We start from the raw sequence: 57671 nt of genomic DNA on the forward strand, positions 1-57671 counted from the left end.
CTGAACAAATATTTAATTTTTTACATAAAAAAAACCGTCTTTGCTCAGACGGTTATTTATTATTTTTAGCCACTTTGGACCACATTTAATCAACTCGTCTTTAGATGAGATGATGATGATGGAATAAAGCGATTGTATTTTTCATGTTTTTTTAACTGGTGCAAATATAGATCATAATTTTATTAATTCGCAATATTTTATTTATCTTTTTTATTAAGTTCTTGATAAACAGCGTTTAAATTTTCGGCAATAATTTGATCATTAAATTTCTGAACATGTGCTAAACCCTTTTCTGCTCTTCGTTTTCGTTCCGATTCATTGTTCCAAAGAAATAAAATCTTGGCTTTTATATCCTCGAAATTATAGGGATCAATATAAACTGAGTTTTCACCTCCAGCTTCGGGAAGACAACTGAGATTACTTGTGATGACGAGAGTTTTAGAAAAAAGCGCTTCTATAACTGGAATTCCAAAACCTTCAAAAAAACTGGGATAAACGAAAATATCTGCCAATTTGTAAATTGCCGCCAATTCTTCCATGGAAACATTTTCGAGAAATTGAACTTGATCTTCTAACTTATTTTTTTTCAAAAACTTTTCAACTTTCTTGAAATATTTTGTTTTTTTGCCAATGACAAGTAAAGGAATTTCTTTTCCGTTAATTGCTTTAACGATATTCAATAAGTTTTTTCTTTCCTCAATGGTTCCAACATTCAGAATAAATCTTTCCGGAAGATTGAATTTTTCTTTTACCGAATTTAAAAATTTTCCGGTTTGATTTTCCTTAAAAGCTTGATGGCAACCTTGATAAACCACGCTAATTTTACTTTCCGGAACTTTTAAAAACTGAACAATATCGAGCTTCGTCTGCTCCGAAATTGCAATAATTAAATCTGCTTGTTCTGCGGCTTTTTTAAATTTCCAGAAATGTATTTTTCGGTCGAAAAAGGAATAATATTGCGGAAATCTCAGAAAGATCAAATCATGAATGGTGACTATCTTTTTAATGGGTTTATCAGTCCATTTTAAAGGCAATTCACCGGAAAGTCCATGGAAAATATCACAATTTACATTTTGTGCATTTTTTCCCATTTTTAACTGTCGTGAAAAATTTCCGTCCGAAGTTTCATGGAAAGAAACATTGGATAATTCCAGAATTTCTTTTCCTTTTTCAGATTGCATCCTATTGAAAAGAACATATTCATTATCAGGATAAAAGGTGGCTAAAATTCTAACTAAATCCCGAGAATAATTTCCTAATCCCGAACTGTTATTGAAAAAACGTTTACCATCAAAAGCGATTTTCATTCTTCTAAAGGTTTAATAATATCTTGCGTCATCTGTTTCTTCTTCCAATGTTCAGATTTTTTGGAATAAAGGAAAAACTTCCCTAATTTATATTTAAATTTTAAAAATCCTCGATATTCTATACCATCAAAAATACGATGGGGAATTTCAGGATTTCTCTTTAGACAATCATTAATTGCCTTCGTGAAGGCAGTAGGACCAGTAGTTGCGTGAACATCATGCGGGAATTTGTGCTGTTGAATATTTTCCAACACTTGCTCCAAAGTTTTTTTAAGAAATGGATGTCCTTTGTCAAAAATAAGTGCCCACTGACAGTAGAAATGAACATGTCTTTCTACACTTAACAGTGCAACATCTATGGGTAAGATGAGTTTTCTTAAAGGTTTAGACATTCCACTGTCTACATCTAAATAAACGCCACCTTTTTTATATAGAATTGCATATCGAAAAAAATCAGCTTTTGCGGCACCAATCGTCAATTGATTGTAGGCCTGCAAATATTCCGGTCCAAATTCTTCCCGAAAAAAATCCTGAATATCAATATCATCGTAAAGAAAATATTGATATTCAGGGTTCATCTTTTTCATTCTCCAAATATGCCATTTAGTAATCAGTGGCAATTTTTTGGTTTTGAAAGTCTGAAAAATATTCTTCGGAATACTCATAAATTTTAATTAAACGGCCACGTTATTTTCTCGCAAAGCATCGTTTAGAGACGTTTTTTTATCCGTAGATTCTTTTCTTTGTCCAATAATTAAAGCACAAGGAACCTGGAATTCTCCTGCGGGAAATTGCTTCGTATAACTACCAGGAATGACCACTGATCGTGAAGGGACTCTTCCTTTAATTTCAACTGGCGTTTCACCCGTCACGTCAATAATCTTGGTTGAAGCAGTAAGCACAACATTTGCACCCAATACTGCCTCTTTTTCTACATGAACACCTTCTACAACGATACATCTAGATCCTACGAAAACATCATCTTCAATAATAACTGGTGCAGCTTGAAGTGGTTCTAAAACTCCACCTATTCCAACACCACCGCTTAGATGCACATTTTTTCCGATTTGTGCACAACTACCTACAGTTGCCCAAGTATCGACCATGGTACCAGAATCTACGTAAGCTCCGATATTCACATAAGAGGGCATTAAAATAACTCCAGGCGCAATAAATGCTCCTTCTCTTGCCACTGCATGAGGCACCACTCGAACTCCTTTTTCAGCATACCCTCTTTTCAAAGGCATTTTGTCATGAAATTCAAAAGGACCCACTTCGATTGTTTCCATTTTCTGAATTGGAAAATACATTACTACTGCTTTTTTAACCCACTCATTAACCTTCCAACCATTTTCTGTGGGTTCAGCAACGCGAAGTTCGCCCAGATCTAATTGTCTGATTACTTCTCGGATTGTTTTTTTGCTGTCGTCGTTTTGTAATAATTCTCTATTGTCCCAAATATTTTCAATGGATTCCTGTATTGTCATCAGTTTATATTTTAATTTTATAATGTGGGTAAATTTACAAAACTCTTCTCGCGAAAAGGTATGCATTGTTCCAATATTTCTCATTGAGCGAAGAAATGATTACGCCCTTCGATGTAGAGGCGTGAATGAATTTAACTTCACCATCATTTCCAATGTCATGTACAATTCCGACATGGGAAACTCGACTTCCACCCGCTGTTGCAAAAAAGACCAAATCCCCGGGTTTTGCTTCCTTAATCTTAATTTCCTCACCTTCATTCGACTGATCTTGAGATCTTCTTGGCAATTGCAGTTTATTTTCATCAAATACTTTGACCACTAATCCTGAGCAATCAAAACCAGAGGAAGTGTTTCCTGCATATTTATACGGTGCGCCTAAATACTTTTGCGCATCACTCAATAATTCTGAAACAAGACTGGAGTTTTTTCCAGAATAATTAGATTCCAATGTTTGCAGATTAGGCGCTTTCGCAACACTTTTTGTGGGAACCGTTCTCTTCACCACTACATTTTTCGAAGCACCACAAGAAACAAGAATCATCGCGCTGAATGTGATCATCAAATACCTTTTCATATTTACTTTTCGATTTTTTCAAAAATAAGGAAAATATTTAAATTGAGTCTGAATTTTAAGAGAATATACTTATCAATAGGCTTTCAAGAGCGATTTACTTTCAATTTTCAATTCACTTTCCGAAAAAAGGAATTATATTTAAGATTCTGAAATGCTTTACCTAAAATGACCTATCAAGATTATAAAAACTTTTTTAAAAAAGAACTCTCCGAATATTACAGCAATTCTGAAATTTCCACCTTGTTTGAAATTATCATTGAGCATTTAACAGGATGGAATTCATTTGAATTAAGAAGTTGTAAAAATCTAAATATTGAAACTGAGATCTTTGAACAATTATCAATTATTTTAATTGAATTGAAAAGCGGGAAACCTTACCAGCAAATTTTGGGTGAAACCGAATTTTACGGCTTAAAATTTTTTGTGAATGCGCATGTTTTAATTCCGCGTCCGGAAACCGAAGAGTTATTGGAATTGGCGATTGAGAAGATTCAAGATTCAAGATTCAAGATTCAAGATGTTGGTTTTAAGATTTTGGATATAGGAACTGGTAGTGGAATTATTCCGATTATTCTGAAGAAAAAATTTCCGCAAGCTCAAGTTTCGGCGATTGATTTTTCCGAGGATGCATTAAAAGTTGCAAAGAGAAATGCAGAACTTTATGTAGTAGAAATTAATTTTATTCATCAGGATTATCTAACTGAAATATTGACTGAAGTTTATGATGTGATTATCTCAAATCCGCCTTACATTGGGAGAGCGGAAGAATTTGAGATAGCAGATTCTGTGAAAGATTTTGAACCGAAAATGGCGTTGTTCTCTCCTACTTCTAATGCGCTTATTTTTTACGAAAAAATTGCAAAAGATTGCGAAAATCATCTGTCGGAAAATGGATTGGTTTTTCTCGAGATTAATCAAAAACTGGGAAAGGAAACTTTGGAATTATTTGTTGATGTTTTATCTGAAGTAGAATTATTGGAGGATATTTCGGGGAATGAAAGAATTGTTTGGGGAAGAAAATGATGTTTGGCGCGAGCATAAGCGAGCGTCAAGGAAATGAATCTTTAAAATCTTGGCGTGAGCGAAGCGACCGGCAATCAGTCCATAATAAATTTATTTTTTCAACGCTGAATTGCGAAATTACCTCGCATTATTTATGAAGGGATCAATCGTACATCTCATCGATTAGCAATCTAAATTTGATATAATTATATATTAAATTTTCAAAAAAACAGCTGAAATTTATAAGTTTTCTTTGGATGAAGCCTTAAATTTCTGTTTTCTACGAAATGAAATACTGCCCTAAATTATAGCCGCGATTGCAGTGGCATCCTTTTATGAAGCGAAGCGGAATAAAAGATAGAGCGGAAAGCGCGACGGGTTTTTAAAAGAAGCGAAAATCTTTTTAGCTCCAAAAAAAATCAACCAATCTTTTTATTCACGAAAACTTGAAATGCCATATACATCAATGGAAGGGACATAATCCCTAAAAACAAAGCATTTTCAATGGCTTTTTCTGGTTGCAAACCGACTGCGAAAATAAGTCCGAAAAATGCTCCCCCTAAATGCGCAGCATGGCCAATATTATCATTTTGTCGCGGATTAAGCATCATATAAACGGAGTATGCAAAATATAAAAATCCAAAGATGTATCCTGGAATTGGGATTGGGATAAAGAAAAAGTAAATCCCTAAATCAGGAATCATAGCGATAGAAGCAAACAAAATCCCAGAAACTCCACCACTCGCGCCAATTGCTGAATACCAAGATTGATTCTTGTATAAATAGAGCGAGAATAAATTCCCTAAAAGGATTGATCCAAAATAAACGACCAAAAAGCCCATATCACCAAACGCCTGCACTACTATCGGCGCAAAGAAATAAAGCGTCATCATATTGAAGAGCAAATGCATTAGATCCGCATGCAAAAAACCCGCAGAGATAAGTCTTACATACTCTTTATTACCCAAAATTGCTCCAACATTAAACTTGTACTTTTCAAACAACGCGGTGTTGCTGAATGCGATAAAACTAATAATTGCAGTTAAAGCGATAATAATCAATAATATAGTACTCATATAAATTTTATAAAATAAAAGTTTCGGAATCCGAAACTTAGGTTTAAACGATTTCTGAAGTTAAGCTCCTTGCCAACAATTTCTCATGCATCGGTTTCAAATTTTCTAAGGGACCAGTTTTAACCGTGCATTTTCCCTTAAAATGAACAAGCATCGTACATTGTTCCGCCTGTTCTAAGGTATGTTCACAAATTTCCACCAGAGCTTCAATTACATCATCGAAAGTATTTACGTCATCATTCCAAAGAATAATTTTGTACACTTCATCTTCCCTTTCTAAAACCGCTACATCTTCTTCATATTCCCGTTGCGGCTTGTCATAGTTTTTAGAATTATCATTCCAATGTACAAAGGTTTTCATCACTTATTTATCTTGCGGTTAAGTAGCGTTTAAAGATCATTAATCTCCTCGGCCAAGTCATCAATTAAGTTGGTTTCAATGTAGACCAGTTCTACCACATCTACGGATTTATTCTGCATCTTCAGAATTTTCACATGGTAATTATTAAGGTCAAACTCTTGATTTTCTTCCGGTATTTCTTCTAATTCATGAAGTATAAATCCGGCTAAAGTATTGTACTCGCTGTCCTCGGATAAAGGAAATTTCTTCGGCAAATGTTCATTAATTTCATCCAAAGGTTGTGTAGCTTGCACCCAAAAAACATTATCTCCTAATTGATCTACAATAATATCTTCATCATCTTCCTCATCCTGAATTTCCCCTACCAATTCTTCTAAAATATCTTCTAAAGTCACAATCCCCTCTGTTCCGCCGAATTCATCAATCACTACGGCTAAATGTTGCTTTTTTTGTTGGAAAACTTTTAGCAAATCTGATATTTTTTTACTTCCAACTACAAAGAACGCTTCACGCATCAGCTTCTTCAGCATTTCGTGATCAATTTCCCCGCGACTTCTAATATATTCCCTAATTATTTCTTTGGCGTAAAATATTCCAATTATATTGTCAATAGAACCTTCATAAACAGGAATTCTAGAGTATCCACTGTCCATTATTTTTTCAATAATTTCTTCAATGGGATCTTCAATATCAATGGAAGCAATATTTTGACGCGGAACCATGATTTGTTTTGCAGAATGGTCTGTAAAATCAAAAGCATTTTTTATAATCTCATAGTTCTCTTCTTCTATCTCTCCTGAATCTGCTGATTGTTTTACCAAAAGCTGAAGTTCCTCTGTGGAATGGATTTCCTGATCAGATGCTGGAAGTATTTTCATCAAGCGCAAAACTCCATTAGACAATTTATTCATCGACCAGATAAATGGCTTGAAGACAATGTAGAATACACGCAACGGCATTGCAATAAACATTGTAGTAGACTCGGATCTTCTAATGGCTATGGATTTTGGAATCAATTCTCCGAAGACTATATGCATCACTGTAATTAGTAGGAAGCTAAAAACCAAAGATACTGTGGTTACCGTAGCTGGTGCGACAGCGAGATTTAAATAAAGGAAAAAGTTTTCAAAAATGTGATGTAAAGCGCTTTCTCCTACAAAACCTAAAGCTAGCGAAGCTAAAGTTATTCCTAATTGGGTTGCAGAAAGGTATTCGTCAAGATGTTTGATGATATATTCTGCTTGCTTTGCCATAGAATGACCTTCGGCAGCTTTGAGTTGAATTTGAGAGTAACGAACTTTAACGATTGAAAATTCTGCGGCTACGAAAAAGCCATTGAGTACTACTAAGAATAAAGCTAATAAAAGCTTGACGACGTCTGAGTCCATTTAATTTTTGAAATATTTGATGTAAAGATAATTAAAATTAAATAATAAAATTTTGATATTGAGTCATAGACAAGCACTATATATAGTCTTTTCAATAAAAAAAGAAGCATCAAATTAGCTTGATGCTTCTCTAAATAAATGAAAAAAACTATGTTTTAATAAACTTAATGGTTTGTTTGCGTTCTCCATCTTTAATAGGAACTAAAAGGTAAACTCCAGGAGATAAAGCTCTAGCATCTATATTGAAATCACTTTTAGAATTTAGCATACTTTCTTTTTTTACCATTTTTCCACTTGCGTCGTAAATTTCGAAAATTAAGTTTTTAAAATCTTTCTGTACATTCAGTTTAAGATAATCTTGCACAGGATTTTCTTGTAAAGAAATATCATTGCTGAATACTCCACCTTCATTGGATTTTAGTAAAGCACCAGGTGCAAAAGTAATCTGCCACGAAGCTACATTAGCAAGATCTCCATCACCATAATCGTATAACATTATTCTCCATTTCCCTGCAATTGATTTTCCAGTAAGAAAAGTATTCATTGAAACAGGATTATGTGTTGGATAAAGAGCTGTGCCATACGAAGGAGCATAATTTCCGGCAGGAATAGGTGTTGCTGCCGATGCAACATTAATTGGATTAGCGTTGGATGAATTAAAACTTAGAAGATTAGCCGCTGCAAAAGTTTTAGAACTACCACAAGCAGTAAATGTGCTTGCTCCTAGTCTTCTAATTAGGGTAATTCCTTCACCACTTGGGGAGATAATATCTACAGCAACATCACCTAACCAAGGTGCAACAAGTCCTAAATCGATTGTTACTTTGGTAGGATCTGCAATGGTCCCCGAAATTGGTACGGTGATCTCATTCATTTCTAGACCAGCTTGTGCATTCCCTCCACATCCTCCAAGTTTGGATATTGCTGAGGCTCCAGCTGTTGGAGTTGTGTTTTGATAAGTTTGACCTTGAGTAAAACTGCACATTGCAGTGAAACAAATTACAAGAATGTTGAGATTTTTCATAATAGGGTTTTTAGAGTTGTTAGTTGTAACAAAACTAGCGAAACACTGTTGTGCATAACTCGTTTATTAACCCTTTCTCAATAGGTAAAATCACGTAAAAAAACTGTCCAAAAAGTAAAAAAGACTGTGAAAAATCACAGTCTTAAATATTTGATATAGATAATTTTTTAAGAATTCTTCAATGCTTCCGCACCACCTACAATTTCTAAAATTTCATTAGTAATTGCAGCTTGTCGCGCTTTGTTGTAGAAAATTTTCAAATCATTTCGTAAAGCTTCTGCATTATCAGTTGCTTTGTGCATTGCCGTCATTCTAGCTCCATGTTCAGAGGCTACTGAATCTAAAATCGCTTTGTAAACTTGAGTTTTAATGGACTTTGGAATCAATACATTTAAAATTTCTGCCGCGTTAGGTTCGAAAAGGTAATCTGTATTTACTTCCCCCTTATTTTCTCCCATAGCAATAGGCAAAACTTGTTCGGAATGAACCTCCTGCGTTGCAGCATTTAAAAATTTGTTATAAATCACATGTACTTGATCAAATGCTCCTTCCTTATAAGATTGCATCACTCGCTCCATAAAGTTAGACACGATATTGAATCCCATACCATCAAAAATGGCACTCTGGTTTTCATAGACCGTTCTCGTTCTTCTCACAGAATCATACACTTTTTTACCTACAGCAAGAATTTCAACTTCATGATTCGTATTGCTAATTGCACTATTTAATTCCTTAATTACAGAGGAGTTAAATGCACCTGCAAGACCTTTATTAGAAGTGACTACGATGTAAAGAATTTTCTTCACTTCTCTTTCAACAGTGAAAGTAGAAATCCCCTCCATATCAGTTGTGGAACTAACATTTTCAATGATTTCTTGCAATTTTTCTGAGTAAGGTCTCAACATGACAATAGCATCGGTTGCTTTTTTAAGTTTCGCAGCGGAAACCATTTTCATAGCACTCGTAATTTGCATGGTGGAAGAGATCGAAGTAATTCTTGCCCGTATTTCCTTTAAATTTGCCATTCTTTGAATTCAAAGTTTAAAATTCACTATTCAAAATTAAATTCTGAACAGTGAACAGTAATTATTTTTAGTTGTATTTTGAAGCTAATTCTGCTGCTGCCTGCTTAAGAACCCCTGTAATTGAATCATCAATTTTTCCGGATTTAATAGCAGCCATTGTTTCAGGATGTTTTGATCTTAAAAATGCAACATATTCTTTTTGGAATTCTTTTACATCTTTAATAGGAACATTTCTTAAAAGATTTTCTGTTCCTGCATAAATCATTGCCACCTGAGAATCTACCGGAAGTGGCGAATTTACTGGTTGTTTCAAGATTTCTACGTTACGCTCTCCTTTAGAAATAACAGCTTGCGTAGAAGCATCTAAGTCTGATCCGAATTTCGCAAACGCTTCTAATTCTTTATACTGAGCCTGATCTAACTTTAAAGTTCCAGAAACTTTTTTCATGGATTTGATCTGAGCATTACCTCCAACACGTGATACCGAAATACCTACGTTAATTGCCGGACGAACACCAGAGTTAAATAAATCTGTTTCCAAGAAAATCTGACCATCTGTAATTGAAATTACGTTGGTAGGAATATAAGCAGAAACGTCACCTGCCTGAGTTTCAATAATTGGAAGTGCAGTTAAAGAACCGCCTCCTTTTACTAATGGTCTCAATGAGTCTGGTAAATCATTCATCTGTGCTGCAATAGTATCATCTGCGATTACTTTTGCGGCTCTCTCTAATAATCTGGAGTGAAGGTAGAACACATCTCCAGGATAAGCTTCACGTCCCGGTGGTCTTCTCAATAGTAGAGAAAGTTCACGGTAAGCAACAGCTTGCTTGGATAAATCATCATAAATAATTAATGCTGGACGACCAGTGTCGCGGAAAAATTCTCCGATCGCTGCTCCTGCCATTGGTGCGTAAACCTGCATTGGAGTTGGATCAGATGCATTTGCAGCTACGATTACGGTATATGCTAAAGCTCCTTTATCTTCTAATGTTTTTACAATCTGTGCAACAGTAGAACCTTTTTGGCCAATCGCTACATAGATACAGAATACAGGTTCCCCTGCATCATAAAATTCTCTTTGGTTAATAATGGTATCAATCGCTACAACAGTTTTACCTGTCTGACGGTCACCAATAATTAATTCTCTTTGTCCTCTACCAACCGGAATCATAGAATCGATTGCAACAATACCTGTTTGAAGAGGTTCTGTTACCGGCTGACGGAAAATTACTCCCGGCGCTTTTCTTTCCAAAGGCAGTTCGTAAGTTTCTCCAGTGATAGGACCTTTACCATCAATTGGGTTACCAAGAGTATCTACTACTCTACCCAACATTCCTTCTCCTACTTTAATAGAAGAAATTCTTTTGGTCCTGTTTACAGTATCACCTTCTCTTACCAATTTAGATTCCCCAAGAAGGGCAACACCTACATTGTCTTCTGCAAGGTTCAAAACGATACCTTCAATACCGCTTTCGAATTTTACCAATTCACCGTACTGAACATTTTCTAAACCGTACACTAAAGCGATACCATCACCAATAGTTAATACCGTTCCTACTTCTTCCACATTAGATTGTGTGTCAAAGTTGGCTAACTGTTGTTTAAGAATTGCAGATACTTCTGCCGGATTTATTTCTGCCATTTTATGGTTTTTTTGTCTTAAGTTAATTGAAATTCCTTTTTAAGTTGATTCAGTTTTGCACGTACAGACGCGTCAATTTGCTGATCTCCAACTCTCAAAATATAGCCACCCAAAATATCTGCATTGATAATTGGTTTTACATCAAATTTGTTGGTATGATTTACCAAATTGGTAGATTTCAAAATATTATTGATGTTTTCTTCGGAAAGCTGAGAAGCGGAAGTCAAAGTAATTCTTTGAACGCCATTCATGTCTTCTACCTTATTGATATACTCTTGTGCAATATTCTGCAACTGGCTTTCTCTTCCGTGTTTGATGACCAAAAGAATGATGTTCTTAGCAACAGGAGAAAAGTTCTGAAAGATTTCAGAAGCTACACTAATTTTTTTCTTGGTATCGATAATTGGCGAAGCGAAAAAGTTCTGCAACTCTCTCGATTTACTGATTGTTTTTACCAAATCTCCCATTTCTGTAAACACAGAATTTGTATTCCCAGTCTCTTGCGTGAATTCTAATAAACCTTGCGCATAACGCTTTGCTACTTTACTTGTAAGCATTTTAGTTCAAATTAGATTTGTTAAGAATATTTTCTACCAAAGCATTTTGAGCTCCGTCATTATCTAATTTTTGTTTCAAAATTGATTCTGCAATCGTTACCGATAAAGTTCCAATTTGATTTTTGATTTCAGACATGGCCGCAGATTTTTCTGCTTGAATAGATTGTCTGGCTTGTTCAATCATTTTATCTCCTTCAGATTTAGCAATATCCTTCGCTTCACCTACGATTCTGTCTTTGATCTCTCTGGCTTCTTTCAAAATGTTATCACGCTCTACTTTGGCTTCACGAATGATTACTTCATTTTCTGCCTTCAAGTTCATTACTTCTTGCTTCGCTAATTTAGCCTGATTCAAAGAATCTACAATCGTAACTTCTCTTTCATTAACAGCATCCATAATTGGTTTCCAAGCAAACTTTCTTAAAACCAAAAGTAAGATGATGAAAATTATCGTTTGAATGATAAATAAACCTGATGAAAAATTTTCTAATAATCCCATACGAGTTATAATATATTAGTGTAATTAAATTTTAATTTTTTAAAAAAATACTTGCCGTAACCAACCGTTCCCGGCAAGTGATGATTGTGTAGAAACTTCTTAGTTTACTGCGAATAAAGCAGCAAAAGCAACTCCCTCTACAAGAGCTGCAGCGATCAACATCGCTGTTTGAAGTTTACCAGCTTGTTCTGGTTGTCTAGCCATTCCTTCCAAAGCAGCAGCACCGATTTTTCCGATACCGATACCTGTTCCGATTACTACTAAACCTGCACCGATGATTTTTGGCATTTCTTGCATAATATAAATTTTAAAAAATTAGTTTCGTTTTAATATAATTGACGGTTGATGATTTATAAATGATTTTTTTTAAATATTCAAAGTCAATCATCATTAATCAGTCATCATTTATTTCTAATGAGCCATTCCTTCTTCTCCCTCATGGCCGTGCTCTTCATTTGCCATACCGAAATATACCGCAGAAAGCATGGTGAAGATATACGCCTGTAAAAACGCTACCAAAACTTCCAACAAATAAATAACGAAAGTCAAGAAAGGGAAAGCGATTCCGGCAATTACATTTTGGAAATAATAAATCAAAGCGATCAAACTCATCACGATAATGTGACCTGCAGACATATTCGCGAAAAGACGAATAAGAAGGGAGAACGGCTTGATGAATAATCCAATAATTTCAATCGGCATCATTACAATTTTCATGGGCCAAGGCAATCCCGGCATCCAGAAAATGTGTTGCCAATAGTTTTTATTCGCAGTAAACTGCGTGATTAAGAATGTCAATAACGCTAAAGCAAATGTGATGGCGATATTTCCAGTTACATTAATCCCAAAAGGCATTAACCCAAAAATATTTAAAAACAAGATGAAGAAAAAGATGGTTAATAAATAACTCATGTATTTCTTATAGTTTGTACCAATGTTTGGCTTCGCAATATCATCTCTAATAAAAAGAATTACCGGCTCTAATATTTTCGCTGCTCCAGAGGGAACTAAAGAATTTTTGTAATTTCTTGCAATTCCACCGAAGATAAAGATAAGTAGCAAACTCGTTACTAAAATCATCAGAACACTTTTAGTGATGGATAAATCTAAAACTTTATCATTCGTTGCGTGTCCCGCTTCATCCAATATTAATGCTCCACTGGCGTCTGTTTTATAAATTTTTTCATGAGACAAAACATAATGTCCGCCTTTACTTTCTACTACTTCTTCTCCATGGTGAAAAGCTGTACTCATCATGGAATGAAATCCATTCGCATTGTCATAAAAAATTACTGGCAAGGGAAAACCAATGTGATTCTCAGTACCATCTGCATTTTTAGACACCATAATGTCAAAACTGTGTCCATCTAATAAGTGATGATCAATGTAGTTTTTATTTTCAGATTTAATTTTTTCGGCCTCGGAAAGTGGCGCTGCAACATCCTCAGAAACATCCTTTGCTACAACTGCTTCTGTAGCAGAAATAACTTTCGTTTCCTGTTGAGCGAACGTTGAAGAAAATGTCGATAAAAAACCTATTAGAAGAAGTACTCTTTTCAGCATTGCCATATCTTATTTTAAAGTTTTGCAAAAATAGGACAAATAATCATAATATAAAAATCCTTTTTTACTGATTTTATTCATCTTTTGGCTCGGTTGCACTCTCTTCAGTCTGCAAAAGCTTAACTGCATAAAGTGTTGCTAAAACTAATGATATTAAATACGGAATGATAAAATGAATTTTATAATAAGGAACTTCGTTTAAATTCAATTTGTTCATCACCAAAAACATCATCATCAGTTTAAACATGATTAAACCCATAAATGTGAAGCCTATATATTCTGGATATATCTTTTTAATAATTGCCAGAATCGTCATGACCATCACAAAGAGCAAGGTCAGAAAAAGATAATACTTGATAAAGGTAGTTTCAAATCCGATTTGCAGAAATTGCCAGATCGCGAAATGCACAATAAACATGGAGAAAAAAAGAAGAATATAAAGTGTATTATTTTTTAGTTTCATTGTCTTGAATATTTTTTAATTGTCGCAGTAGATTATAAAAAGCCAGTCCCATACCCAGGAAACCAATTCCCACCGTCAAAAGATTATTGGGCATGTCCAAATGTTTGTTCAACCAGTTTCCACCCCAAAAAGAAAGTCCCATGGTTGCAAGCATCTGGAAAACAATCGCAGAATAAATCCCATATTGGCGAAGCCCGCTATTCTGATAATTCTTTTGATCTTCTTCGTTAAAATCCTGATTGTGAGAATTTTTAAAAGGCATTTTTAATTTTTGCAAAAATAGGGAAATTTTGTCAACGTTTTCGGCTTGTCGAAAGGTAAAGAGGTTTTGAAATGTGGAAAAGAAAAGTTTAGTAATTTTGCCGTCCAATAATGGTAACAATCTCTATTTCCTCATTCGCAAGTTTATAATAAATAGTATCGACACCACAAACACAAAATCTATAGAAAGAATTCTGTCTTGCGATCGGGAACATTAGAGGATTTGTCGCAATTTTATCAAAACAATCGTTTAGCATATTGAAATATTTATCTGCCTGTGCAGCGCCAAATGTAATTGATCCGTACTCATAAATTATCCATAAATCTTCTTTCGCTTCTACACTCAAGAAGTAATTAAACATTAGATAATCTATTTTTAAATTCTGCCAAAATTTCTTCTCTGCTTTGTTTTTTTGAAATACCACTTTTTTCACCTCGGTCTAATTTCATTGAAACATATGCATCATAGGCTTCCCTCTCTCTTTCTTTCTTGATTAAATAGTTTACAGCTTCACTTTTACTATTAAATTCTTCCGCAACAATTTGTTTTTTTAACCATTCATCATTTTGTTTTGCTAGCGTAATACTTTGTCTTGCCATGGTAAAATATTTTAAGTGGTGTAAATATACACCAAACTATTCAAATTAATGAAAACTCCCACTCCTCTGTAAAGGAATATTTTTTAGACTTATCCAATTAATTTCAAATCCGCAAATATTTCCTTATTTTTGCAACTCTTAAATAATAAAAAATGTTCAATAGTTTACAGGATAAGTTAGATAAAGCCCTTCATAATATCAAAGGCCGTGGGAAAATCACAGAAATTAACGTAGCAGAAACGGTAAAAGAAATCCGTCGTGCCTTGGTTGATGCCGATGTTAATTATAAAGTGGCAAAAGATTTAACCAAACGCGTTCAGGATAAAGCATTGGGTCAAGATGTTTTAACCAGCTTAAGTCCAGGACAACTCATGACCAAAATCGTTCATGACGAATTGGTGGATTTGATGGGTGGCACGCATGAAGGAATTAACCTTTCCGGAAAACCCAGCGTCATTTTAATTGCAGGACTTCAAGGTTCAGGTAAAACAACATTCTCTGGAAAACTGGCGCATTATTTAAAACAAAAACGAAGCAAAAAACCGCTTTTGGTGGCTTGTGACGTTTACAGACCTGCTGCAGTAGAACAGTTAAAAGTTTTGGGTAGCCAAACGGGAATTCCTGTTTATACGGAAGAAGGTGCGGTAAATCCTTCCTCCATCGCGGAAAATGCCGTAAAATTTGCAAAAGAAAATGGACACGATGTGGTCATCGTAGATACCGCGGGTCGATTGGCAATTGATGAAGCCATGATGAACGAGATTAAATCGATTCATTACTTCATAAAGCCAGAAGAAACTTTGTTCGTGGTAGATTCCATGACGGGTCAAGATGCGGTGAATACTGCAAAAGCCTTTAATGAAGCTTTGAATTTCGATGGTGTGGTTCTAACCAAATTAGATGGAGATACGCGTGGTGGAGCTGCATTAACCATTCGATCTGTGGTAGAGAAACCGATTAAATTTATTTCTACAGGAGAAAAAATGGAAGCTCTGGATGTTTTCTATCCAGAAAGAATGGCAGACAGAATCCTGGGAATGGGTGATGTAGTTTCTTTGGTAGAAAGAGCGCAGGAACAATTCGACGAAGAGGAAGCGAAAAAACTTCATAAAAAAATTGCGAAGAACGAATTTGGTTTTGATGATTTCTTAAAGCAAATCAATCAGATCAAAAAGATGGGTAATATGAAAGATTTGATGGGCATGATTCCAGGGGTGGGAAAAGCCATGAAAGATGTGGATATACAAGACGACGCCTTTAAACACATCGAAGCAATGATTCATTCTATGACGCCAGAAGAAAGAAGACGACCTTCAATTATAAATACTCAAAGGAAAGCGAGAATTGCAAAAGGGGCAGGAAGAAAAATCGAAGATTTAAACGCTTTGATGAAACAATTTGACCAGATGGGCAAAATGATGAAGATGATGCAGGGACCGCAAGGAAAGCAAATGATGGAAATGATGAGTAAAGGAATGCCAAAAGGAGCTGGAATGCCGGGCGGAAATTTATTTGGAAAGTAACTTAAAAAATAAATTTTTACACAAAAAATCCTAAGGCATTCCTTAGGATTTATCTTTTCCCTTAATTTCTCTAAATAGAACTGTAAACCAATCCTTACGAAAGTGTATTTAAGTAATAAAACATATTTACATTTTAAAACTATCAAATTTTTTTGATTTTTTGAGCGGTGATTTTGATGGCATTGTCTACCTTCTAAATAATTGAGTAATATGCATGAAAAAGTCCCGCAATCGCAGGACTAATTGTATATAATTATTTTTATTTTAAGAATAAAGTGAATCCAACATTCACACCTAATGTGCTAGTTGTTGTTTTATATTCAGTTGAGAACTCTGTTTCATCTTGCGTATTTACAAATTGATTGTATCCTAATCCTAAATCAACTCCAACATTTTGATTAATTAAATAAACCAATCCCCCTTTTGCTTTCCAAGCAAATCCATCTAATGTTAAATCTTCTGAGCCATATTCTGTTTTTTGCGAGGCATATCCAATACCAGCGCCAAGATATGGAATTAGATTTGAAGCCGATTTGAAATAATAAGTAGCAGTTGGTAGAACTGAAGTTGTACTTACAGAAACATTTTCATTATCGTCTTTAGTACTAATTGAAGTATAACCTAAATCAAGACCAACAGCTAACTTGTCTATTACGAAATAACCTACAGAAGGTGTAATTGTAAAAGTAGAAATTTTTGGATCAGATTCGGAATTATTTCCTGCAGAATATTTAGTAGAAACACTATTAAATCCTAATGTTGTAGATCCACCAACTACCCAAGAACCTTTCTCGGTTTGTGCATTCATAGTTGCAAAAAGCGCAACAGCGCCCACTAAAAACATTTTTTTCATAATAATTAATTTTTTAATTGTAAAGCAAATGTAGAATTATTTTTATAATTAACAATTTATTAACAAAAAAAAATTAAAATTCTGTAACTCATTGATTATTAGTGTTTAATTTGTATCAATAACTTATTGTGGATTTGTTAGTAATTTATTCACTGCGCAATCTCTCCTCTTCTTTATTGTAGGATTGAATGATTTTGCGCACCACTGGATGTCTCACTACATCCTCCTCTGTTAAATGCACAAACCCTATTTCATTTACATCTTTTAAAATCCGCATCGCTTCTTGTAAACCAGATTTTTGTTTCAGTGGCAAATCCACTTGACTTGGATCGCCTGTGATAATAAACTTTGCATTCATTCCCATTCTTGTTAAAAACATTTTCATCTGAGAATGAGTCGTATTTTGTGCTTCATCTAAAATAACAAAGGCTTCATCTAAAGTTCTTCCCCTCATAAAGGCGAGTGGAGCAACCTCTATAATTTTTTTTTCTACAAATCCTTCTAACTTTTCATGGGGAATCATATCCCGAAGCGCATCATACAACGGCTGCATATACGGATCCAACTTCTCCTTTAAATCGCCCGGAAGAAAACCGAGACTTTCCCCAGCTTCTACCGCAGGTCTGGTCAAAATGATCCTTTTCACTTCCCGATCACGCAGCGCTCTTACCGCCAAAGCAACACTGGTGTACGTTTTACCTGTTCCCGCTGGTCCAATTGCGAAAACCATATCCTTCGTATCACAAGCTTTTACCAATTTTTTCAGATTGGTCGTTTTTGCTTTTATAATTTTTCCGTTTACTCCTTTTACGATAATATCTTGGTCAAAGACGAGCTGTTTTTCATTCTCATCCTTAAGATTTAAAATACTTTCGACATCCTTAAGGGAAAGGGAATTATTTTTCGCTATAAAACTGACAATATCATCCAGCTTAAATTTAAAAATATCCAAAGCTTCTTGATTGCCAATGGCAAAAACAAAATGGTCTCTGCCTGTAATCTTTAAAGTCGGGAAACTTGATTTGAGTAAATTGAAATATTGATTATTAACGCCATAGAAGGTTTTAGTTTCTGTGTCATTCAGGTCATAATTAAGTTCAAACATAACGTATTTATTTGGTCGTATTATTCTCTAAAAATATCAAATTTTATTTGATTATCCCCCTTTTACTTTTCCACATTACTACGAGAAATATTTTATTTATCTTAAATTTGCAGTTCTTCAATTTTTACATGGCAGTTATTACATTTACATCAGATTATGGCTTAGTTGATCATCGGGTAGCCGCTGTGAAGGGTAAAATCCTAAGCTTAAATGAAGAAGCGAAAATCGTAGATATTTCCCATGAGATTCAGCCGTATAATTTGCTCCAAACCGCTTATGTGGTTAGAAATTCTTATTCTTTTTATCCAAAAGGAACAGTACATATTATTTCCGTAGACAGCTTTTACACCAAGGATCGCCGTTGTATTCTTTACAATGCCAATGAACATTATTTTTTGGCCGCAGACAATGGGCTTTTAAGCCTGATTTTTTTCGATATTAAGCCCGAAGCAGTTTACGAAATCACTTTCAATAACCGATTTGATGATGAAGTAACCTTCACTTCTACTGATATTTTTGCTCCCGTTGCTGTGCATCTACATAATGGTGGTTTGCCAGAAGTTATTGGCAGAAAATATAAAACCCCGAAGCAACTCTCTTTTCCGCGACCCGTTTACAATGAATCTGAGAAAATGATTATGGGTGAGATTATGTACATTGATAACTTTGGTAATGTAGTTTCTAATATTAGTAAAAATTTCTTCGAGAAAAACAGTGCTGATTTTGAAAGTTTCTTGGTGAAATTTAGAAATTTAGCCCTTTCCAAAATCTACAACCGCTACACAGAGTTTATTCATGATTGGTCCAAAGAACATGAATACCACGGTAAATCTGCCGCTATCTTTAACAGCGAAGGTCTTTTGGAATTAACGATTTACAAGGGAAATAGTCAAAACGGAGCAAAAACATTATTTGGATTGCAAGTTGGAGAACACATTTATGTGGAATTCAGCTAAAGGAATCGCTTCCCAGAAAGCACGATATTTTCTCTATCTTTGCGCTTAAATTTTTCAGATGCTTTATACGATTCTAAAAGCCGTTCACATCATTTTCATGGTCAGTTATTTTGCCGGAATTTTCTATTTGGTAAGACTTTTCGTGTATTATAAGGATTCTGATGAATTTAAAGAAGACAAGAAGCAAATTCTTCGGGAACAATATGTTTTTATGGCCAGAAGACTTTGGAATATCATTACCGTTCCGGCCGGAATCATCATGTTAAGCAGTGGAATTTGGCTCATCATTCTCAATTTTGGCTTGATGAAAACCCCTTGGTTTCATCTCAAATTAACGTTCTTAGTTGGATTAGGAATTTATCATTTTTGGTGTTGGAAGAAAGTTTTGCTGCTTAAAACTTTGCAGGGTCAGAATATTGCAATGTCTAATCTAAAGCTGAGACAATCCAATGAAATCGCAACATTCATCTTGTTTTTGGTCGTTTTTACCGTTATTTTAAAGTCTATGGTTTTAGAATATTGGTGGCAATTAATCACAGGATTCACCGTTTTGGTAGTTCTCATAATGGGCACCGTAAAGCTGGTCAATCGGAAAAAAAATAAAATTTAATCGTCCTAAGATAGTTTATGATCGCAATATTTAAAAAAGAACTTTGGAGTTTTTTCGGCAATTGGAGCGCGTGGTTAATCATCGGTGCTTTCAGTTTAATTGGATCACTATTTCTATTTTTTTTCGAGAACGATTCTAATATTTTTGATATTGGAACAGCGAGTTTGCAAAGCTATTTCGTCTTGGCGCCGTGGTTACTTCTCTTTATAATTCCGGCCGTGTCTATGAAAACTTTAGCTGAAGAGGAGCAATCTGGAACCTTGTTTTGGCTCTTTTCTCAACCATTAAAAATTTCAGAAATAATTTTGGGGAAATTTCTCGCCGTTTGGGTAGTCGGAATTTTATGTATTATTCCCTCTCTTATTTATTTGTACACCGTTTATACTTTAGGTGTTCCCACGGGAAATATTGATTTAGGCGCCACTTTCGGAAGTTATTTTGGATTAATAGTTTTAATTGCTGCCTTTTCAGCGGTCGGGATTTTAGCCTCGTCCCTATCTCCAAATCAAATTATGGCCTATTTGCTGGGTGTTTTTATGTGCTTCTTTCTCTATTTTGGCTTAGAGCAATTGGCAAGTTATAAACTCTTAGGCGGTGCAGATTACATCTTAGGGAATTTGGGTTTTTATCAACATTTCATCGCTTTCACGCGCGGATTAATTGACACGAAAGATGTTTTCTACTTTTTGGTAGTCATCGCAGTGTGTCTTTTTTTTGCAAAAATATTTGTAGAAAAGAAAAAATAATTGGAATTTCCAAAGTTTTTAGAAATGAAGAAACAAAACATCATCTACCTCCTCGTTGCGACTCTATTCTTGTTAGGTGCGCTCGGCTTATTTTCTATCCGATTAGACCTTACGCAAGAAAAACGCTACACGCTTTCTCCCGCTTCTGTTAAAGTCTTAGAATCTGTTCAGAAACCTTTGATGGTAGATGTTTATTTGGAAGGAGATTTCCCCGCGAGTTTTAAACAACTTCAAAATGAAACGCGCTTTATATTAGAAGAATTCAGAAAAATCAACCCAAAAGTCGACTTCCGATTCATTGACCCGCTGAAAACAAAAATGTCCCGCGACTCTTTAGCAGCCATGGGAATGCAGCCCTCTATTCTGCCGGATATGACGGAAGGAAAAATATCAAAAATCGTCATATTTCCTTTTGCCGCTTTAAAATATAATTCGGAAGGAGTTACTATTCCCTTAATTGTGAACCAAACCGGAATTGATGCCTCGGAACAGTTGACAAAGTCCATGGAAAATCTGGAGTATAATTTTGTTTCAAACATTAAATTAATCACGCAGGATCGGAAAAAAAATATCGGAATTCTCATTAATCAAGATGAATTAGGACCCACTCACTTTCAAGGATTTATGGATATGGCGCTGGAAAATTTCAACACCGGTCCTATAATTCCCGCTAATGAAACAGAACTTTCTTTGGCAGATGTGCCCAAACTAAAAAACATGGATGCTTTGGTCATCGCAAAACCCAGAAAAGCCTTTACCGAACCAGAGAAAATTATTTTGGATCAGTACATCATGAATGGCGGAAAAACGCTCTGGATGATTGATGCCGTAAATGCCGAAATGGACACGCTTTTTCAAGCGAAAAAAATCATGGCTTTTCCAAACGATCTTAATTTGACAGATTTCTTTTTCAATTACGGACTACGGATAAATCCCGGATTGGTAAAGGACATGAAAAAATCTGCTTTGATTAGAATTGTTTCCGGAGAAGTTTCCGGGAATCCACAATACAGCAGTTTTCTTTGGCCTTATTTCCCTTTAGGAATTGCAGAAAGTATAAATCCTATCACAAAAAACATCAACCCTGTTAAATTTGAATTCCCTACTTCCATTGATACTTTAGGACGAAAAAACATCAAGACAAATATTTTATTTGAATCCAGCGAAAGAACTACGGTAAAACAGGTTCCAAATTACGTGGCATTGTCGGAGATTGTACAAGCAGATTCTCTCGGAGAATTTAGTGAACCTTCTGCACCGAAAATTTTCGCGGTGAGTTTGGAGGGACAATTTACGTCTGCCTATTCGGCGAGAAGTGAACGAAATACTTTCCCCGGATTTAAAGGGAAAAGCGACAATAATAAGATGATTGTAGTTGCAGATGGCGACATGGGGAGAAATCAGATTTTCAAAGGAAAACCACTTCCACTTGGGGAAGATTTGCTCACGAAGCAGTCTTATGGAAACGAACAATTTCTTCGTAATGCTCTGGATTACTTGCTTGATGATGCCAATTTAATGGAACTCAGAAATAGAAATATTGAAGCGCGTTTACTGGATCGACAAAGGATTGAGGAAGAAAAAACAAATTGGCAATGGTTCAATCTACTTTTACCCTTAGCAATAATCGGAATCTTAGGAGGATTTTTCTACTGGTTGAGAAAGAGAAAGTTTGGGTGAAATAAATTTACTGAGAATTCTTAAATCAGATCTAAAAAATAATGGAGCTCAGGATTTTAATAGGAAAAAAAAAGCACTTAAAATTTAAAAAATCTAAAAATAAGTGCTACTTATATCCAAAACTCCACTATTAAGTCTGAAAATTTAATTGATAAGGTCATGTGAACTCAACATGTTTTTCGGATCCAGGATTTCATCTAACTTTTCTTTGGTCAGAATATTTTGTTCCAAAACTAGATCATATACGGTTTTTCCTGTTTCCATAGCTTCTTGAGCGATTTTTGTACTTGCTTTATACCCAATGTACGGGTTAAGTGCAGTTACAATACCAATACTGTTCATCACTAAATTTCTGCAAACTTCCCGATTTGCAGTAATTCCTTCAATACATTTACTTCGCAAAGTATCCATTGCTCTTTGCAAATAATTCATTGACTCAACAATAGACGCACAAAGTACCGGTTCCATTACGTTTAACTGCAATTGGCCCGCTTCTGCTGCGAACGTCACGGTTAAATCATTGCCAATTACTCTATAACAAACTTGGTTAACCACTTCTGGAATAACAGGATTTACTTTACCCGGCATGATTGAAGATCCTGGTTGCATTTTCGGTAAATTGATCTCGTTAAGGCCCGCTCTTGGTCCGGAAGATAACAATCTTAAATCATTACAGATTTTGGAAAGTTTAACAGCCAAACGTTTAAGTGCCGAAGAATAAATAACGTAAGAACCAGTATCTGGTGTAGCTTCTACAAGATTCGGCGCAGAGATGAATGCCTCGCCGGTAAGTTTCGCCAATGTTTCTGCACAAAGCTTAGGATAACCTTGCGGCGCATTGATTCCGGTTCCAATGGCAGTACCGCCCATATTTATTTCTAAAAATAAGTTGGAAATATTATTCAACAAGATAATTTCTTCATCTAAAGTAGCCGCGAAAGCTTCAAATTCTTGACCTAAAGTCATTGGTACCGCATCTTGCAATTGAGTTCTACCCATTTTAATAACGTCACTAAATTCTTTTCCTTTTTTTCGGAAAGCATCATTAAGGTCCGCTAAATGATCCACCAAAATATGATTCATCATGATAATGGTGAGTCTTACGGTGGTAGGATATACATCGTTCGTTGATTGCGAAAGATTTAAATGGTCATTGGGATAACAATGTTGGTAATCGCCTTTTTCGAACCCCATTATTTCTAAAGCCCGGTTTGCTAATACTTCATTCGCATTCATATTAACCGAAGTTCCGGCGCCTCCCTGAATCATATCAACCGGGAACTGATCGTGGAATTTACCGTCAATAATTTCTTGACACGCCTGATAAATTGCTTCTGCCATCTTATCTTCTAAAAGACCCATTTCATGGTTGGTTTTTGTTGCTGCAAGTTTTACAAAAGCGATGGCTTTTACAAATTCTGGGTAATCGCCCATTTTATTTCCTGTGATGTAGAAATTATCTACAGCACGTTGTGTTTGGACCCCATAATAAGCATCGATAGGGACTTTCAGTTCTCCGAGTAAATCGGATTCTATTCTATAATTTTTCATTGTAATATATTTTAGAGAATTTTTAAAAAGTGGAAAGAATTAAAAGTCATTCTTTCCCGCTTTCTAAATGTTCATTAAGGTTAATACGCTTTTATTCTGTACATTAATCCAAGACTAACCCGGTTGGTATTGTAATCCTTTAGAGAAGGAACGGAATTTGAAAACTCATACTTTCTTCCGATATAGGCTAAGAAAATTTTTAGATCCTGATCTTTGAACGGCATATATTCTACGCCTCCAAAATAACCATAAGCCTTTCTAAAATTGTCATTATAATTCGGTACATTTTTCACAGAAGTTGTTTCGTACAATCCTTTTGCAAAAATATTCCACTTTGGTACTGGTTGATAATCCGCTTTTAAGATGAAAGTATTAGAAGTCACATCTTCAAAAATTTTCTGTCCATGCAAAGCCAAGTAATCTGCGCCATCTGAAGTGGCATAACCTAATCGGTCAATATCTTCATCTGCTCTCATGTAATCGAAAGCCAGTTGAAACTGATTGAGGTTGACTTTATTTCCCAGTGTGATCATTTTAGAATATTTATTTTTTGCTTGCGTTTGCACGCCATAAGCCCATCTAGTTTGGAACCTGTTGCTCAGGAAACTACCATTCCAGTTAAAAATATACGTCAATGGACTGCTGGAAGCCTCGATTCCCTGTGAAGATAAATCACCATAAATATCTTCTAATTTTGAGTTTCGACTGTCAGTAATCTGTAATTGTAATTCCTGATCTTTGGTAGCCTGATAAATAAAGTTGGCTCCTAACATGAAGTTGTCCATATTTTCTATGAAATCTGAATATTCATAAATGTTCATTGGATTAATATCAAATTCAAAACCACCCCAGGCTTGACATTGTTTACCAGCTACGATGGTAAATTTATCTGTGGCTTTGTACCCTACATACATAATATCTGTAGCTTTTGCCAGATTATCTAAAGACTGTGCATTGGTTGCTTTGTTCAACCGATGACGGAAACGATAGAATATTTTATCGGTAAGATCACCCTTAATTTCAAGACGCAACTGTCTTGCTTTAAATGCTAGTTCTGTGTCTTCACCTGTTGTAGATACTGCATCAAAACTTGATTGAAAATTAAAGTAGATATTAAGTTGTTCATTATGTTTCTCCAAGTTGGAGATCTTAGCTTCAGCAGGTGTCGTGGTCGGATTTTGTTGCGCATAGATCCCTAAAGAGAAAACGCAGGCAGCTAAGGTTGTGATATATTTTTTCATTACTAATAGATTTTGTTTAACTAAGAATCGTTTTCATTAATACTCATTAAAATACTGTTGAATTTGTTTCCAATTTTTAGTTTTTGTTAAAGAAAGCATCAATAGAATTCGAGCTTTTTGTGGATTAAGCGTTTGGGAGGCAACGAAATTATATTTTGCATCATCAATCTCAGCATCAAGAGTTGTGGCACCTGTAGGAACTCTGGATGAACGAACGATCTGAATTCCGTTTTTCTGGGCTTCAATAGCTAAATCCAAAATAGTGTGGTAGAAATTTCCATTACCAACTCCTGCATGTACAATTCCATCAAACTTCGCATTCATGAAAGCTTTCATTGGTAAGTCAGAAACATTTGAGTAGCTGTATACAATTCCAACTTTTGGTAATTCGTTCAATTTATCTACGTTAAATACAGACTGGTACGTATGTTTATTTCCGGGCGTTCTGTTGAAGAATACTTTACCATTGTGAATATAAGCAAGCGGACCAGAATTTCCTCCTTTAAAAGTTCCTACTTCCAGCGTATTTGTTTTCACTACATCTCTAGCGTCTAATACGATTTCATTCATAGCAACCATTACTCCTCTGCCTTTCGCTTCAGGACTTGCGGCAACTACCACTGCGTTATACAAATTCAAAGGTCCATCTGCGCTCATCGCAGTTGCAGGACGCATTGAACCAACTAATACAACAGGTTTTTGGCTATGAACAGTTAGGTTTAGAAAGTAAGCAGTTTCTTCCATAGTATCGGTACCATGAGTGATCACAACACCGTCATAACCTTCTTCATTCAATAACACATTAATTCGTTTTGCGAGTTTCAGCCAAACGTCGTCATTCATGTCTTGAGAACCAATTTTCACGAGTTGTTCTCCACTAACATTAGCCACCGTTTTTACTTCAGGAACTGCCTGTAATAGTTGATAGATGCCTAATTCACCGGCTTTGTAATTAGATTCGGTTGTAGATTTGCTAACGCCAGCGATTGTGCCGCCTGTAGCAATAATTCTGATCTTCGCATTTTGAGCGGAAATAGTCGCAGAAATAGTCACTAAGACTGCGAAAATTAAGTTTGTCATTGTTTTCATAAGAATGAATTTTAAAAATTTATAAATTGTTTTTATTTTTAATTACATGAAACTAATAATGAGATACCCTATTCCAATCGCCACGATGGTGGAAACAAAACCGGGTATTTGAAAGGAGTGATTGATGACGTATTTTCCAATTCTAGTGGTTCCCGTTCGGTCGAAGTTAATCGCAGCGACCACTGTTGGGTAATTTGGCAGAAAGAAATAACCGTTAACTGCCGGAAACATTGCCACTAAAGCCATCGGAGGAATTCCCAGTGCTAAACCTAGTGGATAAAGCGTTCGTACTGTAGCTGCTTGACTAAACAGTAAGATGGACATTACAAATAAAGCAAGGGCAAATAAGAAAGGATAAGCGGTTACTAAGGTTTGAATATTATCTTTGAAAAAAGCAAGGTTTCCGTTGAAGAAAGTATCTCCCATCCAGGCAATTCCAAATATTGCAATTACCGCTTGCATGCCCGCAATAAAAATACTTCCGCTTACCGCTTTTGTAACATCTGCTTTAGCAAAAATGAGAATTAAACCAGCGGTCGACATCATAATAATTTGTATGATTTGGGCCATCGTAACATTCACTATTGCGCCATCAACCAAGAATGAAGGTCGTAAAGAAGGTATAGAACCAAAAAGAACTACAGAGAAAACACCCATTAGAAACAAAACAACAGCGATTCGAGGTCCGTAATTCCCTTTTTCAGTAGCGGCAACCGTTCTCTCATTGTGTGTTATTAAACCTTCTTGTAGTCTTTTTAAATAAATAGGATCTTTTTCTAAATCGACGCCTACAAAATTACCGACGAATGCTGCCGCCAAAACACCAATGATTGTGGCTGGAACACTGATCATCAAAATATCAATCATTTCTATTCCCTGACCTCCTAAAAGACTTGTACTCAATAAAGCAGCAGTTGCTGCAGAAATCGGACTTGCCGTAATTGCCTGTTGAGAAGCAATAACAGACACACTGAGTGGGCGTTCTGGACGAACTTTGCTCTCTGTTGCAATTTCTGCAATGATGGGTAATAAGGAGTAAGCAATATGTCCGGTTCCTGCCAAGAAGGTAAAAATATAACATACGATAGGTGCAAGAAAAGTAATTGAATTAGGGTTTTTTCTGAGAATTTTTTCAGCCACTTTTACCAGATATTCCAATCCACCGGCTGCCTGTAAGGAAGAAGCTGCAGTAATTACCGCAACAATCATTAACATTACCTCTATTGGTGCATTTCCGGGAGGCAATTTAAATACAAATACCAAAATAGACATTCCTAACATCCCAAAAATTCCTAATCCGATACCGCCTACTTTCGCGCCAATAAAGATTGCGGCCAAAACAACTAAGAGTTCTAAATATACTGCGTATTCCATGAGTCAAATTTTATAGTGTAAAGGTCGACAGGAATTAAAGTTTTTTCTAATATTTTGACATACAGTATTTTGCAACGAGGTGTTAAATTATTCACACAGTCTTGTGAATTTTAAAACAAATGATATATTACAGCCACCGTCAATTTCAGTAATGAATTTATATATAGTATCTTGCTGGAAAATAATTCTAATGACTGTTCCTGAAGATTATTTAGACGATCCTTTTTTTTATCATTTAAGCGATCGGGAAAGGTCTGTTCTTAATGCCAATGCTTCAATAATGACATTTGATCAGGAGGAAATGTTTATTAAAAACGAAAGTTTACTATTTTCAGTTTTTTATATATACAAAGGGCAGGTAAAAATTAAAGACCAGAAAAACAGACTTTGTGATTTGTATGGAAAAAAAGATTTTATCGGATTACGGTATCTGTTTAATGAAATACCTGTCTATTTCTCGGCATACGGCGTAAAAGGTGCGCAAATAATACAGTTCGAAAAGAACGTTTTCAAAAAATTTGCATCTACTAATTCAAAATTTCTGGTAGATCTTTATAACATGTCTAGTGTAAATGTAAGCGCACTGTCCAGAAATCTTATTAGTTATAAACTGCATAAAATCAATGGCTCTCTAGCTGATTTTTTGATACATTACCACGAAAAAGATTGTTTAAATTTTTTAAAGCAGAAAGAAATCAGTGAAGTTTTGGGCTATTCTAGAGAGAATGTCTGCAAGTGTATGAATGAATTTACCGCAGAAGGGTATATTGAATACACGGAAGGATCCATAAAAATACTTGATATGGAGGCATTACGAGCTATTAAAAAGTTCGGATAGTAAACTGAGGTTAAAGTATTATTATTTTATACATCTTTAATATAATCTTCGTACTCATAAAAAAACCTTTCGAATCCCTCCATTTTTTCTACAAAGAATTCGAAGATTTCCCGCCACGTATTTTTATCGTAGATGGACACATTTTCTTTCGTGAACCAAATCCGGGAAATGATTTTTCCGTTTTCTAAAGTATAAAATTCGTCTTTTTGAAAATCGCCAATTTCCTCCTGAAGCATATTTTCCAAAGACCAAATCTTCTCGTAGTAAGCATTCCGGAAAAGTTCATCGCTCATTTCGAGCTCTAAAGAAACCTCGGCTTTTTTCGGATCTGCATTGAATTTAAAGGAGAAATCTTTAATTTTAGTATCGTACAAAAGCCACTTTCGCGGAAAACTTTTTCCGAATGATGTCCAAAATTCTTTTTTGAGATTGGCGGCTTCTTCTTTTGAAAACATTTATAAAGAGGTGATTTTATTGTGGGATGTTCGATGTGGGATGTTCGATGTTAAAAACCTCACCAAAAAAATTGATGAGGCTTCTATAAAATTATTTATTTTAAGAAATTATACCCATTTCCTTCCCAACTTTTGTAAAAGCTGCAATCGCTTTATCCAAGTGCTCCTGCGTATGTGCCGCAGAAAGTTGCACCCGGATTCTGGCTTTTCCTTTTGGCACAACGGGGAAGAAAAATCCGATGACATAAATCCCTTCATCCATTAATTGTTCTGCCATTTTCTGCGCCAACGGAGCATCATAAAGCATTACAGGCACAATTGCCGCATCACCATCTGGACAATCAAAACCTTTCGCCTTCATTTCTTTTCGGAAATATTCTGCATTGGCCATCACTTGATCTCGAAGTGAAGTATCATCAGAAATCATTTCTAAAACTTTTGTTGCAGCACCAACAATTCCAGGCGGCAAAGAATTTGAAAATAAATAAGGACGAGAACGCTGTCTCAATAGATCGATAATTTCTTTTTTACCGGACGTAAATCCACCTAAAGCGCCGCCTAAAGCTTTTCCTAAGGTCGAAGTAATGATATCAACTCTTCCCATCACGTCATTCGCTTCATGCGTTCCACGACCTGTTTTTCCTATAAATCCAGTAGCGTGACAATCATCGACCATGACCATACAATCATATTTATCGGCTAAGTCACAAATTCCTTTTAAATTGGCTACAATTCCGTCCATAGAAAAAACGCCATCGGTTACAATAATACGGAACCGGTGATTTTTTTCGGCAGCAGCTTTCAATTGCTCTTCCAAATCCTGCATGTTATTATTTTGATAGCGATATCGTGCAGCTTTGCACAAACGAACCCCATCAATAATAGAAGCATGATTTAAAGAATCAGAAATAATGGCATCTTCCTCTGTAAATAAAGGCTCGAAAACTCCACCATTCGCATCGAAACACGCAGCATAAAGAATGGTATCTTCTAATCCTAAGAATTTTGAGATCTTGCTTTCCAATTCTTTATGAATATCCTGAGTTCCACAAATAAATCGAACCGATGATAGTCCATAACCGTGACTTTCCGTCATATCCTGAGAAGCTTTCATGACTTCTTTATTATTGGAAAGTCCTAAATAATTATTCGCACAAAAATTCAGCACTTTTTTACCATTGGCTTCAATTTCCGCAGCTTGCTGAGAAGTTATAATTCTTTCGGTTTTAAAAAGACCTTCCGCTTTGATATTTTGAAGTTCTCCCTGTAATGTTTCCAGATATTTTTTTGAGATCATAATTGAAATTTTTAGAAATGCTAATTTAAGAAAAAAGCCCTCATTTCTGGGGGCTTTTCGTTTTATTCTTTAATAAATTTAAGATTTTGATTTTCGATTTTTAAGAGATAAACTCCTTTTGGAATCTTGCCTGTATTAATCGTTTTACCGGAAGTGTAATTTCCTTTCTCCAATAGTTTTCCATCCATACTGTGAATTTCGTAGGCTTGTTCTTTTGCAATTCCACTTATTGACAGTTGATCTTTCACGGGATTTGGATAAATTTTAATGGCACTTTTTTCTGCTTGATCTACAGCAAGAATCGAGGTATCTTTTGTCACAGTAGAGTTTCGCTGAATTATTTGGTTTTCATAATTAAACTGCACTGAAGCGACGGGAAAGGTTACAGCTTTTGCAAAACCTTGGCTGTTTGCGGTGTTGTCTAAAACCAAATAGGCAACTTGACCGCCTGTTCCTGTTACCTTGATAGGCAAAGGCATTTCATAAAAACTTACAGAGGAGTTACTTTGCGTTTGCGTTACCTTAAATCTAATAACATCACTTGAAGTTTGGTTCCAACGGATTTGGTAGGTTGGGTAACCTTGTCCATAGATCCAGTCATTAAAAAACTCTGTAAAATCTTTTCCGGTCGATTGTAATAAGGAATTTTTCAAATCTGAAGTTCTCACATAATTATAAGCAAGATTTGGTCTGGAAGCATAATCTCTCAAAGCAGCATAAAATACATCATCTCCCAAAATCCATTTCATCATTCTTAAAACATAAGCGCCTTTTGAATAAGATAATCTTCCACTAAAAATAATCCCAACATTAGATAAGTTTGAATCTGCAACGTAAACGCTTCCATCTGGACTACTCGTAATAGTACTCAACTCGTTCCCTAAGAAAGTTTGAAACTGCGCTGCAGTCATTAATAATTTTTCATTTGCGAGATTGGCGCCAAAAGTTGCAAAACCTTCATTGAGCCAAATGTCATTCCAGGCTCCTGTTGTTAATTTATCGCCAAACCATTGGTGCGCCAATTCGTGAGCAATGATCGATCTGCTCCAGGATCCCATAGAAGACATGGTTGCGTGTTCCATTCCACCGCCCCATCCAAATTGCATGTGTCCATATTTTTCATTTCGGTAAGGATACGGCCCGAAATATTGCTCGAAAGTGTTCATCACCGTTTTTGTCCATTCAATGTTCCCCATTACGGTGGCATTGCTCGTCAAAGAGGGATAAAGATAATTGACAAAAGGAAATGGTGGATTTCCCATGGTATCATTAAACTTAGTGTAATTGGTAATTCCAAGCGCTATTAAGTAAGCTGGAATAGGGTAATTCGTTTGCCAAAAACTCAATTTTTTTCCATTTCCTAAAATAGTTTCGGAGAATAATTTCCCGTTTGAAGCAACATTGTATTGAGGCGGTGTGGTAATTTTAATATCTACTTTCTCAATTTTATCATTCAAACTTTGTTTGGTCGGAAACCATTCCTGAGCGCCGTAAGGTTCAGATAAAGTATATAAAACGGGAGTTCCGCTCTGTGTAGAAACGGTAAATGCGTCTCCTGCACTACCCGATGTATCCGGTGCACCGGAATATTTAATGGACAAAGAATCCAAAGTTGCCGCCGGAAGATTTGTAGGGAAATCAATTTTAATTTCTTTCGTTCCCAATTGCGTGAAAGTTAAATTATTCCCATGAAATTTCACTTCGGAAACAGAGAGAACATTAGACAGATCAAAATAAATGCTGGATATGCTTTGGTTGGGTACGAAATGACTGGTTACTGTTCCACTTACAAATTGCTGAGCAGGATCCAATTCCAAATCCAAACGCTGGTATTTTAAATCGTAGTTGAGGGTGTTTGGATTCACATTATAACTGATCATTTTCGCATAGCGCTGAAGTTCGCTCTTGATCATACTTTTGCGTTCTGCTTCCTCATTAATCTGTGCATTAATTTGCATAAATATCAAAAGGAGGACAAGTCCATAAATTTTTTTCATTTTCTAAATATTTGATGTTAAAGTTAAAAAAAACCTTTCAAAAACAATTGAAAGGTTAATATATATTTATTTCGCAAGTTACAGACTTAGAGCTGGCTGTAAAATTTGCTCCATTCTACTTTTTACCTGATCTACAGATCCTGCGTAATTATTGATCAAAAGGGAAAACACAAGGGTCTTTCCAGAATTGGTTTTCAGATAACCGGCTAATGTTTTTACCTTATTTAAAGTTCCCGTTTTCGCGAAGATTTGTCCATTTCCTTCCCCATAAAATGTTTTCTTCAAGGTTCCTGTTTGTCCCGCTATGGGTAAAGAATCAAAATAGGTTTTAAAATATTTTTCATCCATCAAGTCTGTCAAATATTTTACTTGAGAAATCGGCGTTACTTTATTATTTCTAGAAAGTCCGCTTCCATCAATATAACTCAGACCATTTGTTTCAAAACCTACAGATTTTAAATGTTCAACCACCACGTTTCTCCCAGATTCTAAAGTTTGATCACCGTTTTTTTGGAAACCCACCATTTTCAAGGTCGCTTCTGCTAAAGCATTATCACTTCTCTGATTCGTGTAATATACAATATCAGAAAGCGTTGGAGATTCATAAGCAGTTATAAATTCTCTTTTTTCTGGAGTTGGATCCATCGTTCTGGTTATCACTTTTCCTGTAATTAGAAGACCACTTTTCACCATGCTTGCGCGCAAATTATTGGCTAAATAAGCAGGTGCATCTGGCAACTTAGTCGTTAGTGCAAGACCTGTAAACTGATCAGCATAAACCATTTGCTTTATGTAAGGAGAGATGTAATAATAATTTTTATTTTCGGAGAATGGATTGGATTTTTTTGCAATAAGTTTTTCATTCTCTGGACTAATATCCAAAGTGCTCCCAACTGGCAAATAATATTTTCCGCTTTCTAACCAAACAATATTCGCAGGTAAATTTTGCGTTTTATTGGCTTTAAAAATGGCAGTTTGGATAATGATATCTCCATTAACCTTCTTAATTCCCTTATCACCAATGGCTACTAAGAAGTCTGTAATCAAATCGCGGTAAGAAGAAGCTCCGGCTTTGCTGGTTCCTAAAGAAGGATCGCCACTCCCTACAATATATAAATTACCATCTAAATTACCTGCAGCATCAATTTCACCAGAATACTCCAGCTGCGTTATCCAGCGGAATTTTTCTCCTAATAAATTTAAAGCTGTTTCTGTTGTCAATAATTTCGTGGTGGATGCAGGAACTAAAGAGGTGTTTTCATTGTAAGAACTAATTACCTTTTTGGTCTTTGGATCAAAAATTACAAAACCCCATTGTGCATTTTTTAGCACCACATCACTTAACATTGAATTTAAATTAATATCAACCAACTCTTTGGCGCTCATTAATTTTTCTGGGGCGGAATTAGAATATGTATTTTGAGTCTCGTAAGACTGAGGAAGACTGTTCTTAGTAAAAGTACCCTGTCCAAATGCAAAAGCGGAAATTGCGACCGCACCGGAAAGGAAAATATTTTTCAGTTTAATCATTTAATATTATTTATTTGACTATTCATTCTTTAAAGGGAGTACTTAGAGATTAAGCACTCATTCCGAACGGTCAAAAATAGAGATTATTGCTGAAGTAGAATGCTTTAAGAATTATAAATCACTGTAAATTGTGTTAAAAAACGTTAAAAATCAACAAAAATCATCTTTTTAACACTTTGATAAGCCGTTATTTCTTCGAATTCCTCAAAACTTTTCGCAATCAACTTTTTAAATTCTGCATATTTTTTTCCCTTCGGAAATTTTAAAAGAATCTGATATTGGTAGAGTAAGTTTAACTTTCCAATAGGTGATTTTTCTGGACCTAAAACGCATTCTTCTGGCAAATATTTCCGAAGAATGGATCCCAAAAATTGCGAAGCCCGATTGCATTTATCCTCTTTCCGATGCTTTAATTCAATGGATAACAGTTTCACATAAGGTGGATAGTGAAATTTCTTTCGCTCTCGCAAAAAATGTTCGTAAATCTGCGAAACATTATTTTCCTTGAGCAGTTGAAAGACTTCATGCTCCGGATTGTATGTCTGAATTAAAACTTTGCCAGTCCCAGATTTTCTACCAGCTCGCCCCGAAACTTGCGTGATGAGTTGAAAGGCTCTTTCTTCTGCCCGAAAATCTTGCACATAAAGCAAAGAATCTGCGCGTGGAATGGCGATTAATTCAATATTATCAAAATCCAGTCCCTTGGAAATCATTTGGGTACCGACTAAAATTTCAGTTTCGCCGTCCTCTATTTTTTCATATAATTTTTCATAGGCGAACTTTTTTCGCATAGAGTCCACATCCATTCGGTCTATTTCAGCCTCGGGGAAAATTCGGGAAATTTCTTCATGAATTTGCTCAACACCTACTCCACGCACATTTAAATTGTCCGAATGGCATTTTGGACAAGCCGTCGGTTTGGAAGCTTTTTGTCCACAATAATGGCATTTCATCTCATTATTGTACTTGTGATACGTCATCACTACATCGCAGTTTGAGCAGTAATTGACGTAACCACAACTTTCACATTCCACTACATTGGCATAACCACGGCGATTGTGCAAAACCATGGTTTGCTTTTTCAAGTCTAATTCTTTTTGAATTTCCTCCGTAAGATAATGGGAGAAATTACCTACCACTTTTTTCGCATTTTGAGCTTCTTTGAAATTAATCAATTCAAAGTCTGGTAGTTTAATATTTCCGAAGCGTTCACCCAAGAAAACATATTTGATTTTATCTGTTTTTGCATGGTAATATGTTTCCACGGAAGGCGTGGCGGAACCTAAGATAACGGGAGCTCCGTAATATTTTGCGAAAATTTGCGCGGCATCTCTAGCATTAAAAAAAGGTGAAACTTCACGTGGTTTATAGGCAGAATCATGTTCTTCATCGACAACGATTAATCCGATATTTTGAAATGGCAAAAAGAGTGCATTCCTAGTTCCAATCAATATCTTAATGTCATTGTTTCTTATTTTTCGCCAGACTTCTACCCTTTCAAAATCTGTTAATTTTTGATGGTAAAAGCCCAATTGCTTTCCGTATTTTTTTTCTAAACGCTGCACAATTTGTTTGGTGATGGATATCTCGGGGAGAAGAAATAAAACATTTTTCCCTTCTGTGATGGTTTCCTCAATTTTCTCCAAATAAATATGCGTTTTACCGGAAGAAGTTACGCCGTGCAAGAGCACATTTTTTCTTTGTTTAAAAGCTACATCAATTTCATTTTTCGCGACTTTTTGCGCTTCAGTCAATTCTTCCAGATCTTCAATTTCTCCTTGATACGTTTCTAAGCGGTCTTTTTGCAGAAAATATTCCTGCATCCACTTTTTTTCGATCAAAGATTTTAATTGGGAATTGGCAAATTTTTCCTCAAAAAAAACATCGGATTTTTTAATCGGCTGATCCGGAAATTCTGTTTGCTTATCTAAAATATGCAGAAATAATTCTTGCTGTTTGGGCGCCCTTTTTAAGGTGAGTAGGATTTTCGGAATATCATTGATGATACGCTCTAAATTGGGAATTTGAAGATAGGCAACTTCTTTCGCTTTGTATTTCTCCGAGATTTTTTCATCCACCTCAATGTATTGAAGATCAATAAGCGAATTGATGGTTTTCACGATTTCTTTCTTCGGGATAAAGGCTTCAATTTCAGTGATATTAATGAGTTGCCGAACTTCCAAAGCTTGGATGAGGTACATTTCATTAACATCTAAATTTTCAAAATTGACAGTAATGTTCGGTTTTAACTTTAAATATGTTTCACTTTCAAGTTTTAAAGAAGAAGGAAATGCAAAGCGGTAAATCTCCCCTAAATTGCAGAGATAGTAGTATGAAAGCCAATTCCAAAAATTAATTTGCTCCACCGGCAAGATCGGAAATTCATCCAAAGTGCTTATAAGTTCGCGTGGGACAAAACCTTCTGGCTCTTCATTATGAAGTTCAAAAACAATTCCTGTATAGATTTTTTTACCCCGAAATGGAACCAAAACGCGCATTCCTGGTTCAATATTTTCCTGCAATTCTGGCGGAACTTTGTAGGTGAAAGTTCCTTTTAGATTGAGCGGTAAAATAATTTGGGCGAAATTCAATTTGGTGATTCGATGATTTAGTGAAGTGATGATTTGAAGTTTTCATCAATGGTTTTACAAATTTAGAAATAATTTTCGGCTAAAGCCAATTGCATTTTTTGGAAAGAAAAAACGGGCTAAAGCCCGTTCCTATTAATAAATCCAATCATTGAAAATTAAAAACAATGACCTTGTTTAAAATTTACTTGCCTTTTCTTCTGTCTAATTCTTTTTGAATCAATCCTAATTCTCGGCCTGTTTGTCCTTTAACGGAGGTGTTTTCCTGTGCTCGTCTCGTAAGATAAGGCACCACATCTTTCACCGGACCATAAGGAAGATATTTTCCCACATTGTAATTTTTATCTGCCAAATAATAAGTTATATTATCGCTCATTCCATATAATTGCCCAAAATAAATTCGGTTATCATCATGCGCAATACTTCTTTCCTGCATTTTATCCATCACTAATTCTGTGGATTTTTCATTATGTGTCCCCACAAAAAAGGAGACGCTATCCAAATTTTCTAACAAAAAGTCAACGGAGTCATTATAATTTTTATCGGTTGCGTCTTTTGTTGGTTGGATCGGATCTGGATAATTCATTTCTGCTGCACGTTCTCTTTCCTTTTCCATGTATGCGCCACGCACAATTTTGTAACCAATGAAATATCCTTTTTCGTTGGCGCGCTGGATGTGTGCTTCCATATATTCTAATCGACCAGTTCTGTATAATTGAATAGTATTCCACACGATGGCTTTTTCTTTATTGTATTTTTCCATCATCTCTTCTACCAAATGATCTGCAGCATCTTGCATCCAAGTTTCTTCCGCATCTATCATGACTTTTTTATCATGTTCAAAACACAATCTGCACACTTCATCAAATCTCTTCACAATTCTTTCCCATTCCGACTTTTGGCTGGAGGTTAGTTCCGCATTTTTTCCAATCTCTTCATACATTCCTATTCTGCCGAAAGCGGTAGGTTTAAAAACAATAAAAGGAATTGCGGGATTACCCACCGAAAACTTGATAATGTCTTTAATTTCTTTGCACACCGCATCAAACGTTTCTTCTTCCTCTTTGCCCTCAATGGAATAATCGAAAATACTTCCTACCCCTCTTTTCCACATTTGATTAACCGCTTTCAGGCTTTCTTCCCTGGTTTCGCCACCACAAAATTGCTCGAATAAGGTTGCTTTCACAATATTATCTGCAAAAGGCACATTATTATGGATTGAAAAATTAAGGATTCCCGTTCCAATTTTGGTTAATGTAGGTTGTTCAATTAATTTAAACATCCAGAAAGCTTTTCTCAGTTGAGAATCACTTTTATCTGCAAAGGCGATTTGGGTATTATTAAAAATGCTCATTGATACTTTTTATTGAAAGCAAATTTAACAATACTCCGTGAATTGATAAAAAGAATTTATAGTTTAATTTTGCGAAAAATTTTAGATAATGATTTCAATACTCGACGATGATTTCTCCCAGCTCAATATTTATTTAAAGGAAGAAAAACCCTCAAAACTATTTATTTTAGTTGATGAGAACACTCATGAATACTGCCTTCCGATTCTTTTGGGAAATTTAGAAACCAATCTAGAATTTGAAATCATCGAAATTGAGGCGGGTGAAGATTTAAAAACTATTGAAACAGCCACTCAACTTTGGGAGATTCTTGCAGAATTTAATGCGGATAGAAAAGCATTGGTCCTCAATTTAGGAGGCGGAGTGGTGACAGATATGGGCGGATTTGTAGCGTCAACTTATAAAAGAGGAGTTCGGTTTATCAATATTCCCACAACACTTTTGGGAATGTGCGATGCATCAATTGGAGGTAAAACAGGTATTGATCATCAGTTTTTAAAAAATGTAATCGGAACTTTTGCAGAACCGGAAATGATTTTTATTTATACCAAATTCTTAAATACATTACCCTTTACTGAGCTAAGAAGTGGTTTTGCGGAGATGCTGAAACACGGATTGATTGCCGACGTAAACCATTGGACGCAACTAATCAGTATAGAACATCTCACTGCAGAATCAATTTTTCCACTCATAGAAACATCGATGAAAATAAAGGAAAAAGTGGTGAACGAAGATTTTACTGAACAAAATGTCCGCAAAATTTTAAATTTCGGACATACCATCGGACATGGCGCAGAAAGCCTTTTTTTACAGAAAGGAAAAGCTATTCCGCATGGTGAAGCTGTAGCTATCGGAATGATTTGTGAGACATTTTTGTCACAAAAGCAAAATTTAATCAGTGTAGAGGAGACAGAAATGATTATTAAAAACATTAGGAAATTCTATCCTTACGTTTCAATCGCAGAATTTTCAACAGAAGAAATTCTTTCTATAGTCCGTAATGACAAGAAAAATGAAAAAGGTGCTATTCATTTTTCGCTGCTTAATTCAATTGGATCTTGCCTTTATGATTGCAAGGTAGAAGAAGAACTTGTAGGCTCTGCATTACATTATTATCAGGATTTAGGGTAAAAATTGCTAATGAGTTGAATCTCCGTTTTTTAAATCTATTTCTACTTAAATATTACAATATCCTAAGTTACTTTAATATGCTATTAATCAATTAGATACACCTATAATAAATTAAACCGCTGTTTAATATTTATCAGGTTTATTAAGTTTTGGCATAGCGTTTGAAACATCCCCCTCGTAAAACAAAATTTAAAACCGTGGATTAGTAAGCGTTTTGAAAATTTATGCGAGAAGAAAATTATTTTTTAAGCTAAAATTTACTCCGACTTATTAAATCTGCAAAAAAATTAATCAAAAACGAAAATTTAAGAATTATGAAAAAGTTAATTTTAGGTGCAGCAGTAGCTATGAGTTCATTAGCATTTGCACAACAATTTGGAGTTAAAGCAGGTATGAACGTTTCATCACTTTCTACAGAAGAAGGTTTGAGCGATCAAGGATCTAAAATCGGATTTAATGCAGGCGTGTTCATGAATGCTCCAATTGCAACAAATTTCAGTATTCAACCGGAATTATTATACTCTCAAATGGGAGAAAAGTATAATCAGACAATTGCAGGTACTACTTATGCAAGATCTAGACACTTAGATTATATTGCTTTACCTGTAATGTTCCAATATAATGCAACACCAGCATTTTATTTAGAAGCAGGACCAGAACTTGGACTTTTAGTTTCTGCTAAAAACAAATATACTAATGAAAGTGCAAATGATACTTTGGCTGAATCTGATAACTATAAAGATAATCTAAACGGATTTAATGTCGGTCTAGGATTAGGAGCTGGATATTACTTCACACCGCAAATTGGTGTAACTGCAAGATATGTAGCAGGTTTAACAGACATTTTTAAAGATGGCCAAAATAGTGGTGATTCAGTAAAAAACAACGTGTTCCAAGTAGGTTTGGCTTACAAATTCTAAGGAATATTAAACAATTAGAAAAGGTTGAGAATTTATTCTCAACCTTTTTTTTGTTTATTCATCTGTATAATCAGGATCTGGTCCTGCGGGAACAGGATATTTTTCTGTGAAGCATCCAAAGCAATGATTAGAACTGCCTAATATGAGCTTTAAATTATCCATACTCAAAAATTCCAAAGAATCTACTCCTAAATACTGTCGCAATTCTTCAGCATTCATATTGGCAGAAATCAAATCTTTTTTAGTGGGCGTATCAATTCCTAAATAACAAGGTGCTATAATCGGTGGAGATACACTGCGGAAGTGAATTTCTTTTACGCCGGCATCTTTTAAAATTTTGACCAGCCTTTTTGAAGTTGTTCCACGCACAATAGAATCATCAATGATGACTACTCTCTTGCCTTTAATTTCAGAAACAATTGGATTGAGTTTTAAATTGACAATTCTTTCCCGCATTTCCTGAGAAGGAACGATGAAACTTCTGCCAATATATCTGTTTTTAATCAAAACCGGACGAAATGGAATACCTGATGCAATGGAAAAACCAATTGCGGCCGGAACACCAGAATCTGGTACACCGATTACAATATCCGCTTCTACGGGTGCTTGTTCCCAAATTTTCATCCCAGATTTTTCCCGGATCTCATGAACATTTATATTTTCTAAAATTGAATCCGGACGCGCGAAGTAAATGTATTCAAAAGCACAGATCCGTTTTTCGCAATTTTCTTTTACGAGGAAACTCTTTAAACCGGTTTCATTTTCGCTGGTGTACACAATTTCTCCTGGTAAAATATCCCGCACATATTGAGCACCCACCGCATCTAAAGCGACGGATTCAGAAGCTGCAACGAATGTTTTTTCGTCAATCGCTCCCAAAACTAGAGGGCGAATCCCGTGAAAATCCCGGAATGCAAAAAACTTATTCCGTGTCATTCCAACTACAGAATAGGCACCTTTAATTTTTTCCATGGTGGCTTTTATAGCGCCTCTTAATCCCAGATCAAGATTTTTCTGAATTAACCTTAAAATAACTTCAGAATCAGATGTTGCTTTAAATACCACTCCTTCTGCTTCTAACTCTTTTTTAAGTTCGTGCGCATTGGTTAAATTACCATTATGTGCAATAGAAAGGATTATTTGATCATATTCATTCTTTGCGAAGAAGGGTTGAAAATTATATTTTTTCTTGTCGCCTGCAGTGGTATATCTGGTATGACCGATCGCAGAATTTCCCATAAAGCTTTCGGGATTACGGATATCTTTAAATACATCTAAAACAAGCCCTTCATCTTTAATATTCGTGATTTTTCCGTCTTTCATTACAGAAATCCCACAAGCTTCCTGACCTCGGTGTTGTAGGGCAAATAATCCAAACTGAGAGAGAGAAAAGGTATCAACATCATGGTTAGAATAGAGGCCGAAAATCCCACATTCTTCACTCGGAGCATCAAAGGGGTCTTCGATTTTTAACAGATTTCGGCCGTAAGGTCGCTCTGTGAATTGCTGTAAATAATCTTCTTTGTATTGTTGTAAATCTTTCATTTTTTACTTAATCAGAATATTATTTATTCAATACTTTTTTCAAACGGTCATAGATTTCAACGTAAGCTTCGGTAACTTCGCCTAAATCGCGGCGAAATCTATCTTTGTCTAATTTTTTCATGGTATCCTTGTCCCAAAGTCGGCACGTGTCTGGTGAAATTTCATCAGCCAAAATAATTTTTCCCGTGGAATCTTTTCCCATTTCAATTTTAAAATCGACCAAGATTATATTCATCTGATTAAATAAGTCAATTAAAATATCATTGATATCTGAGGTCAATTCATACATTTCATCCAATTCCTCATAGGTTGCAGCTCCAAGAAATACCGCATGATGATCGTTGATTAAGGGATCTCCCAAATCATCTCTTTTATAACAAAGATCAAAAATTGTGTTGGGAGATTTTATGCCTTCTTCCACGCCTAATCTTTGAGCCATGCTTCCTGCAGAATAGTTTCTCACCACCATTTCTAAAGGGATAATCTTTACTTTTTTTACCAACTGCTCTCTTTCATCAATTTTTTTAATGAAATGGGTTGGAATTCCTTTATCATTCAGATAGTCAAAAATTAGGGTTGTGATTGCATTATTCATTTCACCTTTTAAGTCTACACTTCCCTTTTTCTGAGCGTTAAACGCAGTTGCATCATCTTTAAAACGCACGATCACCTCATTCGGCACATCCGTTTCAAAAACTTGTTTTGCTTTTCCTTCATATAGCATTGCTCCTTTTGTCATTGTACTTAGTATTAAATTTTTATTAGATTTTAATTAAAATTCCCGTGAGAATTGCAATTCCGAAACTCAGTAGTGTTCCTATTAAGACGTATTCTGTGAGTTTTCTTTGTTTTGCTTCTGCTAAATCACTGAATCTGAAAACTGATTTTGCGGCGATCATAAAGCCTACACCTTCCCAATGATTGACCAAGATAAAGACGAAAACAAGCAAACGCTCCAGAATTCCGATATACTTTCCTGCATTAACTAGCGATTCTGTTTGTAATTTACTGTGATCTACACTAACTGGCGTCCAAATGGAAATTATTGTTTTTATAAAAATAGAAGATGGCACCGTAAGAAATACTAGCGCGGTTACGATTTTCAGATTTTCTGGATTCAAGATATCTTCCCATCTAAGATACGGAAAGTAAAAGACCGATAATAGAACGATGACTAAAAAATGCAGAGATTGATCTACAAAAAGCCAAGTTCTTTGGGATTTAGGTTTTTGCAAATGGAGTTTTACGGCATCAATTATAAAATGGGTAATTGCCACTATTGCTGCAATCCACCATAAAGTAAGATCACCCAGAAATAGGAGTGCTAGAATAAAATGGACGAGGATATGAAGGTACAGATAAAAGCTGCTGGTTTTTTTTTTCTCTTTATCAGCAACCCAAGAATTTGGCTGGAGAAGAAAATCTCCTAATAAATGCGCTAATATGAGTGGAATAAAAATCATTTATAATTCGGCGATTTTTTTTCTAAAGTATAAATCTGTTTCTAATATAAGATCATAGTTTGCTCGCTTTACGCGTTGACTCACAGAGGATTGCGTGATACTGAGTTCTTTTGCAAGTGCATCTTGGGTGAGTTCTTTATTGGTGAGCAACTCATGAATAATCTGTGCCGTGGCAACCGTCCAATTATCGAAATCGATAGAAGACCATTTAAAGAGCATGTTTAAATCCCTGTTGATTTTTTCATTTTCTGTTTTGATTGACAATGTTTTGCCTTCTGCTTTAATATCTGTCAAAAGCCGACCGGAATTGACGTAAGCCGAACCATTCGATTCTGTAATTTTTTCGGAGGAAAAAACTTCATTTCCAATCCCAATGGCTAATCTTACATCTAAATTTTCAAAAGTTTTAATGAGTGATTTGATGACTAACGATCTATTGAAGACCTCTTTAACATTGCATTTCATCTGAAATTCGTCTCCTCTGTAGACTTCCCAATTCGCTGGCGTTTCTGACCATGTGCCTAAAATATTTTTCAATTTTGGCAACCATAATTCCGTATCGGTATTTTGGGAATTGATAATATCTCCAGTAATTATGGCTATCATTCTACAAATATAAGTATTATTCCTAATAAGTGGCATATATTAGGTAAAAAGATTATAATGACATATTATAAGCTTAATAGCTAATAAATAGAATAAAAAATAAGGTCAAAAGATTATAAATGGTCAATATTATCAATTAGCCTTATATCACCTGTTACATGAAATATTCTACTCCGTTTCTAAAAATATTATGATAATTGGCAGTTGGAATATTTTTCATTAATCCTTCAGAAAATCGTTCAGGATGGCCCATTCTACCGAAAATTTTACCACTCTCACTCGTAATTCCTTCGATACCAAAAAGGGAATTATTTGGATTAAAAGGCATTCCATGTGCAACGTTAGCTTCCTGATCAATATACTGCGTTGCAATCTGACCTTTTATATACAACTGCTTAATTACCTCTTCAGACGCCATGAATCTACCTTCTCCATGGGAAATTGGGATGGTATAAACTTTCCCCTTCATCCCTTTCAACCAAGGCGAATCATCATTAATCACTTTTACATCTACCATCTGAGAAATATGCCGTCCAATTGCATTATGAGCCAATGTTGGGGAATCTGCATCCAAGTCCCGAATTTTACCATACGGCAAAAGCCCAGATTTTACCAGGGCCTGAAAACCATTACAAATCCCCAAAATCATCCCATCTCGGTCCAACAAATTTTGAACAGCTTCTCTAATCCGCTCATTCTTTAAAACGTTCACAATAAATTTAGCAGAACCATCAGGTTCATCACCCGCAGAAAAACCACCAGATAAAGCTAAAATTTGGGAGTCATTAATTTCGGAAATCCAAGCGTCTAAACTTTCATTAAGAAGATGATGATTTAAATTAATCAAAGGCAAACTTGAAATTTTCGCTCCTTCTTTTCGAAAGGCATTTTGTGTCTCATATTCACAATTAGTTCCAGGAAAAATTGGGAGAAAAACTTTCGGCTGTGCTATTTTATGAGTTCTCATTAGAATCTGACTTGGCTTAATAGCATTTAAATTCTCATCGATATTAAGGACAATATTGTGCTTTTCTATAGTAGAAAATAAATCTTCAAATGTTCCCGTATAAACATCAAGTAAATTTTTGATTTTAAAATCTAAACCATTGATTTTCAAAGCTTCAAAATTTACAACCTCTCCAATTACTTGAAGTAAAGAATGATTGATTTCCTCTGTACTTTCTATGAGGAAACTGCCACAACCCTTTTTCAACAATAGGTTTTCCGAGACCTTAATATCCGCGCCAAAATGATTACCGAAAGTCATTTTCGCCAAGGCCACTGCAATACCTCCATCCTTAATTGTCTTCACCGAAACAATCTTTCTAGTGGAAATTTTTTGATGTACAAACTCAAAAATTTCTTTTAAATTTTTGTAATCCGGCATTCCATTTTCTTGCGGAGTATGATTAAATAAATACAATTTATTCCCTATCTTTTTCAATTCAGGAGAGATGATATTTTTCTTCTCGCCGTTCGCACAAGCAAAAGAAATTAACGTTGGTGGAACATGAATGTCATTAAAACTACCGCTCATGGAATCTTTTCCACCAATGGCAGCCAATTCAAAATTCATTTGAGCATCATACGCTCCCAAAAGTGCGGCTAAAGGTTTACCCCATTTCTCAGCGTCTTTACCCAATTTTTCAAAATACTCCTGAAAACTTAAACGGATATTTTTATAATCACCGCCCATCGCCACAATTTTGGCGACACTTTCTACCACCGCATTTGCAGCACCCACCAAAGAATTTTGGGACGACACATCTGCATCAAATCCCCAACTTGCGAGTGATACAGTTTCTACGTTCTTCGCGTGCAATACAGGCAACGTTTGAACGCTTCCTTCCATTTCTGTCATTTGATACCTGCCACCAAAAGGCATTGCTACGGTTGTTCCACCCACGGAGGAATCAAACATTTCTATAAGACCTTTTTGAGAGGCTATATTTTTATCCGCCAACAGTGTTAAGAAATTTTCTTCGTTAAAGGTTATCTCCTTATTTTCAACAGGTTGCAAGTGGGAAATTGAGGCGTGCTGTTTTTTAGCACACCCATTAGAATCTAAAAATTCTCGACTTAAATCGACAATCGTTTTTCCCTGCCAAAACATCTTCATGCGGCCCGAATCCGTTACTTTTGCAACCTCTACCGCTTCTATGTTCTCCTTTTGACAATATTTTATAAATTGATCTTTGTCTTTTGCTTCAATGACTACTGCCATTCTTTCTTGTGATTCCGATATTGCGAGTTCTGTTCCGTTCAAACCTTCATATTTAAGCGGAAGATGATCCAAATTAATTTCTAAGGAATCTGCAATTTCTCCGATGGCTACTGAAACTCCGCCCGCACCGAAATCATTTGATTTCTTAATTAAAGTTGTCACTTCTTTATTTCGGAATAATCGCTGAATTTTTCTTTCTTCTACGGCATTACCTTTTTGAACTTCCGTAGAAAGCTCATGAATAGAAGTCTCGTCCTGCTCTTTGGAACTTCCGGTTGCCCCACCAACACCATCTCTACCTGTAGCTCCACCTAATAAAATAACCAAGTCGCCAGTTTCTGGCTTTTCCCGTCGGACCCAATCTTTTTTCACTGCACCTACAACGAAGCCCACTTCCATGCGTTTCGCTTTGTAACCTTCGTGATAAATTTCGTGCACAGATGTTGTAGCTAACCCGATTTGATTTCCATAAGAGGAATATCCGTTTGCAGCTTGTTTCGTAATTGTTCTTTGCGGAAGCTTTCCGGGTAACGTTTGTGAAATTGGCTCCAACACATCTGCTGCACCAGTTAATCTCATGGCTTGATACACAAAAGCTCTGCCTGATAAAGGATCGCGAATGGCGCCACCTAAACAGGTTGAAGCGCCACCAAAAGGTTCTATTTCTGTGGGATGATTATGGGTTTCGTTTTTAAATAATAAATACCATGGTTCTTTTTTACCATCAAATTCGGCTTCAATTTCAATTGTACAGGCATTAATCTCGTCAGAAACAACCAAATTATCCAGCTTTCCGGTTTTGTGAAAATATCGTGCACAAACAGTCGCCAAATCCATCAAGGAAATTGGCTTGGCTTCTCGCCCTAAGAATTTTCGTTTTTCTAAATAATCATTAAATATCGATTCTAAAGTAGATTTAAAAGAATCATTAAATTGAATATCAGTCAATTCCGTTTCAAAAGTGGTATGTCGGCAGTGATCGCTCCAATACGTATCCAAAACTTTGAGTTCTGTCTCGGTTGGATTTCTATTCTCGGTTTTAAAGTAATTTTGGATAAAATCTAAATCATCTAAACCAAAAGAAAATCCGTGGTTGGTATAAAATCCCTCAAGTTCTTCCTTCGAAAACTCATTAAAACCTTGGAATGTTAACACTTGGTCTGGAATTTCTTGCTTTGGAATTTCCAATTTTGCCAAGTTTTTCTCCTGCGCTTCAACTTTATTGATGAGGATATTTTTGATGGTTTCTAAATCCTCTTCCGTCGCACCAAAAAATTCGTACAATTTTCCACTACGGACAATAGATGATTCATTTCCCGTCAATAAAGCGATGCATTGCTGTGCAGAATCTGCTCTCTGATCATATTGACCTGGTAAAAATTCTGTTGAAAAATGCAAATTTCTCGCAGGATTTTCGGCGTGGAGAATGTCTGTCACTGGATCCACAAAAGTATTGAAGATCACTTTATTCAATTCGTCTTCGTTTACCTCAAACACATCGTAAACGTTATACATTTTCACATTTTGCAAATGTGGAATCGTATTTTTTAACTCATCAAATATTTTAGGACTTTCTACATCGAAAATTCCTTTTTTTTCTACGAAAATTCGTTTTTTCATTTTCAATTTTATTGATAAACTTTGTCAAAAATTTAGAACTTTAACAAAGTAAAAAATGCAGCCAAAAAGGCTGCATTAAAATTTAAACTTTAAGGTCGGCTTTTAGCCCAATTAGTTCGGAATATTTATCAAGAATAGGCTTCACTTCATTTTCGATAAATTCTTCAGTTTGAATTGGTGCAAAACCAATGAAATTTTTGGGATCCAAAACTTCTGCAATTTTAGATTTGTCCATTTTTAAAGAATCATCCTTCATAATTCGCTCGATCAGGTCATTTTCCTTGCCTTCCATTTTCACTTTTTTTGAAGCTTCCATGGAATGAACACGAATTGTTTCATGAATTTCCTGTCGGTCTCCGCCGGCTTTTACTTCTTCCATGATGATATATTCTGTGGCCATAAAAGGAAGTTCTTCCATGATATGTTTGCGGATTCTATTTTCGTAAACCACAATTCCGTCCATAATATTATTCCAGATCAAGAGAATCGCATCCACGGCTAAAAATGCTTGTGGAATGGTTAATCTTTTGTTGGCAGAATCATCTAGAGTTCGCTCAAACCATTGTGTAGAAGCAACCATGGCTGAACTTGTTGCCAAAGACATTACAAATTTTGCCAAGGCTCCAATTCTTTCAGATCGCATCGGATTTCTTTTATAAGCCATCGCCGAAGAGCCAATTTGACTTTTTTCAAAAGGTTCTTCTAGCTCTTTTAAATTCTGGAGGAGCCTTAAATCATTTGTGAATTTATGGGCAGATTGTGCAATATTGGAAAGCAAGGAAACCACTTTCGCGTCGATTTTTCGATCGTATGTTTGTCCGGAAACGCCAAAAACTTTTTCAAATCCAAATCTATTAGAAAGTTCTTTATCTAAGGTTTTTACTTTATCATAATCCCCGTCAAATAATTCTAAAAAGCTGGCTGCAGTTCCCGTAGTTCCTTTAACTCCTCTAAATCTTAAAGTCTCTAGAAAGAATTCCAATTCTTCTAAATCTAAAATTAATGATTGTAACCAAAGCGTGGCTCTTTTACCGACCGTCGTTAATTGTGCAGGTTGATAATGGGTAAATCCTAGAGTGGGTAAATCTTTATATTCAAGAGCAAATGAACTCAGTTTTTGGATGACATTAACCAACTGCTTTTTTAGGTGCAATAGTCCATCACGCATTTGAATAAGATCCGTATTGTCTCCTACAAATGCGGAAGTTGCGCCTAAATGAATAATTCCTTTCGCCAAAGGAGCTGCGTCGCCATAAGTATGCACATGCGCCATAACATCATGACGGAATTTCTTTTCATATTCTGCAGCTTTCTCATAGTCAATGTCTTCGGCATTGTCTTTCAGTTGGGAAATCTGTTCCTCAGAAATATCAAGTCCTAAATCTTTTTCAATTTCAGCGAGTGCAATCCACAGTTTTCGCCAGTTTCGGAACTTGTTATTGGGTGAGAAATTATAGAGCATTTCTTCACTCGAATAACGTTCTTCAAGCGGGTTTTTGTAAGAATTCATTGTAAATCTTTAAGGACACAAAAGTAATAGTTTAAGAGGAGAAATGAAAGTTAATCAATCTTAAATAAATTTTTTTGTTATTATATTATTTAGCACATTATTAAAAATTACGTGTTTTTAATTATATGATGAATTAAATGAGTAGATTTAAGAAATAGACTGTAAGAAAATGAATGTAGACTTTATCATTATTGGGGCGGGTTCTTCTGGAAGTGTTTTAGCAAATCGCCTGAGTAAAAATCAAGAAAATTCTGTTTTATTATTAGAAGCAGGTGGAAAACCAAGTTTTCTATCAAAAATTCCGGGTTGGTACAGTTTATTGAATCGCGGCAAAATGGATTGGGCATTTTCGACAGAGCCTCAAAAATTTGTCAATAATCGAAATATATATATTCCAAGAGGGAAATCCTTAGGCGGTTCAAGTGCAACAAATGCAATGGCATATGTGCGCGGAAATGCAAAAGATTATGATGATTGGCAAGAAATGGGAAATGAGGGTTGGAATTACGAATCAGTTCTTCCCTATTTCAAAAAATCTGAAAATAACTTTTCCTTTAATGATAAGTTTCACGGGAAGGATGGCGAATTAAAAGTTTCATTAAGAAAAGAATACAGTAAGTCGACCTATAACTTTATCGAAGCCTGTAATGAAAATGGCTTAAATTTTAATGAAGATTATAATGGCGAAAAGCAGGAAGGTTCTTCATTTTTGCAATTCACGATTGATCAAAATATTCGTCAAAGTACATACGAAGCATTTCTAAAACCCATATCTGATCGAACAAATCTAACCCTCAAAACAAAGACTTCGGTCAAAAAAATATTGATAGAAAATGGGAAAGCGATTGGTGTCGAAATTTACACTGGCAAAAATTCAACGGAAAAAATATTTTGCAATAAGGAAGTCATTCTTTGTGCGGGTGCCATTCAATCTCCACAACTTTTAAAAATTTCAGGAATTGGTCCAAAAGAGGAACTTAAAAAGTTTGACATCGATGTAATTAAAGATTTACCCGCAGTTGGGGAAAATCTGAAAGACCACGTTTGGACAGGAACAAGCGATTTTAGTAAGGTGAACGGACTAAATAATGTCATTAAGAAAACTGGTTTCGTCAACAACTTATTTCAATATTTACGAAAGAAAGAATCTTTGCTCAATCATTCGATCATAGAAACCACGTCTTTTTTTAAATCTTCAGAAGATCAAAAAGTTCCTGATTTACAATTTCACTTCTCGCCTTTGCACATGGGAAAGGATTATAAAGCAGATCTATACAATCCTTTTTCCCTCCCAACAACCAATGGATACACGATTTTAGCAATTTTACTTCATCCAGAAAGTACGGGTTCTATTCTTTTGCAATCTAAGGACAGCCGAATTGCGCCTCTTATTCAACCTAATTTCTTATCTCATGAAAACGATGTGAACCGTTTATTAATTGGCTTAAAGAAAGCAATGGATATAATGGATTCGTCTAGTTTTGATGATGTCCGGCTGGAGAAAATGGATTGGCCCAAAAGGAATTCATCTGATGAAGTTTTAATTGAGCATCTTAAAAAAACCTTGGAAACGCTTTATCATCCAGTTGGAACCTGCAGAATGGGAAATGATGAAAATTCTGTGGTTAACAATAAGTTGCAAGTTCACGGAATTGAAAATCTGAGAATTGCGGATGCTTCCATCATGCCCGATATTATTTCTGGAAATACCAATGCGGCATGTATTATGATTGGGGAAAGAGCAGCAGGATTTATAATAAATAATTAAAAGATTTTTAAATCTTTTAAACAAAATACACTTCAAAAAATAAATAATGGATTTTCAAAATATATTAGAAAAGCAAAGAGAATTTTTCAATTCGCAAAAGACGAAGAATGTCAAATTCAGAAAAATGTATCTGAAAAAACTACGGGATGCCTTGGTCAATAATGAACAAGAACTTTACAGAGCAATCTTCGAGGATTTCGGAAAATCAAAATTTGACACCTATACCACAGAGATTTCCTTTGTTTTAAAGGATATTGACTACTATTTAAAAAATATAAATTCCCTTTCAAAGCCAAAAAAAGTTTCGACCAACTTAGCAAATCAATTTGGTTCTAGTAAAATTTACAGTGACCCTTTGGGATGTACTTTGGTGATTGGTGCTTGGAATTACCCTTACCAACTTTCACTCTCACCGATGGTGACGGCAATTGCAGCTGGAAATACCTGTATCTTAAAACCAAGTGAAGTATCAGAAAATACGGCAAAAGCAATGTCAAAGATTATAACTGATGTTTTTCCACCAGAATATGTATCCTTAATAGAAGGCGGCGTAGAGGAAACAACCGAACTTCTAAAGCTTAAATTTGATAAAATATTTTTTACTGGAAGTACCAAAGTTGGAAAGATTGTGTACGAAGCGGCGGCGAAAAACTTAACGCCAGTTACCTTAGAATTAGGCGGGAAAAGTCCAGCAATTGTTTCGTCAACAGCAGATTTTGACGTCGCTGCAAAAAGAATTGTTTGGGGCAAATTTATTAATGCTGGGCAAACGTGTGTAGCGCCAGATTATATTTTAGTGGATGAAAAAGTGAAAGACAGCTTCTTGGACACCCTAAAATCTTATATTCAGAAATTTGAATACACGGCGGAGTCGCCTCAATACACCCAAATTATCAACATTAGAAATTTTGAACGATTGGTAAAAATGATTGATCAGGATAAAATTTTCGTGGGTGGGAATTCTGATGCTGCTAAAAGATTCATTGAACCAACTATTCTTCATAATGTTACCTGGGATGATGCTGTAATGAAGGAAGAAATTTTCGGTCCTATTCTTCCCGTGCTGACTTTTAACAACTTTAATGAAGCGTTACGAATGATTGCAGAGCAAGAAAAACCACTTTCCGCGTATTTATTTACCAAGGATTCTGATGAAATCGAAAATTTTGTAAATAAGATTTCTTTCGGTGGTGGTTGTATCAATGATGTGGTAATGCATTTAAGCAATGATAACTTACCTTTTGGCGGTGTGGGTAATTCTGGAATTGGAAGTTATCACGGTAAATATGGATTCCAAACTTTTTCTCACCAAAAAAGCGTTTTAGACCGCGCAACTTGGGGCGAACCCGATTTAAAATATCCACCTTATACTGAAGATAAACTCAATTGGATTAAAAAATTACTCTAATAAAAAAACCGAGAAATTTCTCGGTTTTTTTTGTTTATGCTTTTGGCGTCCACTTATTAAAAAAGTCTTTAACTTTTTGCAAGCTGTATCCTTTTCCTTCCTCCAAAACTGCGCTATCTTGGGTATGAATCATTTTACCATTCTGATCTAAAACGATGAAAACGGGGTATCCAAACTTTTTTCCTGGATTATCATAGGCTGCAAAAACTTTTTCGTTTTTATTTTCTGGCGAATAATTAAGATGGTAATAAATATAATTTCGATCTACAATTTGTTTTAACTCTGGAGTTTTTTGAACATAATCATTAAATCTTAAACACCAGATGCACCAGTTTCCACCAGCTTGAATCATGATATTTTTATTTTCTGCTTTTGCCTGTGCTACTAATTCTTTAATTTTAGCTTCCGCATCTTCCTTGTCATTATAAGGTTTTGGTAGTTTTCCCAGTTCAGCTGCGGCCAATTTTTTCTTTTCTGCTAGAATTTCGGCACTATCCTTTGCAACCACTGTGGTATCACTATCCGTTATTTGCACTTCTTCATTTTTTTGGGAACATGCAGTGCTAAATACTAATGCTGTGGCTAAAAACCCTATTTTCAATTTCGATTTGTTCATGAAATTATTTTTGTTTCTATAAATTTAGATTTTCCTGCTACAAATATTAAACCTAAGTGCTAATTATTCTTAAATTTGCAGGCTGCATGATGAATATCCTCCTTAAAATTTTATTTCTAATTTCTAAATTACCGTTGAGAATACTGTATCTATTTTCGGATCTTATTTTCTTTTTTAACTATTACTTTGTGGGTTATCGCAAGTCAATTGTTTTAGAGAACCTTCAAAAATCCTTTCCGAATAAAGACAAAAGCGAACTGGAGCAGATTAGAAAAAAATTTTTCCACAATTTTTCGGATTATATTGTAGAAACCATTCGCTCCTTTACGATTAGCCAAAATGAAGTCCGAGTTAGAGTTCAGCATTTAAATCAAGATTTATTTCATGAGGCTAAAAAAGAGGGAGAAAATATTATCTTATTGGCGGGTCATGTTTTTAACTGGGAATGGTTCAATGCTTTGGCCAGTGTTGTTCCCCAAGAACATTCTCATCCTGTATATAGAAAGGTCCAAAGTAAATTTTGGGAAGATCAAATTAAGAAGATTAGAAATAGCTTTGGAAATAAAGCTTTAGAAGCGGGAGAAGTGATGCGACATATTTTTCGGAATAAAAATGATGGTAATACGATCTATATGTTTGTGGCTGATCAAACGCCGCATATCAGTTTTGTAGATACTGGTTTAGAATTCTTACATCAGAAAACGCCAGTTTTTACAGGTTACGATAAGTTGGCAACCAGAATGAACTTAACTTTTATCTATTGCGAAATGAAGAAAGTTAAGAGAGGTTACTACCAAATCAATTACCATAAAATTACGCCTGATGGGGAAAAGTTTGTAGAAAATGAAGTCCTTAAAAAATTCCATCAACTACTGGAAAATACCATTAATAAAAGGCCAGATAACTATTTATGGTCTCATAGAAAATGGAAATATGCGCACGGAATTAAAAAAATGGTTTAATACCTTACAATCTTACTAATATCTAAAAATTTGAAGTCTTTAGCAATTGTTATCTTAAACTGGAATGGCAAAAATTGGTTAGAACAATTTCTTCCGAGTGTGTTGAAGCATTCTGAAGGTGCTACCATATATGTGATAGACAATGCCTCCACAGACGATTCAGTTTCTTTTTTACAAACTAATTTTCCCAATGTAAAAAACATTATCAACAAAGAGAATTTTGGATTCGCAGGCGGCTACAATGAAGGTTTAAAGAGTGTTCCCGAAGAAATTTACTGCCTTTTAAATTCGGATGTCGAAGTAACGCCAAACTGGATTCATCCTATTCTATCCATATTTTCAAAGGATTCTGAAATCGCCGCCATACAGCCAAAAATATTGGATTATAACCAAAGAGCATATTTTGAGTTTGCCGGAGCCGGAGGAGGATTAATTGACAATCTAGGGTTTCCCTATTGTAGAGGAAGGGTTTTTGATAAAATAGAAAAAGACGAAGGTCAATTTGATGATACAACAGAAATTTTTTGGGCCTCTGGATGTTGTCTTTTCATACGATCCAAGGATTTTTGGGCGCAGAAAGGATTTGACGAAAGGTTTTTTGCGCACCAAGAAGAAATCGATTTATGTTGGCGTCTGAAAAATAAAGGACGAAAAATATTCTACACGGGAAAATCCGCAGTGTATCACGTTGGTGGCGGAACATTAAGCCAGCAAAATCCGCAAAAAACTTTTTTGAATATCAGAAATAATCTTTCCATGCTGGTGAAGAATCTCCCACTCGCTACTTTAATTTGGATATTCCCCATACGATTAATTCTGGACGTTTTTGCAGGATTTTATTTTGCATATAAAAATGGACTTTCACATTTGTGGGCTTTAATCAGAGCACACTTTTCCGTATATGCACAATTTTGCGGAACTTGGAAAAGGCGAGGGAAACATCAAATCAAAAATTACTACCAGGAAAAATGGTTGGTTTTTAAACATTTTTTATCCTAAGTCAAGCAGTCTGTCTTCTTCTTATTAAACTTCAAATTAAAATATCTACATTTATGCTAACGTATGAAAATAGATTTTTACTTAATATTGGGAATCATCATCGCCCTAATTTTGGTTCTGGGGATTTTGATTTATTTTTTTCAACATCGATTTTTTTTTCAGCCAGAAAAATTACCTCCCGACTTTAAATTTGCGTACGATAATTTAAAAGCGGAAGAGAAAACCGTAGAACCAGAAGCTGGCGCACAAATCAATTACCTCCATTTTCAAGTTGATGACCCAAAAGGTGTCGTAATTTATTTAAAAGGAAATACGAAAAGCATCAAAGGTTGGGGGAAATTTGCGATTGATTTTACACGACTCAATTATGAAGTCATCATGATGGATTATCGGGGCTTCGGAAAAAGTACGGGAAAACGAACTGTTGAAGCCATGAAACGCGATACTCAATACATTTATGACTTGGTTAAGGAAAAATATACAGAAGATAAAATCACTGTTTACGGCAGATCTTTGGGATCTGGATTTGCCGCGAGATTGGCGGCGAAAAATAATCCACGACTTCTTATTCTTACGTCGCCACTCTATTCTCTTCTTCGCACCATTCATCGTTATCTTCCTTTTATGCCGGCGAAACCATTTCTGCGGTATAATATTCCCACCTTCCATTATCTGAAAAATGTAAGATGCCCCATCAAAATTATTCATGGTAGTGATGATCGATTGGTTCCTCTTAATACGGCCGTAGATTTATCGGAAATTAATCCCAAATTAACGCGACTCTACGTCATTTTGCGGGCGGGCCATATCGATATTCATCAGTTTGAAGAATATCATCGCGTGATGGAAGAGATTTTTGAGGAAAGAAAAGTTTTTATCGATCACGGAAAAACCAGCATGGGGCAAAATCATCGCAAGTAAAGCACTTCGCAATACGCCCAAAAAAATTATCTTTACAAAAATTTAAAATTTAATGGAATTATTGATCATCATTTTACTGGTCTTATTGAATGGCGTATTTGCCATGTCTGAAATGTCTCTGGTTTCCTCGCGGAAATTTAAGCTAGAAAATGCGTCAAAAAAAGGCAGCGCTGGTGCAAAAAAAGCCATAGAACTCTCAGAAAATCCTACCAAATTTCTCTCTACCGTACAAATAGGAATTACGCTAATCGGTATTTTATTAGGGGTTTATTCTGGTGAAAATCTCACAAATGATTTTCGAAGTTTTCTGGATCAATTTCCTGTTATTCAGCCCTACTCCAAAACATTGGCAACCATAGGAATTGTAATTTTCATTACTTTCTTATCCATCCTTTTGGGGGAACTCTTACCGAAAAGAATTGCCATGACTTATCCAGAACGGATCATAACAATGCTTTCAAAGCCGATGGATGTTTTATCCAAAATAACCTCCCCCTTTGTATGGCTGCTAACTACCTCAAATAACTTAATACTAAAGCTTTTTGGTATCAAAAGCACCTCAGACAGCATTGTAACAGAAGAAGAAATTAAATCGATTGTGAGAGAAAGTGCGCAAGAAGGTCAGATTGATTACATTGAACACAATATTGTAGAGCGCGTTTTCGAATTGGGTGACCGTAAAATTAATACACTCTTAACGCATCGAACCGCCATGACTTTCTTGAATAGTCAAGACAGTTTAGAAGTAACATTGGCAAAAATTAAAGAAGAAAAACACAATTCTTATCCAGTAGTCAATGGAAATGGATTAGATGATATCATCGGGATTGTAGTGATGAAAGATCTTTTCCCTATTGATGATCCAGAAAACTTTGATTTAAAAAAATACTTGAGGCAACCCCTTTATTTGAATGAAAATTATTACGCCTACAAAGTTTTAGAAGTTTTTAAACAAAAGCAGAATCACTACGGAATTGTAATTGACGAGTACGGCAATACAGTGGGAATGGTGACCATGCACGATGTTTTAGATGCCTTAGTTGGTGATACGGCAATGAATGAAAATTTTGATTATCGAATTATTCAACGAAGTGAAAATTCTTGGCTTGCAGACGCACAATTCCCCATCGTGGAATTTATTAAGTATTTCGATTTGGAATATGAGTTTGATAATAAAGACAATTATACCACGCTGGTTGGCTTTTTCTTGAATGAGCACAATGGCTCTACGGAAATAGGAGACAAAGTTAACATTGAAGATTTGGAATTAGAAATCATTGATAAGGACAAACAGCGCGTGGATAAGATTTTAATTACCAGAATTTCTTCCTAAAAAAAATGCATGGGTAAAATCCTTCAATATCTACAAGAGAAAGTGGTGTTTTTGCCCTCGGTTTTACCCCATCACCACGCTTTTGACTTTAAGCAAAATTTTGAAGAATATTTGTGGGAGACTCCATTTGGGGGGGAAATTAATGTGCTGCATTTCCAGGTTGAAAATCCAAGAGGAGTCATTCTCTACTTTCATGGCAATGCCGATAATTTGCACCGCTGGGGTAAAATTGCAAGTGAGCTGTGCCTTTTCGGGTATGATATTTTGGTGATGGATTACCGTGGTTACGGAAAAAGTACAGGACCCAGAAATGAACATTATCTTTATTCTGATGCCCTGTTTGCTTTTCAATTTGCTTCAGACCATTATGGAGCACAAAATGTGATTGTTTATGGACGCAGCTTGGGTGGAGCTTTCGCCCTGAAAGTTGCCACAGAAAACCAGCCAAAATTTGTTGTTTTAGAAGCTGCATTTTATAATCTGCAAGATATGATCAATCGCTGGCTTCCCGTAAAAGTCACCGACAAAGTGTCTCCCAAAATGACCTATCACTTTCTGTCAAACGAAATTATATTGGATGTTAATGTTCCGCTGTATCATTTTCATGGTTCCAAAGACTTCGTGGTTCCTTTAAAATCTGGAAAAAAACTCTTCTCTTTATACGAAGAAGCAAAACCAGGCATCGAAAAAAAATTCATAGAAATTACTGGCGGGAAGCATGATGACTTGGCAAAATTTGATCTTTTTCGGCGCGAACTTAATAGTATTCTGAATCAATAAGTTTTTGAAATAATAAAGATTTGAATCTTAAGAAAGACCTATATTTTATTTATTTTTGCACGTCTTTATATTTTAAACCTTCCCCTTCTACAAATATAATTTTCCATGATTGATTTTTGTGCCATTGATTTTGAAACCGCTACACACGAAAGAAATTCTGCGTGCGAAATGGGAATTTGTGTGGTAGAAAATGGCGTCATTGTAAAAACTCAGACTTGGCTCATTAAGCCGCCAAGTTTTCCCTACTT

At 35.5% G+C, this 57671-nt stretch carries 54 protein-coding genes (1 of these 54 only partly in view); 17 read left to right on the forward strand and 37 right to left on the reverse strand.

Translation table 11 applies throughout. The features are described from left to right. Positions 1-197 precede the first annotated feature (197 nt). The 4 genes from RCH13_RS10055 to RCH13_RS10070 are packed head-to-tail and all read right to left on the reverse strand — an operon-like array spanning position 198 to position 3368. Positions 198-1307: a glycosyltransferase family 4 protein gene (locus RCH13_RS10055; protein ID WP_326987109.1), complete on the reverse strand. Its 1110-nt coding sequence runs from the start codon at positions 1305-1307 to the stop codon at positions 198-200. Then, positions 1304-1972 (reverse strand): glycosyltransferase family 32 protein, encoded by a 669-nt coding sequence (locus RCH13_RS10060; RefSeq protein ID WP_326987110.1) that lies wholly within the window; start codon positions 1970-1972, stop codon positions 1304-1306. The genes RCH13_RS10055 and RCH13_RS10060 overlap by 4 nt, the downstream gene beginning before the upstream one ends. 9 nt (positions 1973-1981) lie before the next feature. Further along, positions 1982-2794 (reverse strand): 2,3,4,5-tetrahydropyridine-2,6-dicarboxylate N-succinyltransferase, encoded by an 813-nt coding sequence (locus RCH13_RS10065; protein WP_326987111.1) that lies wholly within the window; start codon positions 2792-2794, stop codon positions 1982-1984. A gap of 34 nt (positions 2795-2828) precedes the next feature. Beyond that, positions 2829-3368, reverse strand: a complete 540-nt coding sequence (locus tag RCH13_RS10070; protein ID WP_326987112.1) for a C40 family peptidase — start codon at positions 3366-3368, stop codon at positions 2829-2831. 165 nt (positions 3369-3533) lie between these two features. On the opposite strand from RCH13_RS10070, the gene prmC reads away from it, so the two are divergent. Further along, the gene (gene prmC / locus RCH13_RS10075) at positions 3534-4391 is read left to right on the forward strand and encodes a peptide chain release factor N(5)-glutamine methyltransferase (protein WP_326987113.1); all 858 of its coding nucleotides are present in this window, start codon (positions 3534-3536) and stop codon (positions 4389-4391) included. A gap of 398 nt (positions 4392-4789) precedes the next feature. On the opposite strand, the gene RCH13_RS10080 is transcribed toward prmC, so the two are convergent. The 14 genes from RCH13_RS10080 to RCH13_RS10145 form a co-directional block, all read right to left on the reverse strand. After that, the gene (locus RCH13_RS10080) at positions 4790-5446 is read right to left on the reverse strand and encodes a rhomboid family intramembrane serine protease (RefSeq protein ID WP_326987114.1); all 657 of its coding nucleotides are present in this window, start codon (positions 5444-5446) and stop codon (positions 4790-4792) included. Positions 5447-5489: 43 nt separating this feature from the next. Beyond that, positions 5490-5807: an ATP-dependent Clp protease adaptor ClpS gene (locus RCH13_RS10085; protein WP_326987115.1), complete on the reverse strand. Its 318-nt coding sequence runs from the start codon at positions 5805-5807 to the stop codon at positions 5490-5492. Between the two features lie 29 nt (positions 5808-5836). Continuing rightward, the gene (locus tag RCH13_RS10090; protein WP_326987116.1) at positions 5837-7195 is read right to left on the reverse strand and encodes a hemolysin family protein; all 1359 of its coding nucleotides are present in this window, start codon (positions 7193-7195) and stop codon (positions 5837-5839) included. Between the two features lie 148 nt (positions 7196-7343). Beyond that, positions 7344-8219: a T9SS type A sorting domain-containing protein gene (locus RCH13_RS10095; RefSeq protein ID WP_326987117.1), complete on the reverse strand. Its 876-nt coding sequence runs from the start codon at positions 8217-8219 to the stop codon at positions 7344-7346. Between the two features lie 167 nt (positions 8220-8386). Then, positions 8387-9244, reverse strand: a complete 858-nt coding sequence (gene atpG / locus RCH13_RS10100) for an ATP synthase F1 subunit gamma (protein ID WP_326987118.1) — start codon at positions 9242-9244, stop codon at positions 8387-8389. 67 nt (positions 9245-9311) lie between these two features. Then, positions 9312-10889 carry a F0F1 ATP synthase subunit alpha gene (gene atpA / locus RCH13_RS10105; protein WP_326987119.1) on the reverse strand — a complete coding sequence of 526 codons (1578 nt, stop codon included), beginning with the start codon at positions 10887-10889 and terminating at the stop codon, positions 9312-9314. A 17-nt stretch (positions 10890-10906) separates the two neighbouring features. After that, positions 10907-11446 carry an ATP synthase F1 subunit delta gene (gene atpH, locus RCH13_RS10110; protein ID WP_326987120.1) on the reverse strand — a complete coding sequence of 180 codons (540 nt, stop codon included), beginning with the start codon at positions 11444-11446 and terminating at the stop codon, positions 10907-10909. 1 nt (position 11447) lies between these two features. After that, the gene (atpF, locus tag RCH13_RS10115) at positions 11448-11945 is read right to left on the reverse strand and encodes a F0F1 ATP synthase subunit B (protein ID WP_326987121.1); all 498 of its coding nucleotides are present in this window, start codon (positions 11943-11945) and stop codon (positions 11448-11450) included. A gap of 99 nt (positions 11946-12044) precedes the next feature. Continuing rightward, entirely contained in the window at positions 12045-12242 is a 198-nt protein-coding gene (gene atpE, locus RCH13_RS10120) for an ATP synthase F0 subunit C (protein WP_027377418.1), read from the reverse strand. Positions 12243-12356: 114 nt separating this feature from the next. After that, positions 12357-13508, reverse strand: a complete 1152-nt coding sequence (atpB, locus tag RCH13_RS10125) for a F0F1 ATP synthase subunit A (protein ID WP_326987122.1) — start codon at positions 13506-13508, stop codon at positions 12357-12359. 73 nt (positions 13509-13581) lie between these two features. After that, positions 13582-13971: a hypothetical protein gene (locus tag RCH13_RS10130; RefSeq protein ID WP_326987123.1), complete on the reverse strand. Its 390-nt coding sequence runs from the start codon at positions 13969-13971 to the stop codon at positions 13582-13584. Then, on the reverse strand, positions 13955-14248 hold the full coding sequence (locus tag RCH13_RS10135) for an AtpZ/AtpI family protein (protein WP_326987124.1): 294 nt from the start codon (positions 14246-14248) through the stop codon (positions 13955-13957). The genes RCH13_RS10130 and RCH13_RS10135 overlap by 17 nt, the downstream gene beginning before the upstream one ends. A 73-nt stretch (positions 14249-14321) precedes the next feature. Continuing rightward, positions 14322-14594: a type II toxin-antitoxin system RelE/ParE family toxin gene (locus RCH13_RS10140; protein WP_326987125.1), complete on the reverse strand. Its 273-nt coding sequence runs from the start codon at positions 14592-14594 to the stop codon at positions 14322-14324. Then, a complete protein-coding gene (locus RCH13_RS10145) occupies positions 14587-14832 on the reverse strand; it encodes a ribbon-helix-helix domain-containing protein (RefSeq protein WP_326987126.1) in 246 nt (81 codons plus the stop codon). Before RCH13_RS10145 ends, RCH13_RS10140 begins: the two co-directional genes overlap by 8 nt. A gap of 152 nt (positions 14833-14984) precedes the next feature. On the opposite strand from RCH13_RS10145, the gene ffh reads away from it, so the two are divergent. Beyond that, the gene (gene ffh / locus RCH13_RS10150; RefSeq protein WP_326987127.1) at positions 14985-16355 is read left to right on the forward strand and encodes a signal recognition particle protein; all 1371 of its coding nucleotides are present in this window, start codon (positions 14985-14987) and stop codon (positions 16353-16355) included. A 259-nt stretch (positions 16356-16614) separates the two neighbouring features. Here ffh and RCH13_RS10155 read toward each other — a convergent pair whose 3' ends face one another. Both RCH13_RS10155 and RCH13_RS10160 read right to left on the reverse strand, forming a co-directional pair. Continuing rightward, positions 16615-17208, reverse strand: a complete 594-nt coding sequence (locus RCH13_RS10155; protein WP_326987128.1) for an OmpW family outer membrane protein — start codon at positions 17206-17208, stop codon at positions 16615-16617. Positions 17209-17353: 145 nt separating this feature from the next. Continuing rightward, complete coding sequence (locus RCH13_RS10160) at positions 17354-18313, reverse strand: PhoH family protein (RefSeq protein ID WP_326987129.1); 960 nt, start codon at positions 18311-18313, stop codon at positions 17354-17356. 128 nt (positions 18314-18441) lie between these two features. Between RCH13_RS10160 and RCH13_RS10165 the strand changes: the two genes are divergently transcribed. Genes RCH13_RS10165 through gldG form a run of 4 tightly spaced genes read left to right on the forward strand, consistent with a single transcriptional unit; the run spans position 18442 to position 22305 of the window. After that, on the forward strand, positions 18442-19269 hold the full coding sequence (locus RCH13_RS10165; RefSeq protein WP_326987130.1) for an SAM hydrolase/SAM-dependent halogenase family protein: 828 nt from the start codon (positions 18442-18444) through the stop codon (positions 19267-19269). 58 nt (positions 19270-19327) lie between these two features. Further along, on the forward strand, positions 19328-19879 hold the full coding sequence (locus tag RCH13_RS10170; RefSeq protein WP_326987131.1) for a CopD family protein: 552 nt from the start codon (positions 19328-19330) through the stop codon (positions 19877-19879). A 17-nt stretch (positions 19880-19896) separates the two neighbouring features. Further along, a complete protein-coding gene (locus RCH13_RS10175) occupies positions 19897-20625 on the forward strand; it encodes an ABC transporter permease subunit (RefSeq protein WP_326987132.1) in 729 nt (242 codons plus the stop codon). 24 nt (positions 20626-20649) lie between these two features. Next, positions 20650-22305: a gliding motility-associated ABC transporter substrate-binding protein GldG gene (gene gldG / locus RCH13_RS10180; protein ID WP_326987133.1), complete on the forward strand. Its 1656-nt coding sequence runs from the start codon at positions 20650-20652 to the stop codon at positions 22303-22305. A 144-nt stretch (positions 22306-22449) separates the two neighbouring features. Here gldG and aspA read toward each other — a convergent pair whose 3' ends face one another. From aspA to RCH13_RS10200, 4 genes are all read right to left on the reverse strand, one after another. Beyond that, positions 22450-23856, reverse strand: a complete 1407-nt coding sequence (aspA, locus tag RCH13_RS10185; RefSeq protein WP_326987134.1) for an aspartate ammonia-lyase — start codon at positions 23854-23856, stop codon at positions 22450-22452. Between the two features lie 80 nt (positions 23857-23936). Beyond that, positions 23937-25097, reverse strand: coding sequence for a porin (locus RCH13_RS10190; protein ID WP_326987135.1), 1161 nt, complete (start codon positions 25095-25097; stop codon positions 23937-23939). A 36-nt stretch (positions 25098-25133) separates the two neighbouring features. After that, a complete protein-coding gene (gene ansB, locus RCH13_RS10195) occupies positions 25134-26177 on the reverse strand; it encodes an L-asparaginase 2 (protein WP_442784629.1) in 1044 nt (347 codons plus the stop codon). Positions 26178-26228: 51 nt separating this feature from the next. Then, a complete protein-coding gene (locus RCH13_RS10200; RefSeq protein WP_326987137.1) occupies positions 26229-27560 on the reverse strand; it encodes an anaerobic C4-dicarboxylate transporter in 1332 nt (443 codons plus the stop codon). Positions 27561-27750: 190 nt separating this feature from the next. Between RCH13_RS10200 and RCH13_RS10205 the strand changes: the two genes are divergently transcribed. Continuing rightward, positions 27751-28398 carry a Crp/Fnr family transcriptional regulator gene (locus RCH13_RS10205; RefSeq protein WP_326987138.1) on the forward strand — a complete coding sequence of 216 codons (648 nt, stop codon included), beginning with the start codon at positions 27751-27753 and terminating at the stop codon, positions 28396-28398. Positions 28399-28424: 26 nt separating this feature from the next. Here RCH13_RS10205 and RCH13_RS10210 read toward each other — a convergent pair whose 3' ends face one another. The 6 genes from RCH13_RS10210 to RCH13_RS10235 all read right to left on the reverse strand — a co-directional run bounded on the left by RCH13_RS10210 (position 28425) and on the right by RCH13_RS10235 (position 37619). Then, positions 28425-28853 carry a DUF4268 domain-containing protein gene (locus tag RCH13_RS10210; RefSeq protein ID WP_326987139.1) on the reverse strand — a complete coding sequence of 143 codons (429 nt, stop codon included), beginning with the start codon at positions 28851-28853 and terminating at the stop codon, positions 28425-28427. Positions 28854-28953: 100 nt separating this feature from the next. Continuing rightward, on the reverse strand, positions 28954-30150 hold the full coding sequence (gene kbl, locus RCH13_RS10215; protein WP_326987140.1) for a glycine C-acetyltransferase: 1197 nt from the start codon (positions 30148-30150) through the stop codon (positions 28954-28956). Positions 30151-30212: 62 nt separating this feature from the next. Then, on the reverse strand, positions 30213-32147 hold the full coding sequence (locus RCH13_RS10220; RefSeq protein ID WP_326987141.1) for a M1 family aminopeptidase: 1935 nt from the start codon (positions 32145-32147) through the stop codon (positions 30213-30215). A gap of 78 nt (positions 32148-32225) precedes the next feature. Continuing rightward, positions 32226-33677, reverse strand: coding sequence for a D-alanyl-D-alanine carboxypeptidase/D-alanyl-D-alanine endopeptidase (gene dacB / locus RCH13_RS10225; RefSeq protein WP_326987142.1), 1452 nt, complete (start codon positions 33675-33677; stop codon positions 32226-32228). Positions 33678-33820: 143 nt separating this feature from the next. After that, complete coding sequence (gene priA / locus RCH13_RS10230; RefSeq protein WP_326987143.1) at positions 33821-36268, reverse strand: replication restart helicase PriA; 2448 nt, start codon at positions 36266-36268, stop codon at positions 33821-33823. A gap of 181 nt (positions 36269-36449) precedes the next feature. Further along, the gene (locus RCH13_RS10235) at positions 36450-37619 is read right to left on the reverse strand and encodes a proline dehydrogenase family protein (RefSeq protein ID WP_326987144.1); all 1170 of its coding nucleotides are present in this window, start codon (positions 37617-37619) and stop codon (positions 36450-36452) included. A gap of 88 nt (positions 37620-37707) precedes the next feature. On the opposite strand from RCH13_RS10235, the gene aroB reads away from it, so the two are divergent. Both aroB and RCH13_RS10245 read left to right on the forward strand, forming a co-directional pair. Beyond that, positions 37708-38748 (forward strand): 3-dehydroquinate synthase, encoded by a 1041-nt coding sequence (aroB, locus tag RCH13_RS10240; RefSeq protein WP_326987145.1) that lies wholly within the window; start codon positions 37708-37710, stop codon positions 38746-38748. Between the two features lie 314 nt (positions 38749-39062). Next, a complete protein-coding gene (locus RCH13_RS10245; protein ID WP_326987146.1) occupies positions 39063-39668 on the forward strand; it encodes a porin family protein in 606 nt (201 codons plus the stop codon). A 54-nt stretch (positions 39669-39722) separates the two neighbouring features. On the opposite strand, the gene purF is transcribed toward RCH13_RS10245, so the two are convergent. From purF to purB, 6 genes are all read right to left on the reverse strand, one after another. Then, positions 39723-41213 carry an amidophosphoribosyltransferase gene (gene purF / locus RCH13_RS10250; protein WP_326987147.1) on the reverse strand — a complete coding sequence of 497 codons (1491 nt, stop codon included), beginning with the start codon at positions 41211-41213 and terminating at the stop codon, positions 39723-39725. A gap of 19 nt (positions 41214-41232) precedes the next feature. Further along, positions 41233-41952: a phosphoribosylaminoimidazolesuccinocarboxamide synthase gene (purC, locus tag RCH13_RS10255; RefSeq protein ID WP_326987148.1), complete on the reverse strand. Its 720-nt coding sequence runs from the start codon at positions 41950-41952 to the stop codon at positions 41233-41235. A gap of 22 nt (positions 41953-41974) precedes the next feature. After that, positions 41975-42676 carry a DUF3307 domain-containing protein gene (locus RCH13_RS10260; RefSeq protein WP_326987149.1) on the reverse strand — a complete coding sequence of 234 codons (702 nt, stop codon included), beginning with the start codon at positions 42674-42676 and terminating at the stop codon, positions 41975-41977. Continuing rightward, on the reverse strand, positions 42677-43282 hold the full coding sequence (locus RCH13_RS10265; protein WP_326987150.1) for a SatD family protein: 606 nt from the start codon (positions 43280-43282) through the stop codon (positions 42677-42679). Positions 43283-43436: 154 nt separating this feature from the next. Beyond that, positions 43437-47126: a phosphoribosylformylglycinamidine synthase gene (locus RCH13_RS10270; RefSeq protein WP_326987151.1), complete on the reverse strand. Its 3690-nt coding sequence runs from the start codon at positions 47124-47126 to the stop codon at positions 43437-43439. Between the two features lie 82 nt (positions 47127-47208). Further along, positions 47209-48636 carry an adenylosuccinate lyase gene (gene purB, locus RCH13_RS10275; protein WP_326987152.1) on the reverse strand — a complete coding sequence of 476 codons (1428 nt, stop codon included), beginning with the start codon at positions 48634-48636 and terminating at the stop codon, positions 47209-47211. A gap of 169 nt (positions 48637-48805) precedes the next feature. On the opposite strand from purB, the gene RCH13_RS10280 reads away from it, so the two are divergent. Both RCH13_RS10280 and RCH13_RS10285 read left to right on the forward strand, forming a co-directional pair. Continuing rightward, entirely contained in the window at positions 48806-50404 is a 1599-nt protein-coding gene (locus tag RCH13_RS10280; protein ID WP_326987153.1) for a GMC family oxidoreductase, read from the forward strand. A 46-nt stretch (positions 50405-50450) separates the two neighbouring features. Then, positions 50451-51812: an aldehyde dehydrogenase gene (locus RCH13_RS10285; protein WP_326987154.1), complete on the forward strand. Its 1362-nt coding sequence runs from the start codon at positions 50451-50453 to the stop codon at positions 51810-51812. A gap of 34 nt (positions 51813-51846) precedes the next feature. On the opposite strand, the gene RCH13_RS10290 is transcribed toward RCH13_RS10285, so the two are convergent. Beyond that, positions 51847-52428, reverse strand: a complete 582-nt coding sequence (locus tag RCH13_RS10290) for a thioredoxin family protein (RefSeq protein ID WP_326987155.1) — start codon at positions 52426-52428, stop codon at positions 51847-51849. A gap of 89 nt (positions 52429-52517) precedes the next feature. Here RCH13_RS10290 and RCH13_RS10295 point away from each other — a divergent pair, with 89 nt between their 5' ends. The 6 genes from RCH13_RS10295 to RCH13_RS10320 form a co-directional block, all read left to right on the forward strand. Beyond that, positions 52518-53390, forward strand: coding sequence for a lysophospholipid acyltransferase family protein (locus RCH13_RS10295; protein ID WP_326987169.1), 873 nt, complete (start codon positions 52518-52520; stop codon positions 53388-53390). A gap of 30 nt (positions 53391-53420) precedes the next feature. Further along, positions 53421-54389 (forward strand): glycosyltransferase family 2 protein, encoded by a 969-nt coding sequence (locus RCH13_RS10300; protein ID WP_326987156.1) that lies wholly within the window; start codon positions 53421-53423, stop codon positions 54387-54389. 63 nt (positions 54390-54452) lie between these two features. Further along, positions 54453-55310 (forward strand): alpha/beta hydrolase, encoded by an 858-nt coding sequence (locus RCH13_RS10305; RefSeq protein ID WP_326987157.1) that lies wholly within the window; start codon positions 54453-54455, stop codon positions 55308-55310. A 52-nt stretch (positions 55311-55362) separates the two neighbouring features. After that, the gene (locus tag RCH13_RS10310) at positions 55363-56643 is read left to right on the forward strand and encodes a hemolysin family protein (protein WP_326987158.1); all 1281 of its coding nucleotides are present in this window, start codon (positions 55363-55365) and stop codon (positions 56641-56643) included. 9 nt (positions 56644-56652) lie between these two features. Then, positions 56653-57423: an alpha/beta hydrolase gene (locus tag RCH13_RS10315; protein WP_326987159.1), complete on the forward strand. Its 771-nt coding sequence runs from the start codon at positions 56653-56655 to the stop codon at positions 57421-57423. Between the two features lie 105 nt (positions 57424-57528). Next, positions 57529-57671 carry the 5' end (the start) of a 3'-5' exonuclease gene (locus RCH13_RS10320; protein ID WP_326987160.1) on the forward strand. The gene runs 415 nt beyond the window's last position, so only the first 143 of its 558 coding nucleotides appear in the window; its start codon is at positions 57529-57531; its stop codon lies off the right edge, out of view.

Origin of the sequence: Chryseobacterium sp. MP_3.2 (genome assembly GCF_035984805.1) — a bacterium.
Lineage (GTDB): Bacteria > Bacteroidota > Bacteroidia > Flavobacteriales > Weeksellaceae > Kaistella.

What these genes read in the sequence shown, in the direction of transcription:
- RCH13_RS10055 (WP_326987109.1), bottom strand. Translation starts at nt 1,307, where the DNA reads ATGAAAATCGCTTTTGATGGTAAACGTTTTTTCAATAACAGTTCGGGA.
- RCH13_RS10060 (WP_326987110.1), bottom strand. Translation starts at nt 1,972, where the DNA reads ATGAGTATTCCGAAGAATATTTTTCAGACTTTCAAAACCAAAAAATTG.
- RCH13_RS10065 (WP_326987111.1), bottom strand. Translation starts at nt 2,794, where the DNA reads ATGACAATACAGGAATCCATTGAAAATATTTGGGACAATAGAGAATTA.
- RCH13_RS10070 (WP_326987112.1), bottom strand. Translation starts at nt 3,368, where the DNA reads ATGAAAAGGTATTTGATGATCACATTCAGCGCGATGATTCTTGTTTCT.
- prmC (WP_326987113.1), top strand. Translation starts at nt 3,534, where the DNA reads ATGACCTATCAAGATTATAAAAACTTTTTTAAAAAAGAACTCTCCGAA.
- RCH13_RS10080 (WP_326987114.1), bottom strand. Translation starts at nt 5,446, where the DNA reads ATGAGTACTATATTATTGATTATTATCGCTTTAACTGCAATTATTAGT.
- RCH13_RS10085 (WP_326987115.1), bottom strand. Translation starts at nt 5,807, where the DNA reads ATGAAAACCTTTGTACATTGGAATGATAATTCTAAAAACTATGACAAG.
- RCH13_RS10090 (WP_326987116.1), bottom strand. Translation starts at nt 7,195, where the DNA reads ATGGACTCAGACGTCGTCAAGCTTTTATTAGCTTTATTCTTAGTAGTA.
- RCH13_RS10095 (WP_326987117.1), bottom strand. Translation starts at nt 8,219, where the DNA reads ATGAAAAATCTCAACATTCTTGTAATTTGTTTCACTGCAATGTGCAGT.
- atpG (WP_326987118.1), bottom strand. Translation starts at nt 9,244, where the DNA reads ATGGCAAATTTAAAGGAAATACGGGCAAGAATTACTTCGATCTCTTCC.
- atpA (WP_326987119.1), bottom strand. Translation starts at nt 10,889, where the DNA reads ATGGCAGAAATAAATCCGGCAGAAGTATCTGCAATTCTTAAACAACAG.
- atpH (WP_326987120.1), bottom strand. Translation starts at nt 11,446, where the DNA reads ATGCTTACAAGTAAAGTAGCAAAGCGTTATGCGCAAGGTTTATTAGAA.
- atpF (WP_326987121.1), bottom strand. Translation starts at nt 11,945, where the DNA reads ATGGGATTATTAGAAAATTTTTCATCAGGTTTATTTATCATTCAAACG.
- atpE (WP_027377418.1), bottom strand. Translation starts at nt 12,242, where the DNA reads ATGCAAGAAATGCCAAAAATCATCGGTGCAGGTTTAGTAGTAATCGGA.
- atpB (WP_326987122.1), bottom strand. Translation starts at nt 13,508, where the DNA reads ATGCTGAAAAGAGTACTTCTTCTAATAGGTTTTTTATCGACATTTTCT.
- RCH13_RS10130 (WP_326987123.1), bottom strand. Translation starts at nt 13,971, where the DNA reads ATGAAACTAAAAAATAATACACTTTATATTCTTCTTTTTTTCTCCATG.
- RCH13_RS10140 (WP_326987125.1), bottom strand. Translation starts at nt 14,594, where the DNA reads ATGTTTAATTACTTCTTGAGTGTAGAAGCGAAAGAAGATTTATGGATA.
- RCH13_RS10145 (WP_326987126.1), bottom strand. Translation starts at nt 14,832, where the DNA reads ATGGCAAGACAAAGTATTACGCTAGCAAAACAAAATGATGAATGGTTA.
- ffh (WP_326987127.1), top strand. Translation starts at nt 14,985, where the DNA reads ATGTTCAATAGTTTACAGGATAAGTTAGATAAAGCCCTTCATAATATC.
- RCH13_RS10155 (WP_326987128.1), bottom strand. Translation starts at nt 17,208, where the DNA reads ATGAAAAAAATGTTTTTAGTGGGCGCTGTTGCGCTTTTTGCAACTATG.
- RCH13_RS10160 (WP_326987129.1), bottom strand. Translation starts at nt 18,313, where the DNA reads ATGTTTGAACTTAATTATGACCTGAATGACACAGAAACTAAAACCTTC.
- RCH13_RS10165 (WP_326987130.1), top strand. Translation starts at nt 18,442, where the DNA reads ATGGCAGTTATTACATTTACATCAGATTATGGCTTAGTTGATCATCGG.
- RCH13_RS10170 (WP_326987131.1), top strand. Translation starts at nt 19,328, where the DNA reads ATGCTTTATACGATTCTAAAAGCCGTTCACATCATTTTCATGGTCAGT.
- RCH13_RS10175 (WP_326987132.1), top strand. Translation starts at nt 19,897, where the DNA reads ATGATCGCAATATTTAAAAAAGAACTTTGGAGTTTTTTCGGCAATTGG.
- gldG (WP_326987133.1), top strand. Translation starts at nt 20,650, where the DNA reads ATGAAGAAACAAAACATCATCTACCTCCTCGTTGCGACTCTATTCTTG.
- aspA (WP_326987134.1), bottom strand. Translation starts at nt 23,856, where the DNA reads ATGAAAAATTATAGAATAGAATCCGATTTACTCGGAGAACTGAAAGTC.
- RCH13_RS10190 (WP_326987135.1), bottom strand. Translation starts at nt 25,097, where the DNA reads ATGAAAAAATATATCACAACCTTAGCTGCCTGCGTTTTCTCTTTAGGG.
- ansB (WP_442784629.1), bottom strand. Translation starts at nt 26,177, where the DNA reads ATGACAAACTTAATTTTCGCAGTCTTAGTGACTATTTCTGCGACTATT.
- RCH13_RS10200 (WP_326987137.1), bottom strand. Translation starts at nt 27,560, where the DNA reads ATGGAATACGCAGTATATTTAGAACTCTTAGTTGTTTTGGCCGCAATC.
- RCH13_RS10205 (WP_326987138.1), top strand. Translation starts at nt 27,751, where the DNA reads ATGACTGTTCCTGAAGATTATTTAGACGATCCTTTTTTTTATCATTTA.
- RCH13_RS10210 (WP_326987139.1), bottom strand. Translation starts at nt 28,853, where the DNA reads ATGTTTTCAAAAGAAGAAGCCGCCAATCTCAAAAAAGAATTTTGGACA.
- kbl (WP_326987140.1), bottom strand. Translation starts at nt 30,150, where the DNA reads ATGATCTCAAAAAAATATCTGGAAACATTACAGGGAGAACTTCAAAAT.
- RCH13_RS10220 (WP_326987141.1), bottom strand. Translation starts at nt 32,147, where the DNA reads ATGAAAAAAATTTATGGACTTGTCCTCCTTTTGATATTTATGCAAATT.
- dacB (WP_326987142.1), bottom strand. Translation starts at nt 33,677, where the DNA reads ATGATTAAACTGAAAAATATTTTCCTTTCCGGTGCGGTCGCAATTTCC.
- RCH13_RS10235 (WP_326987144.1), bottom strand. Translation starts at nt 37,619, where the DNA reads ATGAGCATTTTTAATAATACCCAAATCGCCTTTGCAGATAAAAGTGAT.
- aroB (WP_326987145.1), top strand. Translation starts at nt 37,708, where the DNA reads ATGATTTCAATACTCGACGATGATTTCTCCCAGCTCAATATTTATTTA.
- RCH13_RS10245 (WP_326987146.1), top strand. Translation starts at nt 39,063, where the DNA reads ATGAAAAAGTTAATTTTAGGTGCAGCAGTAGCTATGAGTTCATTAGCA.
- purF (WP_326987147.1), bottom strand. Translation starts at nt 41,213, where the DNA reads ATGAAAGATTTACAACAATACAAAGAAGATTATTTACAGCAATTCACA.
- purC (WP_326987148.1), bottom strand. Translation starts at nt 41,952, where the DNA reads ATGACAAAAGGAGCAATGCTATATGAAGGAAAAGCAAAACAAGTTTTT.
- RCH13_RS10260 (WP_326987149.1), bottom strand. Translation starts at nt 42,676, where the DNA reads ATGATTTTTATTCCACTCATATTAGCGCATTTATTAGGAGATTTTCTT.
- RCH13_RS10265 (WP_326987150.1), bottom strand. Translation starts at nt 43,282, where the DNA reads ATGATAGCCATAATTACTGGAGATATTATCAATTCCCAAAATACCGAT.
- RCH13_RS10270 (WP_326987151.1), bottom strand. Translation starts at nt 47,126, where the DNA reads ATGAAAAAACGAATTTTCGTAGAAAAAAAAGGAATTTTCGATGTAGAA.
- purB (WP_326987152.1), bottom strand. Translation starts at nt 48,636, where the DNA reads ATGAATTCTTACAAAAACCCGCTTGAAGAACGTTATTCGAGTGAAGAA.
- RCH13_RS10280 (WP_326987153.1), top strand. Translation starts at nt 48,806, where the DNA reads ATGAATGTAGACTTTATCATTATTGGGGCGGGTTCTTCTGGAAGTGTT.
- RCH13_RS10285 (WP_326987154.1), top strand. Translation starts at nt 50,451, where the DNA reads ATGGATTTTCAAAATATATTAGAAAAGCAAAGAGAATTTTTCAATTCG.
- RCH13_RS10290 (WP_326987155.1), bottom strand. Translation starts at nt 52,428, where the DNA reads ATGAACAAATCGAAATTGAAAATAGGGTTTTTAGCCACAGCATTAGTA.
- RCH13_RS10295 (WP_326987169.1), top strand. Translation starts at nt 52,518, where the DNA reads ATGAATATCCTCCTTAAAATTTTATTTCTAATTTCTAAATTACCGTTG.
- RCH13_RS10305 (WP_326987157.1), top strand. Translation starts at nt 54,453, where the DNA reads ATGAAAATAGATTTTTACTTAATATTGGGAATCATCATCGCCCTAATT.
- RCH13_RS10310 (WP_326987158.1), top strand. Translation starts at nt 55,363, where the DNA reads ATGGAATTATTGATCATCATTTTACTGGTCTTATTGAATGGCGTATTT.
- RCH13_RS10315 (WP_326987159.1), top strand. Translation starts at nt 56,653, where the DNA reads ATGGGTAAAATCCTTCAATATCTACAAGAGAAAGTGGTGTTTTTGCCC.